The sequence below is a fragment of the Parapedobacter sp. SGR-10 genome (assembly GCF_011030405.1).
Taxonomy (GTDB): domain Bacteria; phylum Bacteroidota; class Bacteroidia; order Sphingobacteriales; family Sphingobacteriaceae; genus Sphingobacterium.
In genome coordinates this window covers 1-55,029 of the sequence record NZ_JAAJTJ010000028.1, presented here as the reverse complement: position 1 = coordinate 55,029, position 55,029 = coordinate 1, and the positions used below count along the sequence as shown (strand labels likewise).

42 protein-coding genes and 1 tRNA gene are annotated in these 55,029 nt (G+C 41.1%); 22 read left to right on the top strand and 21 right to left on the bottom strand.

Going from position 1 to position 55,029, the window contains the following annotated elements; all coding sequences use genetic code 11:
- Positions 1-218 precede the first annotated feature (218 nt).
- Complete coding sequence (locus tag G5B00_RS15635) at positions 219-497, top strand: DUF2569 family protein (RefSeq protein ID WP_163877579.1); 279 nt, start codon at positions 219-221, stop codon at positions 495-497.
- Positions 498-532: 35 nt separating this feature from the next.
- Here G5B00_RS15635 and rimK read toward each other — a convergent pair whose 3' ends face one another.
- The 15 genes from rimK to lon all read right to left on the bottom strand — a co-directional run bounded on the left by rimK (position 533) and on the right by lon (position 17,890).
- A complete protein-coding gene (rimK, locus tag G5B00_RS15630; RefSeq protein ID WP_163877575.1) occupies positions 533-1,468 on the bottom strand; it encodes a 30S ribosomal protein S6--L-glutamate ligase in 936 nt (311 codons plus the stop codon).
- A 53-nt stretch (positions 1,469-1,521) separates the two neighbouring features.
- Positions 1,522-1,953 (bottom strand): ATP-dependent zinc protease, encoded by a 432-nt coding sequence (locus G5B00_RS15625; RefSeq protein WP_163877572.1) that lies wholly within the window; start codon positions 1,951-1,953, stop codon positions 1,522-1,524.
- A gap of 7 nt (positions 1,954-1,960) precedes the next feature.
- Positions 1,961-3,139, bottom strand: a complete 1,179-nt coding sequence (locus G5B00_RS15620) for an AIR synthase related protein (protein WP_163877569.1) — start codon at positions 3,137-3,139, stop codon at positions 1,961-1,963.
- 193 nt (positions 3,140-3,332) lie between these two features.
- Positions 3,333-3,650 carry a type II toxin-antitoxin system RelE/ParE family toxin gene (locus tag G5B00_RS15615; RefSeq protein WP_163877566.1) on the bottom strand — a complete coding sequence of 106 codons (318 nt, stop codon included), beginning with the start codon at positions 3,648-3,650 and terminating at the stop codon, positions 3,333-3,335.
- The gene (locus G5B00_RS15610) at positions 3,641-3,877 is read right to left on the bottom strand and encodes a hypothetical protein (protein WP_163877563.1); all 237 of its coding nucleotides are present in this window, start codon (positions 3,875-3,877) and stop codon (positions 3,641-3,643) included. The genes G5B00_RS15615 and G5B00_RS15610 overlap by 10 nt, the downstream gene beginning before the upstream one ends.
- Positions 3,878-4,014: 137 nt before the next feature.
- The gene (locus G5B00_RS15605; RefSeq protein WP_163877559.1) at positions 4,015-4,494 is read right to left on the bottom strand and encodes a DNA-deoxyinosine glycosylase; all 480 of its coding nucleotides are present in this window, start codon (positions 4,492-4,494) and stop codon (positions 4,015-4,017) included.
- Between the two features lie 14 nt (positions 4,495-4,508).
- Positions 4,509-5,015 carry a ribonuclease HI gene (rnhA, locus tag G5B00_RS15600; RefSeq protein ID WP_163877556.1) on the bottom strand — a complete coding sequence of 169 codons (507 nt, stop codon included), beginning with the start codon at positions 5,013-5,015 and terminating at the stop codon, positions 4,509-4,511.
- Between the two features lie 64 nt (positions 5,016-5,079).
- Positions 5,080-6,195, bottom strand: a complete 1,116-nt coding sequence (locus G5B00_RS15595) for an alginate lyase family protein (protein ID WP_163877553.1) — start codon at positions 6,193-6,195, stop codon at positions 5,080-5,082.
- Positions 6,196-6,210: 15 nt separating this feature from the next.
- On the bottom strand, positions 6,211-7,182 hold the full coding sequence (locus G5B00_RS15590) for an alpha/beta hydrolase (protein ID WP_163877550.1): 972 nt from the start codon (positions 7,180-7,182) through the stop codon (positions 6,211-6,213).
- A gap of 289 nt (positions 7,183-7,471) precedes the next feature.
- Positions 7,472-8,704 carry a DUF2264 domain-containing protein gene (locus G5B00_RS15585; protein WP_163877546.1) on the bottom strand — a complete coding sequence of 411 codons (1,233 nt, stop codon included), beginning with the start codon at positions 8,702-8,704 and terminating at the stop codon, positions 7,472-7,474.
- A gap of 44 nt (positions 8,705-8,748) precedes the next feature.
- The gene (locus G5B00_RS15580) at positions 8,749-9,993 is read right to left on the bottom strand and encodes a glycoside hydrolase family 88 protein (RefSeq protein WP_163877543.1); all 1,245 of its coding nucleotides are present in this window, start codon (positions 9,991-9,993) and stop codon (positions 8,749-8,751) included.
- Positions 9,994-10,480: 487 nt separating this feature from the next.
- Positions 10,481-10,711: a hypothetical protein gene (locus tag G5B00_RS15575; protein WP_163877540.1), complete on the bottom strand. Its 231-nt coding sequence runs from the start codon at positions 10,709-10,711 to the stop codon at positions 10,481-10,483.
- 267 nt (positions 10,712-10,978) lie between these two features.
- Complete coding sequence (locus G5B00_RS15570; protein ID WP_163877537.1) at positions 10,979-12,601, bottom strand: ATP-binding protein; 1,623 nt, start codon at positions 12,599-12,601, stop codon at positions 10,979-10,981.
- Between the two features lie 27 nt (positions 12,602-12,628).
- A complete protein-coding gene (locus G5B00_RS15565; RefSeq protein WP_163877534.1) occupies positions 12,629-15,061 on the bottom strand; it encodes a two-component regulator propeller domain-containing protein in 2,433 nt (810 codons plus the stop codon).
- Between the two features lie 375 nt (positions 15,062-15,436).
- The gene (gene lon / locus G5B00_RS15560; RefSeq protein ID WP_163877531.1) at positions 15,437-17,890 is read right to left on the bottom strand and encodes an endopeptidase La; all 2,454 of its coding nucleotides are present in this window, start codon (positions 17,888-17,890) and stop codon (positions 15,437-15,439) included.
- 426 nt (positions 17,891-18,316) lie between these two features.
- Between lon and G5B00_RS15555 the strand changes: the two genes are divergently transcribed.
- The 7 genes from G5B00_RS15555 (at position 18,317) to G5B00_RS15525 (ending at position 24,294) form a co-directional block, all read left to right on the top strand.
- Positions 18,317-18,985, top strand: a complete 669-nt coding sequence (locus G5B00_RS15555; protein WP_163877528.1) for a tetratricopeptide repeat protein — start codon at positions 18,317-18,319, stop codon at positions 18,983-18,985.
- Positions 18,986-19,125: 140 nt separating this feature from the next.
- Entirely contained in the window at positions 19,126-20,811 is a 1,686-nt protein-coding gene (locus tag G5B00_RS15550) for an RluA family pseudouridine synthase (protein WP_163877525.1), read from the top strand.
- A gap of 132 nt (positions 20,812-20,943) precedes the next feature.
- On the top strand, positions 20,944-21,516 hold the full coding sequence (locus G5B00_RS15545; protein ID WP_163877522.1) for a Crp/Fnr family transcriptional regulator: 573 nt from the start codon (positions 20,944-20,946) through the stop codon (positions 21,514-21,516).
- A gap of 309 nt (positions 21,517-21,825) precedes the next feature.
- Positions 21,826-22,758, top strand: a complete 933-nt coding sequence (locus tag G5B00_RS15540; protein ID WP_163877518.1) for a DUF1801 domain-containing protein — start codon at positions 21,826-21,828, stop codon at positions 22,756-22,758.
- A complete protein-coding gene (locus G5B00_RS15535; RefSeq protein WP_163877515.1) occupies positions 22,758-23,189 on the top strand; it encodes a DUF1801 domain-containing protein in 432 nt (143 codons plus the stop codon). The genes G5B00_RS15540 and G5B00_RS15535 overlap by 1 nt, the downstream gene beginning before the upstream one ends.
- A gap of 12 nt (positions 23,190-23,201) precedes the next feature.
- Positions 23,202-23,615 carry a DUF6157 family protein gene (locus tag G5B00_RS15530; protein ID WP_163877512.1) on the top strand — a complete coding sequence of 138 codons (414 nt, stop codon included), beginning with the start codon at positions 23,202-23,204 and terminating at the stop codon, positions 23,613-23,615.
- 391 nt (positions 23,616-24,006) lie between these two features.
- A complete protein-coding gene (locus G5B00_RS15525; protein ID WP_163877509.1) occupies positions 24,007-24,294 on the top strand; it encodes a DUF4342 domain-containing protein in 288 nt (95 codons plus the stop codon).
- 76 nt (positions 24,295-24,370) lie between these two features.
- Here G5B00_RS15525 and G5B00_RS15520 read toward each other — a convergent pair whose 3' ends face one another.
- Positions 24,371-25,438 (bottom strand): DUF6695 family protein, encoded by a 1,068-nt coding sequence (locus G5B00_RS15520; protein ID WP_163877506.1) that lies wholly within the window; start codon positions 25,436-25,438, stop codon positions 24,371-24,373.
- Positions 25,439-25,685: 247 nt separating this feature from the next.
- Here G5B00_RS15520 and G5B00_RS15515 point away from each other — a divergent pair, with 247 nt between their 5' ends.
- The 14 genes from G5B00_RS15515 (at position 25,686) to G5B00_RS15450 (ending at position 48,047) form a co-directional block, all read left to right on the top strand.
- The gene (locus G5B00_RS15515) at positions 25,686-28,358 is read left to right on the top strand and encodes a hypothetical protein (RefSeq protein ID WP_163877503.1); all 2,673 of its coding nucleotides are present in this window, start codon (positions 25,686-25,688) and stop codon (positions 28,356-28,358) included.
- 1 nt (position 28,359) lies between these two features.
- Complete coding sequence (locus G5B00_RS15510; RefSeq protein WP_163877499.1) at positions 28,360-31,233, top strand: polysaccharide lyase family 8 super-sandwich domain-containing protein; 2,874 nt, start codon at positions 28,360-28,362, stop codon at positions 31,231-31,233.
- A 48-nt stretch (positions 31,234-31,281) separates the two neighbouring features.
- A complete protein-coding gene (locus tag G5B00_RS15505) occupies positions 31,282-32,217 on the top strand; it encodes a DUF4886 domain-containing protein (RefSeq protein WP_163877495.1) in 936 nt (311 codons plus the stop codon).
- A 26-nt stretch (positions 32,218-32,243) separates the two neighbouring features.
- On the top strand, positions 32,244-33,512 hold the full coding sequence (locus G5B00_RS15500) for a glycoside hydrolase family 88 protein (RefSeq protein WP_163877492.1): 1,269 nt from the start codon (positions 32,244-32,246) through the stop codon (positions 33,510-33,512).
- Positions 33,513-33,523: 11 nt separating this feature from the next.
- Complete coding sequence (locus G5B00_RS15495; RefSeq protein WP_163877489.1) at positions 33,524-34,321, top strand: sialate O-acetylesterase; 798 nt, start codon at positions 33,524-33,526, stop codon at positions 34,319-34,321.
- 471 nt (positions 34,322-34,792) lie between these two features.
- Positions 34,793-38,008: a SusC/RagA family TonB-linked outer membrane protein gene (locus G5B00_RS15490; RefSeq protein ID WP_163877486.1), complete on the top strand. Its 3,216-nt coding sequence runs from the start codon at positions 34,793-34,795 to the stop codon at positions 38,006-38,008.
- Between the two features lie 19 nt (positions 38,009-38,027).
- Positions 38,028-39,896, top strand: a complete 1,869-nt coding sequence (locus tag G5B00_RS15485) for a RagB/SusD family nutrient uptake outer membrane protein (RefSeq protein ID WP_163877483.1) — start codon at positions 38,028-38,030, stop codon at positions 39,894-39,896.
- A gap of 18 nt (positions 39,897-39,914) precedes the next feature.
- A complete protein-coding gene (locus G5B00_RS15480) occupies positions 39,915-40,853 on the top strand; it encodes a DUF5017 domain-containing protein (protein ID WP_163877480.1) in 939 nt (312 codons plus the stop codon).
- A 26-nt stretch (positions 40,854-40,879) separates the two neighbouring features.
- Positions 40,880-41,434 carry a DUF5017 domain-containing protein gene (locus G5B00_RS15475; protein WP_163877477.1) on the top strand — a complete coding sequence of 185 codons (555 nt, stop codon included), beginning with the start codon at positions 40,880-40,882 and terminating at the stop codon, positions 41,432-41,434.
- Entirely contained in the window at positions 41,434-42,573 is a 1,140-nt protein-coding gene (locus tag G5B00_RS15470; RefSeq protein ID WP_163877474.1) for an alpha/beta hydrolase family protein, read from the top strand. The genes G5B00_RS15475 and G5B00_RS15470 overlap by 1 nt, the downstream gene beginning before the upstream one ends.
- A gap of 181 nt (positions 42,574-42,754) precedes the next feature.
- Entirely contained in the window at positions 42,755-43,087 is a 333-nt protein-coding gene (locus tag G5B00_RS15465; RefSeq protein ID WP_163877470.1) for a hypothetical protein, read from the top strand.
- A 131-nt stretch (positions 43,088-43,218) separates the two neighbouring features.
- On the top strand, positions 43,219-44,103 hold the full coding sequence (locus G5B00_RS15460) for an alpha/beta hydrolase (protein ID WP_205966443.1): 885 nt from the start codon (positions 43,219-43,221) through the stop codon (positions 44,101-44,103).
- A 177-nt stretch (positions 44,104-44,280) separates the two neighbouring features.
- Positions 44,281-45,645: a polysaccharide lyase 6 family protein gene (locus G5B00_RS15455; RefSeq protein WP_163877466.1), complete on the top strand. Its 1,365-nt coding sequence runs from the start codon at positions 44,281-44,283 to the stop codon at positions 45,643-45,645.
- A 71-nt stretch (positions 45,646-45,716) separates the two neighbouring features.
- A complete protein-coding gene (locus G5B00_RS15450; protein ID WP_163877463.1) occupies positions 45,717-48,047 on the top strand; it encodes a hypothetical protein in 2,331 nt (776 codons plus the stop codon).
- A gap of 94 nt (positions 48,048-48,141) precedes the next feature.
- Here the strand turns inward: G5B00_RS15450 and G5B00_RS15445 are convergent.
- From G5B00_RS15445 to G5B00_RS15425, 5 genes are all read right to left on the bottom strand, one after another.
- Positions 48,142-48,223: transfer RNA gene (locus G5B00_RS15445), tRNA-Leu, on the bottom strand.
- A 169-nt stretch (positions 48,224-48,392) separates the two neighbouring features.
- The gene (locus G5B00_RS15440; protein WP_163877461.1) at positions 48,393-51,563 is read right to left on the bottom strand and encodes an efflux RND transporter permease subunit; all 3,171 of its coding nucleotides are present in this window, start codon (positions 51,561-51,563) and stop codon (positions 48,393-48,395) included.
- A gap of 27 nt (positions 51,564-51,590) precedes the next feature.
- On the bottom strand, positions 51,591-52,724 hold the full coding sequence (locus tag G5B00_RS15435; RefSeq protein ID WP_163877458.1) for an efflux RND transporter periplasmic adaptor subunit: 1,134 nt from the start codon (positions 52,722-52,724) through the stop codon (positions 51,591-51,593).
- A 31-nt stretch (positions 52,725-52,755) separates the two neighbouring features.
- Entirely contained in the window at positions 52,756-54,084 is a 1,329-nt protein-coding gene (locus G5B00_RS15430; protein WP_163877455.1) for a TolC family protein, read from the bottom strand.
- Positions 54,074-54,676 (bottom strand): TetR/AcrR family transcriptional regulator, encoded by a 603-nt coding sequence (locus G5B00_RS15425; protein WP_163877452.1) that lies wholly within the window; start codon positions 54,674-54,676, stop codon positions 54,074-54,076. Before G5B00_RS15425 ends, G5B00_RS15430 begins: the two co-directional genes overlap by 11 nt.
- Between the last annotated feature and the right edge of the window lie 353 nt (positions 54,677-55,029).

Below are 55,029 nucleotides of genomic sequence, written 5' to 3'. Positions count from 1 at the left end.
TCTTTTCATATGTAAATAATTATTTCATGAGCTCGCTACGCTCGGTTATTTTAATTCGTGTTTGTGCTTTGGCAATCATGGACATTTCATATTAAATCTTTTTTTACAATAACTAAGGTTATGGTAGTAAATCAAAAATAATATTTTTTATTCAATTTTCAATAAAAATTAATTTAATTAAATATTTTTTAACATTAAATTTTAATAAAATTAACATAATGGAGGATGTTTTCCCACATACGTTATTTGTCCTGCTTATAGGAATGACTGTTTTCAATGTGCTGGACAACATGGTAGCTCATTATGTTCTGGGAGAATATGTCGATAGAGAGGAGGCATGGGGAGGTATTGTTCAATCGTTGATTTTTGGCGGTATTTGGGGTACATACCTGTACCGATCTGAACGTGTCAAGGGAACGTTTACCGTGCCGTACGCATATAAAGAAGATGGAAATATGTCGCGTGATTGGATAGAAAAGGGTAATATGGAGGAGTAGAGACGCGATTGATCTCATCTCTACTTTGTGAGTGCCTACAGCTTGCTCTCTTTCTTTATGTTACGCTTCTTAACCGCGGGCTTTGTCTGTTGTTTGGTTTCGTATTGGCGCTCAAGATACTTGATGATCTCTCCTGCGATATCCTTGTTTGTCGCGAGTTCGATTCCTTCCAGTCCTGGAGAGGAATTCACTTCCAGAATCAAAGGCCCACGTGCAGAAGGAAGCATATCCACACCCGCTACGGTCAGTCCCATTGCGCGGGCAGCTGCTATAGCGGTTTCTTTTTCTTTACGGGTCAATTTGACGATTTCGGCTGTACCTCCGCGATGTAGGTTTGAGCGGAACTCACCTTCTTTGGCTGTTCTTTTCATCGCTCCGACGACTTTGCCGTCCACGACAAAAGCCCGGATATCTGTGCCTTTGGCCTCTTTGATGTATTCCTGGATGAGGATATTATTACCTAAGCCATAAAATGCTTCTATGACGGAGGACGCTGCCTTTTTGGTTTCGGCCAATACCACGCCTATTCCCTGTGTTCCTTCCAGCAGTTTGATGACGAGCGGTGCTCCACCGACCATATTGATCAGGTCGTCCACATCCGATGCCGTACGTGCGAAACCGGTAATCGGTAGCCCTAATCCTGCTCCAGAGAGAATCTGCATACAGCGTAGTTTGTCGCGAGAGCGGGTGATAGCCTGGCTGGGATTGGCAGATATGACATCCATGACCTCAAATTGGCGAACGATTGCTGAGCCGTAGAATGTGACCGAAGCCCCAATCCGTGGAATGATGGCGTCAATGTCAGCGATGTCCTCTCCCTTGTAATGTATGCTGGGTTTTCCCTGTTGGATGCCTACATAACATTTGCTGTGATCGATGACCACACATTCGTGCCCTCGCTGTACAGCTGCATCTACTAGTCTACGGGTCGAATAGAGGCGCTTATTCGTGGATAAAACGGCAATTTTCACAAAAATTTGATTTAATTATCTTTGATAACAATGAATGAGAGTGAATAGTTTGTTTATAAGGTATTCTTACCTAGATTTTTTTGTGATACATCCACCAAAAATTTACCGTTGATAAAATTCCTCCCCAAAAGCATGGGGTAGGACATGGATGAGCGGTCACGCAGTGAAAGCTTAATATCATATAGCCTGTCAAACAGTCGGATTTTGGTGATGAAGATGTATCGGGTTTCTGTTTGTCCAAAGGAACTTTTTACCACACGTTCCCGATGGATGGGAAAAGTAAGTGTCATCATTTCGGCATCTTCTAAGTGAGGGCAGATATGGCAGGATATAAAGTGATGTCCATCTTTTTCAAAAACTTCGAAGTCTTCGCAATGCAGTACGGAAGTGTCAGCACCTGTATCGGTCTTGGCGGTAATATTGTACATGCCCAATTCAGGCAAATCCACTACTTCCGTCCGACCAATAATAGGCTTGTTGTTCATTGATTCTTTATTCGTAAATAAAAGTGCCGTATGGCGATTGAATGGTCACCTGTTTTCTGTCACTGGCTTCCACATGCCCGATGATTTGGGCCGGGATACCAAATGACTTGGAGATAGCCATGATATCTTCAGCTATTTCGGGAGAAACATACAGTTCCATACGATGCCCCATGTTGAATACCTTGTACATTTCTTGCCAATCTGTATTGGATTCCCGTTGGATCAGTTCAAATAGGGGAGGGACAGGAAACAAATTGTCTTTGACCACATGTACATTGTCGATGAAGTGGAGTACCTTGGTTTGTGCGCCACCCGAACAGTGTACCATACCATCTATCTGTGTGCGGTATTTGTCCAATATTTGTTTGATAACCGGAGCATAGGTGCGGGTAGGGGACAATACCAGTTTGCCTGCGGTTATTTCTTCTCCTGTTTCGACTTTGATTTTGTCCGTTAGGGCTTTGCCTCCTGCAAATACCAGCTCGTAAGGTACTGCGGGATCATAGCTTTCGGGATATTTTTCGGCTATGTATTTGCTGAATACATCGTGGCGTGCAGATGTCAATCCATTGGAACCCATGCCACCGTTATATTCTTTTTCGTAGGTAGCTTGTCCGTAAGATGCCAGCCCGACAATGACGTTTCCGGGCTTGATGTGGTGGTTGGAAATGACTTCTTTACGTTTCATACGACAGGTCACGGTACTATCTACGATGATCGTTCGTACAAGGTCACCTACGTCTGCTGTCTCCCCTCCGGTGGAATAGATGCCGATGCCCAGTTCGCGGAGCTCAGCCAGAATTTTTTCGGTGCCATTGATGATTTCGGCAATGACTTCGCCAGGGATGAGATTTTTGTTACGTCCGATGGTAGAGGACAGCAGGATGTTGTCTATGGCTCCTACACAGAGCAGGTCATCGATGTTCATGATGATGGCGTCCTGTGCTATGCCTTTCCATACAGAGATGTCACCTGTCTCTTTCCAATATATATAGGCCAGAGAGGATTTGGTGCCGGCTCCATCGGCATGCATGATATTGCACCAAGCCTCATCGCCACCCAAAATATCGGGGATGATCTTGCAGAAAGCTTTGGGATATAAGCCCTTGTCAATATTCTTTATGGCGTTGTGTACATCCTCTTTCCCAGCGGAGACACCTCTTTGGTTGTATTTCAAGTCTGACATCTTGCCACAAAAATAATCAAACCGAATGATTATAGCGAAAGTTTTTTCTCGGATCCGTAGCTTTTTGTTCCGTCATACGGAATATATTTCTACATTGTTTTGAGGAAAGTTTTGGCAGCTATTATAGATAGGTTGCTTATTGCTAAAGTCCTGAAAGATTTCAAAAGCTGTTAGATATTATGGAATAGTACTGTTATTTTTTTCTCGTTATTTTCTCTGGGTTTTGCCGTGTGTCAAAAATATCGACGATTTCAACCCTATTTTTATCGTTGTTTATCCAGTAAACAATTTTGTAATTTGTACTTACAATATGTCTGAAATTCTGAGGTCTTTCTTTTAACAGTTGTTCGATCGGCCCGATTTCAGGAAAACTGCTTAGACAATTTGCTTTTTCTACAACTTGTTTGGCAATCTGTTTCGCTATTTTCAGACTTACTTTTTCTTTGTGATAATCAAAGATGTTTTTTAGTTCTTTTTTTGCAAAATCAGTCCAATATATTATTAATCCCATTTTTCAATTTCTGCAATCAAGTCACTTGAGGTTATTAATCTTTCGTTTTTTGAATCTTCCATGGACTTGTCGATTCGTTCATTGAATTCTGCAATAGTCATGGGTTGGAAGCTGTTTTTTTGTGACTTGCCAGAATGTAATAGCTTTTCCAAACGAGTTAATAGTTCCTCATTTTGAAGTTTTAAAAACTCTTGTACAAATTCTATTTTTCTTGATTGAATATCCATAACGTTTTTATTTCGTTACTCAAACTTACATAAATTCATTTTTATATGCAATATAATTGCGACCGTATATAAAATGGATTTATGTAATTCTCCTCTGCCTTTGAAGGCTCTTTTTATAGAGGAAATATACAAAAATTCTAATATACCACTACTTTCCATTCTTCCAATAACCTTTCAAAGCTATATTGTGCATTGGCTGGGCTAGTGCTGGGCAGGGTTTGGAATAGGATCTCCGGAGTTCTTTCGAAATGTCTGTCAAACAGATGGGCGGCTTTTTGACCGTTGAAAAATACACGTTGTATAGTTGGATATTCGACCAACAGTTGAAGAATACCGTTGGGAGACACTTCTTTGATATCTACATCCATGCTACCTTTTCGGGTTGCACTGCCACAGACATCCCACAGGGCGATATGGTTTTTGAGAAGCAGATCTTTCCTGTTTTGGTAATCGATGGAGAAAGGTTCGTCAAACAGATGGAAAAGGATTTTCCAAAACCTGTTTTGGGGATGCGCATAGTATTGGTGCGCAGCAATGGAAAGATCGCCCGGAAGTGATCCTAGAATGAGTATACAGGGGCTTTGTGGAAGAATAGGGGAAAAGGATTGCTTTAGCATGATCTATAGCCTTGTTAAATGTTTAATCCCTGTTGCTCTTCCATCTCAAATACACTATCGATTTTCCAATTGGCTTTGTCTTTGGAAGCAGCTACAGCTAGCTGGTCACAGCGTTCGTTCAGTGGATGTCCGGCATGTCCTTTGACCCATACTAGTCTGATGTCGTGCAGTTTGTAGGACTGCATGAGTCGGAGCCAAAGGTCTTTGTTCTTTTTTCCTTTAAACCCCTTCTGCATCCATCCGTACACCCATTTTTTGTCAATGGCGTCGATAATATACTTTGAATCTGAGTAGACAGTAACTCGCTGTTTGCTGTTTTTGAGGGCTTCAAGCCCAACAATGACGGCCATCAGCTCCATACGGTTATTTGTCGTCTTGCGGTACCCACCTGAAAACTCTTTTTCGATTAGCTTGCCTTTGAATTCGGGATTACTACCTTGATATATGGTACGGAGAATGGTGCCGTAACCTCCCGGACCGGGATTGCCACTGGAAGCTCCGTCTGTATAAAGTTCTATCATCGAAACAAAAATACGTTTATCTGTGAGGATCGCAAATGGCAATGTTTAATCAATAATATTTTCTTTATTTAGGAATAGAATGGTGTGTATAAGTGAAAAAGTCTAGAAAAGTATGGCTTTTGTTCACGCTAAACGGACTTTTCTTTGCTATCAGATTTTGTATAATATCAGATTTATAGTGGCTGTTGGCTACTTCGATTGCTGAAAACAGTCTTGCTTTGGCACAATTTCTACAATCAGCCTGTCCGTTGTAAGCGGTGCCCATCCATTCCCATCCTGTTTTTAATCTTGCGGATATGGCTTCGTAAATAGAACTGTCGCCTTGGTTTTTTGCTATTTCTGCGGCCAATGTCAATCCGCACATGGAGTATTGGGGGTGATGGCAGTCCCTTGAACAGAACTCTAGTATTTCTCCATCCGGCTGGATAATATGTGGCAATAGCTCAAGGATGATTCTTTTTCCATCTTCATAGACATTTTTGCTTCCGAGATAAACTCCGATGGCCATCTTCGCATATCCGGCAGATACTCCCCAGTTATTGCGTCTACGGTTATTATTTATAGATTTAACCATAGCATTGATGTAATTGTCTTTTAGGTTTTGTACAAATTTGTTAAAAACAGCCCTGTCGGCAGATAACCAATCCGCTGATTTTCCATTCACTTTGTAATGCCTTATAATTTCGGCCGCCGCAACAAAACTAGGGGCTACCCAAGCTGCTTCCAGTTGGCTCTGTTGTTTTGATGTGCCTTCCACCGGTTCATATTTTTGAAAATTGGAAGCCCAGCCGTTCAAGATTTCTATAGCCTTTGCCGCGTCTTCGGTTTTGCCAGTTCTCGCCCACTTTAAGGCATAAGCATAGGCGAGGATGGCATCCCTTCGGATATGTGCCTCTGTGGGGGTACTGCCAGAGCCTTTGGCCATTACGATTTCGGGAAATTCTCTTTGTATCGGATTATTTTCTATAAAATCGAGAACTTGTTGGTAAGCTTTTATGCGGTCTGTCTTTCCGGCATCCACTTCTTTTTGTATGGCATCCAGCATCGAGGTATTTCCGATGATACCAGGGTGTACAAAACGTGGTTTTTCTGCATTTGATTTGCTGCTTGTCTGTGCTTGGACAAGGATGGGTGTGACAGCGACGATGGCAATCATAATTGCCTTTTTATATAACATCATAATTTCGTGTATATATTACTTTTTCTGAAAGACGTTGCTTGCAAATTCGTATATTGCTATCACTACTTCCTCAAATTTGTCGGAACTGGATTTAGCAGAAAAGGAATGTGTGTAGTTGGGATATATCTTTGCTTCGGCTATGCCACCTGCTTTTTTTACGGCTTCGACCAAGTTTACTGATTGTTGATAGGGTATGGTAGGATCTGCTGTACCATGAAATGTAATGACTGCCGGAATATTTTTCTTGGGGATATTATAGTATGCGGATATTTCCTGCAATTTTTCTTTCGTGGTATGGTCTCTTAAATAAGAATTGCTTTTGCCCGGAAAGCTCCCTCTATTCTCATCCGTAAAATCGTATATCCCGTTGATGCCTATAAATAGCTTGGCACCATTTTTCATGGCCGCGAGTGATGCTAGAGGAGCACCTGCCGAACCTCCTGCATATCCGATGCGCGTCAGATCCAGGTTCCATTCCTTTGCATGTTGTTTGACAAACTCAAGAGCTTCGTTCAGCTCCTGCATCCCTTGATCGAAATGCCCTCCCTGATTTCTTAAGGTGTATGAAATCCTCACTCCGGCGATACCTCTTGTGGCCAGGTACTTAGACTGGTTGATATAACCCGATAGATTGCCTCCTGCCCATCCACCTCCATGTACGTAAATAATAAATGGGAAGGGACCTTTTCCTTCTTTGGGAATATCGACTTCCATTTTCAGCTGACGGGTTCCGTAATCTTTAAAAACATAGCTTTCGGTAGTACAGGCTTCATAATCCTGTGATTTGATCTTATTAGGCACATATTTATAGCGTATGCACAGATCGGGAAGTGCGGACAAGTCAACAAGCTTGGATAGTTCTCGGTAGCGTTCTAATGTACAACTATCTTCCATTTGCTTTATTTTCATGCCGTAGCGGTTTTTTTGGGCAAAAATAAAAACCGGAAAGCTCAACAGTAATATGAGGATGATATTGCTTTTTTTCATAATGGTAATTTTGTATTAATTGTCTACTAATATAGTTTCTAATCGTGGCCTTTTTGTTGATAACCCTATGTTGACTAAAAAGGGCCCGATTTATTGATCATTTTTGTATTTTTAGATTCCCCAGGCATTTCTACCAAATGCAGATAGTCCACATTCTTTTTAGAACGGTTGGGCTTTAGGTATTTTGGTACAGTATCACCTGTTTCTTCCTGCCATTGATGCAGGACTTTCAAGGCTATTGGTCAATGATGGATTTTCATATTGGACAGCCTGTGGTCCAAATGGAATATTATTTTTTTTCCTTGTAAGCCTTATCTAACATAACCTGTTCGCCATGCCATATTTTACGTGATGACCAATCTATATTATTGCCTTGCCACAGCTGATTATCAGGCGGCAGACCTAGGATCAAAAAAGCATTAAGACATAAGTATAAGCTACCTGTAGAAATGTAACCTTCTCCCAATTGAGGCTGATAGCCCGAAAAACCAATTTTTAACCATGAATTTTCGTCAAAGGTGTTAGGCATTTCTACTTGCCTCTTTACCACATTGTATAAGGCATATCTTACTTGTTCGGGTGATACTTTTTGTGGAAGGGCTTGCATGAGAGCGATTTGAGATAAGAGGTGGAATGCGCCAAAACGATAGGTGATAGACCTCCCGACAGCCGGATAGGTTGCTTCTGGAGAAATTAACATTTCCTGTATAGCGGCATATCTTTGTGCTCTGGCTAAGGCTATCTTGAAGAGATCCGTTTGTTGTTTTATTCCTGCTTCTCCCATTGTTTTTAAAACATCCAAGAGCATAGGATGGATGACATAGCTGTTGTAGTAGTCAAAATGGAAATCAGGGCCATCTCCATACACACCATCCCCTTTATACCATAAAAAATGCTGTTTAATGGCATAATCTAACCTCATTTCATCACATTGCCCTTCAAATTTCAATAAAGCTGCTTCCACCATCGCACTAAACAATAGCCAATTGTTGTACGGTGGTTTTATAGCACGGGTTGCCTTTAATGCGGTCAATACATTGCTTTTTGTCTTATCGTCCAAAGGTTCCCATAACTGTTTAGGAGCTCTAAGTAATCCTGCCGAAAAAAATGCTGCGTCTACCAAAGTCTGGGGATTGGTTCCGAAATCAAGATAGTCTGGAGAATTAATATCCGTAGCGTTTTGTATGCTTTTTATAGCTAAATCTATATATACCCTTCGTTGTTTTCCTTCTTCGGTATCATCTACCCCCAATGCAAGCCATGGAGCAATACCGGATAATGTGCGGCCAAAGGCTTCTAAATAACTGGTTTTTGCTTTAAGTGCTGATTTATGTTCCACAGGCATCATTTTTTTTAATTCATTCCTACTTAAATGATAGAGTACGGGATGGGCAATTTTGGTTAAGGTCTCAACCATGTATTTCCTTTGTTCTTTTGGACTTACTGTGGAAATGTCTGCTGCCTGAACCGTCCGAAACAGTACAGCAAAAGCTATTATTATTACTAAACTTAACTTATTCATATCATTACGTTATCAACTCCTAATTTTTATACTGTTATGTGGTGTTAAAAATTAACCCCCTTTTCCAATTTATCTTTTTTCAATAGCGCCTCCAGAAAATAATAATCGGCATACACCAATGGTTGATCCACTTCGGAGTTGAAAGGTTTGGCCCCGGTACTGTGCAACAGCAAAAAACCTTTGTTGCTGTGCAATGGTGCTCTGTATGATCTGGTCAAGTTTTCCAGAATGGTATCGGCCCATTTTTTGTATTTCTGTGCATTTTCCTTATCCAAATCACACAAGCTATATAAAGCAGAAGCTGTGCATGTAGCTGCAGATACATCTTTGGGCTCATTTGGAATTTCAGGTGCATCATAATCCCAGTAGGGGATAAGGTCGTTCGGCAGATTGGCATGTGAAAAAATATATGTCGCGATCTTCTGTGCCTGTACCAAGTATTCTTGTTTTCCGGTTTCACGATAACAAAGCATATATCCATACAGTCCCCAAGCTTGTCCGCGAGCCCAAGCTGATTCTTTGCTGTAGCCCTGATGCGTATATTTATTGCGTACTTCTCCGGTTTTAGGATCGTAATCAACTACATGATAGGAACTGTAGTCTGGTCGAAAATGATTCTTCAGCGTAGTATTTGCATGGGTGATGGCTATATTGGAAAATGTGGAGTCTCCCGTCTCTTTAGTTGCCCAGAAGAGCAATTCCAGATTCAACATATTGTCTATAATGACTGGAAATTTCCAATTGTATCTGTTGCCAAAATCCCATGAACGAATACTACCGACTACCGGGTTGAATCGTTTGATCAATGTCTTTGCTGATTTGAGCAGCACGTCTCTGTATACGGTATCTCCTGTGAGGCGATAAGCATTTCCATAGCTACAGTACATTTTGAACCCCATGTCGTGTGTCGTGGCGTTATACTTTTCACGCTCCAAGGCTATGGTCCGCCTGTGTGCAAGGTTTTTCCATTGCTCGCTTCTGGTATATTCATACATATACCACAATTCTCCAGGAAAAAAGCCGCTGCACCAATCTTTTGAAGGTACCATGATCAAACTCCCATCTGGTTCCAAAGAACGGGGACTGACCAATTCGCTCCAACCTTTTTCTGATCTGGCGTGAATACTGGAATCAGATTCATTGGCAATGGCGAGGGTTATTTCTTCCAGGGCATACGTCAATTGCTTGGCGGCAAATTCAAAATTATCTTTTACGATATTTGTGTCGTCTTTTTTAAAAGCAAATGCTATGAAACTCAAAGCTAGTGCCATTATAATCTTTTTCGTCATATTGCCCCTTGCTTTTAACGGATTATTGAACATTGTTTTGTGTTTTTATATCGCTATCGTTTATTTCGGGAGTCTTGATATAAATATCTTTAATATTGCTTAAGTTATTTCCCATGATGACCACATTTTTAGCTGTTCCTTCGAAAGCACAAAAAGGGACACGGCTGCCTGTGGGATTAGAATTAAGTATAGATACTTTATCTGCGTTCCTGAAACGAATATACGATTTTGCTCCGTTTTTTGTGTAAAATTAAAATGGCACCGGATTATTAATCAATTTAGTTTTTCTGGATGTTCCGGGCATTTCTACCAAATGCAAATAATGAAGAATCTCAAAAGCCGCCATGTTGAGCGAAGTCGAACCGACCGCAGGGAGCTCATCGAAAATAAATATCTCATTTCAGTAGCATACTGATTATTAAGAGACCCTTCGACTCCGCTCAAGGTGACGTTTATTAACACAGGATATTTTTAGAACGCGTGGACTTCAGGTATTTTGGCACAGTGAATCACCTGTATCCTCCTGCCACTGAGGCGAGACTTTCAGAGCAAGTTCTCTATTTTCGCCCTTTTGGTCTTTTACCTGCCCTGTTGCCTGTCTGGACTGAGCATAGGCTAATTCACCCAAAAAGAATATATTGATACCAATCAATAGTAAAGACAACCTAAATGTCCGAGACATAGGCCTCAGCCTGAAATAGGTAATGATATTCGTCATTGTATTTAAGTTTAGTTTCTCAATAATTTAGTAGTCTAAAGTAGACCTCACGTTTATAATGTCAAAATAAGTAAATAGAGCATCATCATAATTATCAAAACGAGCACAGATGTTCGTTTTATTTTCATACTTCTATACTCACTCCGTTTCACTGGTGCTAAGATAGATGCACTACGAAAACAAAAAACATGATTAGCGTTCAGAAAATACATGAATGCCGTACAAAACAATAGAAAAAGGAGCGTATACGAGATTACTTTTGGGGATTCAGGACTCTCGTCCCGATTGTTTACCATATTCCTTAGGTGTATAGCCAAACTGGTCTTTAAAACATTTTCTAAAATAATTCACATCCGAAAACCCCGCCATATAAGCTATTTCATTAACATTATATCTGGCTTGTTCAAGTAGTTGGGCTGCTCGTTTTAATCGAACGGTACGTACAAAGTCATTGACTGTCTGTCCAGTCAAGGCTTTGATCTTTTTATATAAGGTACCCCTTGACATGGAGACGCTCTTACCCAGATCCTCAACAGTGAGTTCGGGATTATCAATATTCTCTTCTATAAACTGCATAAGGTTATGCAGAAATTTATCATCCGTTGATGTTATGGTTATATTCTGTGGCTGTAATCGCACCTCCCTCTGGAATACATCCCTAAGCTTCTGCCGAGAATCCAACAGGTTCCAAACTCTTATACTGAGCATATTGATAGAGAATGGCTTGGTGATATAATCGTCCGCTCCGGTTTCAAATCCTTCCATCTTAAAAACCGTTGAACTCCTTGCTGTTAGCAACACCACCGGAATATGGCTGGTATTGACATCTGTCTTTAACTGACTGCATAAACTGATACCATCCATGACAGGCATCATCACATCACTGATGATGATATCGGGAATAGCCCGCTGTGCTTCTACCAATCCCTGTTCTCCGTTCACTGCGGTAATAATGTCAAATTCTTCTTCAAAACTGGAAAAAATAAGCCCCCGAACATCCGGATTATCCTCTACAATAAGCATCAAAGGTCTTTCCTTCTCCATTCGTTTCCGTATTTCCTGCTTACGCCGCTCCACGGGATGCTTTGCAAGTAAAGCATCTTCCTGATATGTAGAGATATTATCTTCATCTAAAAACAAATCACGAGTCTCAGCTTCCGACAAGTGTTCTTTTCCCAACGGCAAGAGTACGGTAAAAACAGTGTACCCCGGAGTTTCACCCGTTGCCTCGGTACTTTTAACTTCAATTTTGCCATGATGCAAATCCACTAATTCTTTTGAAAATGCCAGTCCTAAACCCGTGCCTTCTGCATTCAGGCCTTTTTGATTATAATACCTGAACTGTTCAAATATTTTATCGATATGCTCAGCTGCTATGCCACACCCATTGTCTTCTACGGTTATAGACGCATAATCTCTGCCGTCACGCAAAACCTTATCGATTCGAATAAATACAGACCCCTCATAAGGTGTGAATTTCATGCAATTAGACAACAGATTATAAAAAACTTTTTCCAACTTGTCCTGATCAAACCACAAATATAATTCCGGCAACTCCGAATGAAATTTCAAGGTAATTCCCTTACTATCTGCCAGTCCTTTAAATGCTAAAAAAAGCTCTTTTAAAAATGGAACAATATCTCCCTCTGAAGTGTTAAGCTGATCATTTCCAGAGTCAAATCTTCTAAAATCCAGTAATTGATTGATCAGTTTTAATAGCCTTTCCCCATTGCGGTACATCAACCGCAATTGATTATTGATCCCATGATTGCCTTCACTCATATCCAGAAGACGCTCAATTGGTGCAAGAATCATGGTCAATGGTGTTTTTATCTCATGGGATATATTGGTGAAAAAGGACATTTTCTTTTGGGCCAGTTGCTGGTCCATTCTGTGGTTGATACTTTCAAGTTCGAGCTAATGTCTAAGCTTTTCGGTTTTAATAGAGTAGCTATAGAAAAGATATAACAGCCCCAAGAATACCGATATATAGATAGTATATGCCCACCACGTTTTCCAAAATGGTGGCAACACTTTAATCGCTATACTTTTTTCTTGCTCATTCCAAACGCCGTCGTTGTTAGCCACCTTTATTTTAAGGATATAGCTTCCTTCCGGCAAGTTGGTATAACTGATGGTACGCTGATTCCCGGCATAATACCACTCATCTTCCTTATCAAAACCTACTAATTTATAGGCATATTGATTATTGGAAGAATTGATGTAGTTTAGCGCCGCCACCTTAAACGTGATCGCATTCTGATCGTATTTTAAGGTCAGTTGTTTTGTCTCGTCAATAGGAGATGCCAAAGGACTGTTTTCGACACCTACCCGAACGGATTTATTGTCGATTAAGAAATCGGTAACGACAACCGGAGGAAGATAGGCGTTTCTGACGATTTTTTCAGGATAAAACGTAGTCAGACCATTCACCCCACCAAACATCAACTCCCCTCGTTCTGATTTCAGTACAGCCCCTCGCATAAACCGGTTACTGGACAAACCATTATTAGAGGTATAATTGTCAACACTTAGATTTTGATCGGAAAAGTGCCCATGCTGTCCGGTATAGCTAATTTTAGACAATCCGTTTTGGGTACTTACCCATATATTTCCCGAATCATCTTCTACAATCGCTTCTACCATATTGTCGACCAAGCCGGTCTCTTGTGTGATAAAATGCTTTTCATTATTTCGAGGGTTAAACAAAGCGACCCCCTTATGTGTACCTACCCAAAATCGTTTTTTAGAATCGATGAACAGTGATAAAACCGTATAGTTATCAAATTCGCGGTACCGAAGCAACTTTTTATTTTTTTTATCATAACAGTATAGACTCCCATCTGTACCCATCCAGATATGTTCATCGGTGGCATACAAAGACTGAATACTTATACCCGCCGTACTTCCCAAAGTTTCTATCTTCCCGTCTGCATCGATCATCCATACACCAAACTTATGTGTACCAACCCAAAGGTTACCATTTTCTTCTGCCAACAAGGCATTAATTGTTCTGCTGTCACCGGAAGTCCCTATAGGTAAATAATCAATTGTTCCATCGGTATCGTCAAATATACCCAATCCTTCCAACGTACCCAGATATAGCTCCCCCTTACTTCCCTTGGCCATTGTCATAATATGGCTGATCTGTCTACCATTTTTATCTATTGGAAAAAAACACCTGCTGATTCCTTTTTTTCGGTCAATGTAGTTCAGACCCCCTCCATCTGTAGCAACCCATAGCGCCCCGTTATTTTCTTCGAGCACACTATTCACAATAGATTGACTTAGTCCTACTTTATTACCTATTCTTTCTCCAATGTTTTCAAAATTACTGAACCTTGGATAGTAAATGTTAAGGCCGCCCGCATAAGTTCCCATCCATATATTACCCGACCGATCCCGCAAAAAGTTCCAGATAGAATTTTGGCTTAAACTCGTCAGGTCGCTGCTATCATGTTGATAATTCGTAAACGTCTCTGTACGTTTGTGAAATATACTCAGCCCCATACGTGTCCCAAACCAAATGTCTTCGTTATCATATACCAAAATATCCTTAATAACATTTGATGGCAGACCCGTATCCAGATTAACTACATTCCGGAAATTATGAAAGGTACCTTGTCGTTTCTTATACCAGAAAAAACCATCTCCTTCTGTAGAGAACCAAATATCTCCTCGTTTATCTTCTCTGATAGATGATATGGTAAGCGCACGATCATCCTGTTCTTTTCTGATGGCATCAGGCAGGGGAACAATCTTTAGTGTAGACGGATCGAGACACCTTATTCCATTAGTAAAGCCTATCCATATTCTTCCCTCTTGATCCTGCATCAATGCCCTCGCTAACCCATTTCTGAGATCGTCATTTTCTATATGTAATACCTCCAATTTGCCTGAAGACTTGCGTCTGACGCGCTTTAAGCCATCGTAAGAGGCTACCCAAGCATACTGTTGCTTATCAATTAACACTGCCGAAACAGTTTTGCTCTGCGAAATATCTATATAAGTAAATTTTTCTGTAACAGGATCAAAGACATTTAACCCATTAGATGTTCCAACCCAAAGCATTCCGGTGGAGTCCTGCGTAATGGATCGAATAAGATTATGGCTGAGACTATTATGATCCCCTTCTTTATGACTATAGCTGACAAACTCGTACCCATCATATCGTGTAAGCCCCTCTCGATTTCCAATCCATATAAAACCTTTTTTGTCCTGAAAAATTGCACCTATTGGACTTTGTGACAGCCCTTCCTTATAGGATATATGGTTAAACTTTAAGGGATAATTTTGGGCGACAGAGTTCAGCCCCATTACGACAAGGCAACCCAAGAATAATATATGCAAAATTTTGGAAAGGATCATCTTATGGACTGCTTTTCATATCGTTTACATGGTTAAAGCCTAACGGTGGCTTTAAAATTAGTTATTAAAACAGAAAAATACAATGATTTTGTAAAATAGGGAAAGAGAATGGTATAGAAAGCTGAATGATGAAACACAGCCATCTGTTCGCTTATTTATGAAAAATGATTATACAAACCATTTAATTATACAAGATAAAGCCGTCGTGTATTATGGTTTAAGGATAAAATAAGTTATTTACTCTTTGGTAAACTTACGATAGGTAAGACACACGCGGCACGCGTGTGGTATATTTGTACGAGCGTATGCGTGCCGCGTGTGCTTTGAATTGGACGTTGTGTATTTACGGAAAAAAAATTACCTATTCAGTTTTTTAGCATTTTTAACCTTGGTTTTCAGCAAAGCTAGATCAATGACTTCGGACATTTCGCTCACGTAGTGGAATGTCATGTCTTTGATATAGTCCTCTTTGATTTCTAAAATGTCCTTTTGATTCGATTTGCACAGGATGATCTCTTTGATATTGGCACGTTTTGCAGCCAAAATCTTTTCCTTGATCCCGCCGACGGGCAATACTTTCCCCCGAAGGGTGATTTCGCCGGTCATGGCCAATTTTTCCTTGACCTTACGTTGCGTAAACAAGGATGTGAGCGCAGTCAACATGGTGATACCTGCCGAAGGGCCATCTTTGGGGGTAGCGCCGGCAGGAACGTGTATATTGACATCCCAAAGGTCAAATACCTCGTGATCTATGCCAAAGTCTTCAGCATGTGAACGTAGGTAGGCCATTGCAATAGCGGCAGATTCTTTCATGACATCGCCCAGATTTCCGGTCAGGCTCAACTTTCCTTTTCCAGGGCTGAGGCTGGACTCGATAAACAGGATATCTCCTCCTACGGATGTCCAGGCTAATCCTGTAACTACACCGGCCACCTCATTATTTTCGTACATGTCTTTGTCAAAAATAGGGGCGCCGAGAATTTCTTCGGCCATTTTTGCGGTGACATTTGATGTATAAGGTTTCTCCATGACGATCTTGGTGGCGATGCCGCGTACGATAGAACCTATTTTTTTCTCCAGGCCGCGCACACCCGATTCCCGGGTATATTCTTCAATTATCTTTTCAATGACCTTATTGCCCAGAGATATATCTTTGCTCTTCAGTCCGTGCATCTCACGCTGCTTTGGCAGCAGGTGTCTTTTTGCGATCTCTATCTTTTCTTCTATCGTATAGCCATTGACTTCGATGATTTCCATACGGTCCAGCAGGGCAGGCTGAACTGTATTCAACGAATTGGCTGTAGCGATAAACATGACTTTGGAAAGATCATACTCCATTTCTACGTAGTGATCATAAAAATTCGTGTTCTGTTCCGGGTCGAGTACTTCCAAAAGGGCAGACGAAGGGTCTCCTTTGAAGTCAGCACCGATCTTATCGATTTCGTCCAGTACGAAAACGGGGTTGGATGTTCCTGCTTTTTTCAGCGATTGGATGATACGTCCGGGCATGGCACCGATATAGGTCTTGCGGTGACCACGTATTTCGGCTTCGTCCCGTATACCGCCCAATGCCATACGGGTATATTTGCGTCCCAGGGCCTTGGCGATAGACTTGCCGAGTGAGGTTTTTCCTACCCCCGGGGGGCCTACCAAGCATAGGATTGGGGCTTTCATGTCATTTTTTAATTTGAGGACAGCCAAATATTCGATGATACGCTGTTTGACCTTCTCCAAGCCATAGTGGTCTTTGTCCAACACTTTTATGGCCCTATTCAAGTCAAAGTTGTCTTTCGTGTATTCTCCCCAAGGCAGATCCAACAGAAGTTCAAGATAATTGAGCTGTACGGAATAGTCCGCAGCGGCTGGGTTGATACGCGCAAGTTTTTCGATTTCTTTGTTGAAATGCTCTCCGACCTCTTTAGACCATTTTTTTGACTTTGCCCTTTTTTTCAGATCCTCCATTTCGAGGTCAGGTGTGTTTCCGCCAAGCTCTTCCTGGATGGTTTTGAGTTGTTGGTTGAGGAAATAATCCCGCTGTTGTTTATCGAGGTCTACCCGTACTTTGTTTTGGATCTGGTTTTTCAGTTCCAGCATTTGGATTTCGGTCGTCAGGTGTTCCAACAGCAATTGGGCACGTTTGACAAAATCCTTCATTTCCAATAGCTCTTGCTTGGGATTCAGTTCCAAGGATAGGTTGGACGAAATGAAATTGACCAAAAAGGTTGGGCTTTCGATATTTTTTATGGCAATGCCTGCCTCACTGGGTAGGTGAGGGGAGAGCTGGATAATCTGTAAGGCTAGTTCTTTGATGGACGAGATAAGGGCTTTGAATTCTCTGCTGCTGGTCTTGGGCTTAGCCTCTGGAAAACGTTCGACTTTCGCTTTGATATACGGCTCGGCCTGTATCAGTTCGCTCAGCTTGAAACGTTGTTTGCCTTGGATAATGACCGTTGTATTGCCGTCTGGCATTTGCAGTACCTTGATGATGTTGGCGACTGTTCCTATTTTGTTGAGTTGATTGAAATTCGGATCTTCTACATTCATATCCTTCTGCGCCACCACTCCTATGGTTCTGTCACCTTTGTAGGCTTCTTTGACCAGCTTTATGGACTTGTCCCTGCCTACGGTAATAGGAATCACGACCCCGGGGAAGAGGACTGTATTGCGCAAGGGCAGAATAGATAGTATTTCTGGAATATCTGCGTTCTGCATTTCGTCTTCATCTTGTTGGCTCAATAAAGGAAAGAATTCTGTGTCTTCGCTAATTACCGGTATCATCTGATTGAAGTCGAATGTGTCAAAGTTGCTCATATAATATTGTTGTCAAATCAGACAAGATGTCAGATTTTTAATGTAAATTCTATTGATAAATTGTGGTAGCTAATAATGCAAGCAAAATGCCAAAATAAAAAATTGGTATTATTTATGCTAGCATACTGTCGTGACTGCTAAATCGTCATGGTTGTTGGAAACAATCTGTCATATTATGATTTTGAACAAAGGTAGGAATAAACGAATTAGAAATAATGATAAAATTGAGATGTGGAAATGTTCATAAATATTTGTTGATGTGTTAAACTTATTGCCGCACCTTTACTCTAACATAGAAAAATTGAACACTATAAAATAACGTGATGGAGGTGATGATGGTTATAGAGGTTTGTGATATATGTCGCTTCCATAACTTCCTTCACCATCATAACTTAGATGACTTATAAATAAAATAAAAATAATGATATGAATTTAAGATTTGTATACAATCGATTGAAAAGCATGAAACTTGGGTTGGTAGCTGTTGCTTTGGCGATGACGACCTTATCGGCTCAGGCGCAGCAGGAAGAACATCGCAACCCGAATGTCCGCTTGGGGCAGAAGGCTTTGCTGTCGGGAGATTTTAAAGGAGCTGTGACACATTTGCAAAAAGCTCTGCCAGCAGAGGCTAATGACCCGGATGTACTTTATTTGTTGGGATATTCACAATTTCAGTCGGGAGATTTCAAGAAGTCAGCTAGTTCGTTTGATAAAGTAGTGGCCTTGGATGCCAAGAATTCAAATGCTTTTTATTATAAAGCCAAAGCCAACAATCTCTTGGCTGTTTCGGGCGAGGAGAAATTGAATGATGCACAACGTGAGCAGCTGTTGCAGTTGTCCATAGCAGATTATTCGAAAGCGATCTTGATCAATGCGAATGACATGAAGCTATACCAAAACAGGGCTATTGCCTACCGTGACCTGGGCATCTTGAAAGGTACACCGGGAAAAGCGGTACACAGCAAAGATGTAGCTACCGATGCTTACAATAAGGCTATTGCTGATTACGAAAAAGTATTGTCCCGTGATGCAGCACGTAAGGATATACAGACGGAAATCAAGAAAGCAAAGGTCTACAGGGATAATTTGAAATAGAGATAAAATACCTGTGGTTGGTAACGCTTGTCCGACTATTGTCGGATCACTGACCATAATTCGTGGCGGTTGGTCCAAGACACAACCGCAGATGTACAATATATAGAGACGCAAAATTTTGCGTCTCTACGTAGTTTAAAATGAACAGTACTCCGCCCTTTTTCCATCTTTTCAGGCGTGATGTCTCTTCTCTGGACAGACCGAAGAGATTTACGTTCCCCTTTTGCTATGAGCCACACCTATTGAGTATCCTAGCGAGTGAGGAATTGCAGGGATATCTTTGTGAACAAAAGGATTTTGAACATAATTTTGGGTTGAATGATACCCGATCGGGAATGCCTATAGGCAAGATGTTTGGGGTATTGGTGGTCGAGGATAAGCAAGGACGTCTGGGCTATTTGGCAGGATGTTCGGGAAAGCTGGCAGGAAGCAATCGTCATCGTTATCTTGTACCTCCCATCTTTGATATGCTGGATGAAAATGGTTTTTTTCTAAAGGAAGAGGAAATCATCAATAAATTGAACCGCGAGATAGAACAACTAACATGTGATCCACGTATCGAAAGTCTCAGAGCTGAGCTGGAAAAGGCAAAAGTGCGTAGTACCGAAAAAATGGCCTCCTTGCGTGCGCTACACAAAGCCAATAAGGCGGAGAGAAAACACATTCGGCAGACAAATCGAGATAAACTTTCCAAAGAGGAATACGAGCTGCTGGAGCAGGATCTTGTCAAACAGAGTTATCGGGACCAACATGAGTATGATGTGCAGAAACAATCTTGTCAACAAGAAGTAAAAGAGAGGCAGCAAGCATTGGACAGTGTCCTCGCTGTGATCACGCAGAAAAAGGAAATACGCAAACAACGTTCGGCGCAATTGCAGAGCCGACTCTTTGACCAATATCAATTTTTGAATGCACGTGGTGAGGTCAGATCCCTGCTTTCTATTTTTGAAGAAACCCTGGGCATGCTTCCTCCTGCCGGGGCCGGGGAATGTGCTGCACCAAAATTGCTACAATATGCGTATCAGCATGAGTTGAAGCCTATCTGTATGGCAGAATTTTGGTGGGGAGCTTCACCTTCTTCTGAAGTGCGTAAACATCTGTATTACTATCCCTCATGCCGTGGCAAATGTGAACCTATACTGGGGCATATGTTGCAGGGCTTGGATGTGGATGACAATCCTATGCAGGAAAGTACAGGAAGCAACAAGATATTGAAGATTCTTTTTGAGGATGAGGATATTATCGTAGTAGATAAGCCGGCTGAATTTCTCTCGGTACCGGGGATCCACGTGCAGGATAGTGTACAGATACGTGTTTTGGCACAGTACCCCGAGATTACGGGCCCGCTTATTATCCATCGGTTGGATATGTCTACTTCGGGTATTATGGTGTTGGCCAAAAACAAATATGCCCATCAGTTTATCCAAGACCAATTTATTCGCCATACGGTCGAAAAGCGGTACACGGCATTATTGGATGGGATAGTACAGCAGAAAGAGGGACTCATCGAGATGCCTCTTCGGGTAGATCTGGAGGATAGGCCTCGACAGGTTGTTTGTGAAGTGTACGGCAAACCTGCACGGACTCGTTTTCAGGTCATCGCTATAGAAGGTGGTCGTACACGTATACATTATTTTCCACTTACGGGGCGTACCCATCAGCTCCGTGTGCATTCGGCACACTATAGAGGGCTCAATACACCTATCGTAGGTGATGATTTGTATGGCAAAAGGGCTGATAGACTCCATTTGCATGCGGGCTTTATCAAATTTGTCCATCCCCGGACAAAAAAAGGGATTGTATTTGAAATAGCAGACCCGTTTTAGTGGATTAGTGACAGGGACCAGGGGACAATGGTACACAATTAAGCAGTTAAGCGATCAAACCTTAAACGATTAACCATCATATTTGCAGCAGTGCCGACATTTTCTTACTTTGGTTATAAATTTCAGTCCAATATGGATATTTTAAGATTTGCCTATCAACACCCCTCGTTTCAAAGTGCCGATTTGGAATCGATATGTGCGGCACATACACGGATCGAGCTGCCGAAAGGAAGTTTTTTGTTACAAAAAGGCCAGATTGCCAATGAATATTATATTATGGATAGCGGCCTTGTTCGCACTTATCTCTATGATTTTGAAGGCAATGATATTACGACAGGGTTTATCGGAAATGTGGAGGTGGTCATCGAAGTGGCTTCTATCTTCCAGCGTGTTCCTACGCAAGAATATATGCAATGCCTAACGGACTGTGTACTGTGGAAAATAGACTTTGATACCTTTCAGGAACTATTTCATCAAATTCCTGCTTTTCGGGAATGGGGTAGGGCATGGATGGCATTTGAATTGTATAGAAGTAAGATGCGGGCAGCTGAAATGATCACAGAACCGGCTACAAAACGCTATTTACGGCTTATCGAAGACAAACCACAGATCATTCAGCAGGCACCGTTGAAACATATCGCGTCTTACCTGGGGGTGACCGATAGTTCGCTAAGCCGTATACGGAAGGAGATTGCGCAGGGGTGAAATGCGCTTACTGTCCGTAGAGTCAGTGTCATTAAGTTAACGTTTTTTTTGTCATCCCGACAGCTTGTCCCGACAGCATTCGGGAATAGGAGGGATCTAAAAATTTACGGTTAAATAGATGCAATGTTGCATCAGCCCCGCTGCCACCAACACGACCTTGATGCCTGCTACGCAGTCGACAAGCTCAGCATGACAAAAAGAACAGTTACCTCCTGAACTTGACGCCAATGCGATAAATCGGGACAAGGTACGCTGAACACGAAAGATAGTAAGAAAAAATTGAATAATTAGAAGCTTAAGATAATAAAAATGAGCAATAAATATTCGACGATAGAGGAATATATATCCGGCTTTGATAATGTTGCGCAGGGTTCGCTCAAGCAACTGAAAAGTATCCTTGATAAGTGTGTACCCAAGGAGGCCACGGAAACTATTAGTTATCAGATGCCAACGTATCGGTACAATGGTAATCTGATTCATTTTGCCATGAATAAAAACCATCTGGGTTTATACCCAGGCTCAGCTGCTATTGAAGCTTTTTCTGATCGGTTAACTTCTTTCAAAACATCGAAAGGAGCCATTCAATTGCCCTTGGACAAGCCGTTGCCCGAAGAGCTTATCCGGGATATTGTGCATTTCAATGCGGAGCGCATGAAGGATCAAAATAACCCAAAATGGGACGCCTATCGTTCGAATTGGACCGATTGTTATGAGCTTATGGAGCAGATCGTGGCTAAGACTGAATTGTCGAAAGCCTTCAAATGGGGAACCTCCGTATACACTTATCGGGAAAAAAATGTGGTCAGTTGGGGAGGGTTTAAGCATTTTTTCTCCATCTGGTTTTACAATGGTGTCTTTTTGGAAGATAGGGATAAAGTCCTTGTGACTGCTTCTGAAGGAAAAACTAAAGGAATGCGTCAATGGCGTTTTTCTGATGTGAAGGAAATGGATGAAAAGAAGATACTCGCATATATCAAGGAAAGCATACAAGTGGTTAAGGATGGGAAAGAGATAAAAGCGGAAAGAGCCACTCTGCAAAACCCGACAGGCTTATTAAAAGAGGCGCTGAATAAGGACAAGGCTTTTAAGGAAGCTTTTGAAAAGTTGACCTCTGGGAGGCAAAGGGAGTATATAACCTATATCGAAGAACCCAAACAAGAAAAAACAAAACAGAGCAGACTGGATAAGGCCATTCCGTTGATTCTTGGAGGAAAGGGATTATACGATAAATACAAAAAATAATGGTAAAAAATAAGACTGCGTATACAGATGAAAATGTCGTCACCTTCATCGAACAGGTTGAAGACGACCAAAAACGACAGGATAGCTATGATCTCATTCGATTGATGGAGCAGGTGGCCGGTGAAAAAGCAAAAATGTTTGGACCTTCTATCGTTGGCTTTGGACAATACCATTACAGGTATGACAGCGGTCACGAAGGAGACGCGCCTTTGATCGGTTTTTCGCCGAGAAAAGCGGCTATATCACTCTATGTACACACAGGCAGTGAAACCCAGCAGCATCTGCTGGAAAAGCTTGGAAAATCAAAAGTCAGCAAGGGGTGTATATACGTGAAAAGACTGAAAGATATTGACCAGAAAACATTGATAGCACTCATGAAAGACACCATAGATTTTCTGAGTAGTAAGTATACAAGAATACAGATTTCATAATATTCTTTTGAGATGAAACAGCATACCACAAACTATTACAACACCTTGATTACCGTGGCCGAAGACTGTAAAATGGATCAGGGGACGGTTCCTCCTGTCAGGCCGGAAAAATTAACTGTAGCCAACTATCAGTATGATCTTATTCAGCAAAATCCGTTGACGTATACTTCGGATGATATTCTGTTTGAGGTCTACGCGATTCGTAACGATATTTTGGAACAGGATTATGGGCAGGAACGTTTGCAGTTCTATGCTAAAGGTCAGCCTTGTTTGCGGACGTCGCCTTTGGCCAAGACGTACGGTTGGGGTATTTATCATGACAAAGAAGGTAGAGTAAGACTGATCGATAGTGGATCGGAGGAGTATGAAAAATTGATAAAAGACAATGGTATAAAAAAGGTGTCTGCTATGAAATCAAAACGTTGACAAAAACCTATAAGATTTCCCGTGGCTGGCGCACGACCAATGGTATTAAGTTAAGCGTTTTTTGTCATCCCGACGATAGGAGGGATCTGTAAATTAGCCGGCTAACAGATTCTTCGGCAAGCCTCAGAATGACAATATAAAACAGGTTATATCCTTAACTTAATGACATTGGGCGCACGACTCCTGTCGTGTGCCTGTTATGTTATCAGGCACGAGAGAGGACTCTCGCGCCAGCGATGGGAACCTCTTTGGTTTTTCCGATGAGGAATCACCGAAGTAGGCATGGCTTTTGCCGAGGATTACAAGGCATCCGCCTAAAAAATATATAGTCGAATAAGGTTTATCTTATTTTAGCTGTCAAATAAGTAGAAACAAATAAAAATAAAAGGCCATGTCATTTAAAGAAACATTCACGGTTACAGGTGAAAACCTCCTTAGAAAGATCAAAGAGTTAATTGCTGAAGGCAATGTAACCAAAATCAGTATAGCGGATAAAAACGGAAATGAAATCATCAGTTTCCCTGTGACTATCGGAGTTATTGGAGCTATTTTTGCCCCGGTTATCGCTGCTGTAGGTGCGGTTGCTGCATTGCTTACGGAATGTAAGATCACAGTCGAAAGGAAAACTCCTTCTACGGAAGCTAACGAACAACCTTCCGAAAGCGATCAAGGAGAGTAAATTTTATATTTCAAAATTTATGCATTTACCAGAAGTCTGCTCGATGCCATTAGCACATAGCTGATACTATTGTGCTCTATATTATTTTGCGATATATTTTTTCTGTTAGTGTGTCTTCGATAGTCCATAGAGCGAGCGATTTGAACAAATAAATATGGTCATTTTGCAAGATATTGTAAAAATGATGGCCAAAATCATACGTGAATAAATAAGGACTTTTGATGTCGAAATGTTGTACACATTTTGTTTGTACGATATATTCGATTTTTCCTGTTATGTCAAATTTAAATATCTCATGAACTTGATCATGGCTATGACGAATATTAAACCAAGCACCTTCGCCTATGCCACCCATCCACTGTGCAGATGTGGGGACCGAAGCAGGAGGGAGAGGCTCTTGCATGAGTCCAGGTAAACTATCATCTTTCAACTTTGTAGCATCTTTTGTACAGAAATTTTCCTTCAATAAACTAATTTGGAATTTCAACGACTCCCATCGGTTCAGTTTCCATTCCTGAAGTTTGTTTTTATCGTAACAGTATATTTTTTTATTGGACGATGCATTGACGACATTGCTGGTAGGACTAGCTTTAAGACATTCGGGATACAATATATTTCGTATTCGATTATCTTTATGGCGCATGGATTTGGCTAGTATCTGTGCTACATAGCGCGAACAGCTGTTGTTATTTCTGGCCAAAGCCCCGTATAGTATGGGACCTTTTTTGACGATTTCATTCGCATACGCCATGCCTTTCTTGTAACAAATTTCACGGGCTATAGAAAAAAGTAGTCTCCCTCCGCCATGTGTGGCCTGTTCTTTGGCGCTGAGCTCTTCTAGGATTTCTTTCAGATTTGCAATACCCTTACTGTCGCATATAGCTTTGGTCCGAATAGTCAGCCGTTGATCAAAATCTGCGGATCGGGCTCTTCCATAACCTCGTGGAGACAGGTATCTGCCGAAATCAAAATAGGAAACCGTGCCGGAGGAACGTTCGACAAGCAGGATAGCAGCGTGTCCTATTTTAAAGTTAAGGTTTTTGACCACCTTGATTTTTTTGAGGACAGTCATCCATTTTTCATCTCCCAAAGCTGTCATGTCCGGCCATGAAATAGGTATTGCTATGTCAGTATATAGTTCCATTAGATTGTGTTACAAGAAAAATCATCCACTAAGCCCATATGCGTTTACGCTTGCTTTGTATATACTAAGGACGTGACCAATTTTGGAAACAATTGGGAAAACATAGAATTAAGTGCTATTCATATAATGTAGAGATAAACAAATTTAATTCGAGATATTAGTTTGATTATTAAATGCAGTTATGTAGATTTGTGTACGTAACCGCTACGTTGTTGTTTACATATTTCGAACCTAAAATTTTATGAGCATGCTGATAAAAATAAAGCTGTTGTGTCTCCTTTCCTGTCTAAGTATAGCAGGGTATGGTATGGCATTGAAAGAAAAAATTTTGATTGTAGGATCTACGCCTTCTACCCCTAGTATGCTCCAAAATAATCTTAGCAAAGCTTTTGAAGTCCATTATGTAGATGTTTCAAAAACCGATATTATCGATATTAACGATGCAAAAATAATACTGTTATTGACACAAGAAGCTTTGCCCTCGTCGTATCGGGTGCCTATCCATAACTTTTTAAATGCGGGAGGAAACCTTGTCGCCGTTGGACCACACGCATTTGATTATACACCCAAAACGATCAACGCTATTTCGGTTGTTACCTTTGGTGACGATTATGATATTATATGGCCAAAAAGAAAAGTTGCCCCGGGATCCGTGGACAAGCCTGAGATAAAGAATATATTGTTAGATGGGAGAAAAGGTCTGCAATTTATCACAAAAAAAAGAGGTATGCGGGATGTCATGCTACGTGTGCCATTGAAAGGAAAAGCATCAAACAAGAGGAATGTTGTCCGCTTTAAAGCAAAGGGGAGCCATTTTATGGATTTGATGGCTTTGGAAGTGACGGATGTACAAGGAAAAAAATGGTACAGTTTTGCTCCTTTGGAAAAAGAGTGGAAAGAATACCAGGTTTCTTTTGCGGATTTTATTCCGGAGGGATGGTCGGATGAAAATAAACCTTATCCTTTATTAAATCCTGAACAGATAGATTCGATTGCTATGGGTACCAACACCATGACCGTATGGAAAGAGAAGGCCATGGATTTTTCAATTTCCGACCTCATGTTGGCAGAGAGTACAGGTGTGTATACGCCTACATCTTTGTTGCAAACACTTTCTTTGCCATTCAAAGAAATAGGCATTGCATCTCCACAATGGATATATGATCCGTTTTTTAGAGCAACTCCTGTTCAGCATATTCAGGTTAAAAATTCGGGAACCTATTTTTCGTCTGCGACCTTGCACAAAAATATAGATAAAGCTTGGTATATACCATCGGTCATTGCGCAACATCCAGGTACAGCAATGGGTACAGATACCAAGAAAGTCTATGATAATAAGGATAATCGTTTGGCCAGAACGATTAAAATAATGGAGGATTCCGGCTCAGGGCATGTTGTGGCAACATTTGTACAATATGGAGGCAAGAAGTATAAGGACGCCAGTGTGGCGATATTTGGCTTCAACCCGAGCGAAGTTGTCAATGATCAGGGATTTGCCGATTGTTTGCTTGCTGTCTCCAATCTTATTGTCTCTAAACCCAGAATCACGACTGTGCATATAAACACGACGGTCAAGGAAGAAGGTAAGCCTATCCGTCCCTTGCTGAAAGTTGATGTTTATAATCCGGGACGGGAAAGTGTAAAGGCTAAAATTAGGATCAATGTCAATACTACCCTGCAGAAGGAAACAGAAATCATCCTGCCTGCACACTCGTCCAAAGTGTACAATGTAGAATTGCCTGTGGTACCTCAGGGTTTTTCTTTTCATCATTTTGACTGGCAAGTAAATCTTGTGACCGATAAAGGAGAGGACCGGATCAGTGATGTCGTCGATGTCGAACGTGCAATGCTGATTGCTTTCAGGTATTTGGTACAAGCCCAGAAGTCCTATCCGGACGGTCGGTACAGCAATCATTATTTTGGGGATGCGTATGGTGTGCGTGCGATGTTTGCCTACCTGGATTATCTGGATAAAAACCCCGAGAGACTAAATGAAAATAAAGATATATGGCGTGCTATCAGTAAGGATGATATCAAGAAGAGTGCAACGTGGTTTTATGATATGTTGGCTCAACGGCAGACTGCAGATGGTGCTTATCCGATGGGGTATTCTGAACATACCCAAGGGTACAATGTTGCAGATGGGGGACAAATAGGTCTATCGATGGCACAATCTCTGAGATATATAGGAGATCCTGTAAAAAAAGAGCAGTATTTAAATTCGGTCATAAAGTTTGGAAATTGGGCAGAAGGTTTTTACATAGATTCAGTACTCTCCCAACAGTTAAAAACAAGCCATCCTAAGGAGTATAAAAAAGGAGACGCCCAGCCCGGATTTTATGGATTGGGGCAAACTCGGACTACAAAAAGAAGAACGGGCCCGTCCTGGGTGTTGGCCGATATTATCGCTTCACAGATAGCTTTATCCCATTTAGCCTCTGATACGACCAAAGCTAAATTCGAAAGTATAGCAGAAAGGAATTCGATTTTTTATGTAAATAAAAAATTTAATGCGGTAGGGTATTACCAAGCAGAAGCCTTGTTTTGGATATATTTAAATACACAGGATGAAGAGCTAAAGAAAACAATCCGAGAGAATTTAGCAGAGACATTTTTAAAACCATTGTATAAAGGTAAAGAAAATGATATGTATGAACTTGGTGCAAGATCTACACTGAAAGCTTTGCCTCTGCTGTATTATCAGCGGTTTATTGAAGACAATCCGGATGTAAGGGCTGTTCTCTTGAAATATATATGGAGTTTTGGATCAGAAAGCTCCACCAACTCGATGCGATACCTGGCAGAAGTTTTTCCGAAACCTGTGCATGGAGAATCTTTGACCGTAGCAAAGTATGCAGCTCTTAGTTCGTTGTGGGCGATGGAGCTGTTGTATCCACAAAGTAGTTTAATCAAATTCTAACATGAAATACATTACGGTTTTCCTATTTAGCGCGATGTGTAGTATGGCTGCATACGGTCAGTATAAATATGAAGATTTTAACAAAGGGCTTCCAGACAAATGGTCTACAACCTCTAAAACGCAGCTGACCTTAAGCTCCGATCACTACAAAGACGGAGGACAGTCATTGAAGTGGGAGGCAAAAGATAATGATGTCCTTACTGTAGCACCATTATCTATTTCCGAAAAGGCAACAATAGGACATTTAGCGGCAGAAATATTTGTGTACAGCAAAGTACCCGGCTTAGATACGCTTATTTTCCAGTTTTTTGACAACAAGGATCAATTAAAAAGAGAAGGACGTATGTTGTTGAATTACAAAGGATGGAGAGCATACCACAGAAGCTGGCAATTTGACTACAACAATGGAATCGATCAAGAGCCTTTTCGATTGGATAAATGCCGTATCATTTATAAATCCGAAAAAACGGCCGCAGAAAAGACCATTTATTTTGATGCGGTAAAATTTACGGGAGATAAAGATCTCAGGAGGCAACCGGCACCACACACAGAAATAGATCGACAGGATTTTAAGCCCATAGGTTTGGCCGGAGGTGATCCTTTGGGAAGTTGGTTGAATAAACCTACTGAAGGCTTGCGCAAGGTCACCGACGGCGAAGCAAAAGATATACAGAAATTAAAGGAAATATATCTGAAACCATTACAGCCTGTAGATAAGAAGCAGTTGCAGGAGGCCATGGCGTATGTGAAGTATGCTAATATTGAGCGAAATCAAGATAATTCTATCAAAGGCAGAGGTATATTGGCTATAGCTAAGCCTGATACATTGGTCAAAATATCGGGATATTGTGGTGTTTTAGCACGCTCTTTTTTGTTGGATAAAAACAAAGAAGCTAAGGACGCCCTCCTACTTTTTACAGAATATTTGATCGACCAAGGTCTTGCTGAGGGAGGAAGAAATGTACTGCCTACAAATTCTTACTACAATGCCAGAAATTTTCCTTTGGGCTTCATGGAAGCATTGGGTGTATATCCTGCCGACATGCGGGCACAGATATTGGCTATGTTGAAATGGTCTCACGAGTACAATAGGATATACAATGATCATTTCAAACCCGGCATAAATACAGATTTTGTCCTTTTGAAATTACAGACACTCATTCGGTTGGCTTTGCTAAATCCGAAAGAAGAAGAAACCGCAAGGGATTTAAAATACATAAGTAGGTTTTTTGAGCAATCTGCTGCCATATCACAAGGGGGCAATGACGGCATCAAACCCGATGGAATAGGTTTTCATCACCATTCTGCCCACATGAGCTATATGTCAGCCTTTTCTGCGTGGATAGATCATGCTTATTCTTTTAAAGGAACATCTTTCCGCATCAGTAAACCCGCGTATGAAAATATGCGGCTAGCCGTACGATCCCTGTTGCTCGAAACCTCTAAAGGTACGCTCATGCCACATGCACTATCCGGGAGAAAGCCATTCACCGCTGGTGTACCTGTCAAATCCACACATGTTGAAAAATTGATAAAAATAGGAGATGATTTAAATCTTCATGATGACGAAATGAAGGCATTTTATAATTATCTCTACAAAGAAAATAAGTATTCGGTACAACAGGCCGATATGGATGGTTTTTATCAGTTTAATTATGCGCAGTTGGGCATTCTGAGGAAAGACAACTGGATAGCAGCTATGCGTGGTTTTACGGATAGGATGTTTGGTGCAGAGATATATGATAAGCAAAACAGATTTGGACGCTATCAGAGCTATGGCAGCTTAGAAGTCTTGTACAATGGAAAAGCCCCCGAAACAGGATATATCCAGTATGGCAAAGGGTGGGATTGGAATGTGATGCCGGGAACGACAACTGTACATCTGCCGTGGGATAGATTAAAAGCTGTGGGTGCTACAGCTACAGAATTTCAAGATAAAAGTTTTGCAGGAGCCTTGTCATTAGGTAAAAATGGTGTTTTTGGACTTGACTTCGCACAAAGGTCAAAAAGCAGGTATGTAAACCAAAAGCTTACCTTCCGTAAATCTGTCTTTGCATTTGACCGGATTTTGGTGTGCCTAGGTAGTAATATAAGTGCAGAAACAGATGTAGGGCATTTGGCTACAAATTTGTTTCAGAATGTTTTTAAGGAGGATAGACCCTCCATTTACCAATCAAACAAAAAAATATCTGAAGAAACCTATGCCGGTTCAATATCTGTTGATAACGAAAGTACATGGTTGATAAACAGTGTACATACCGGATATTATATCCCCAAAGGAAATAATGAGATAGAGGTCATAAGAGGAGAGCAGGTAACGCCCGATTATACCTCCAATGATGGCAAGAAAACAAATAAGGCCTGGGCAAGTAAAGCCTGGATCAATCATGGTAAGGAAGACAGTGGTATCAAATACCATTTTACGGTTGTGCCACAGACCACTGTGAAAGAAATGAAAGATCTGGCTGCTCGATTTGATAACAATAGCATTTACGAAATATTGGAGCAGACTGAAACTGCTCATGTCGTCAGGTATATACCCGATAATTTAATTTCTTATGTTTTCTTCGAGCCACAGGAGAACACGAATATAGGGTATGTGCAAAGTGTGTCAGGAGCCTGTCTTTTAGGTATAAAGGATGTAGGCGATCGTATTGAAGTGACAATGGCGAGCCCCGATTTGCATGCACAGCCAAATGCAGAATCTTATTGGGTGTCTACCGAAAACACCGTAAAGCTACGATTGTCTGGCAAGTGGAAAGTAATAGAAAACAGGTCTGACATTGCTGTAGGAAACAAGGGTATTTTTTTTGAGGCAGATTTTAATTTAATACATGGATTTCCCAAAAAAATTGTTTTGAAAAAGGAAAATTGATTTAAACTTCAAACAGGTAGAGAAAAGTTATTGAACCCGAAAATGAATATGAAAAATAGAAAAAATCAACTAGTTGGGCTTCTGTGCTTTATTGTCGGTTTTCTATGCATAGGAGATATCGTACAAGCACAAGTGGCCAATAAGAAGGAAAAAGAATTACGTTTGTTGGTCATAGGGAATAGTTTTTCCAGAAATGCAACCCTATACCTTCCCCAGTTGGCCGAAGAGGGCAGGCACAAATTGGTCATACAAAAAGCAGAAATCAGTGGAGCCTCATTAAAGAGACATTGGGATGCTGTGGAAGTTGCAGAAGCAGATCCGGAGGATCCCAAAGGAAGACCCTACAGTGGTAAGTCGTTGAGAATGCTTTTAAGAGAGAGCAAATGGGATATTATAACCATGCAACAGGCTTCTACTTATTCTGCATACGCCGATAGCTATCATCCTTATATTGATCAGCTGTACCGTTTTATTAAGGAATTACAGCCGAATGCTGAAATTGTTATGCACCAAACATGGGCCTATAGGTCGGACGCCAAATATTTCAGTAGGATATCCGAAGAAAAAAGAGCAAAAAGCTCCCAGGAGATGTGGGAAAAATCACGTGAGGCTTATCATAAAATGGCGGATAAGTTTGGTTTGCGGATCATCCCGACAGGCGATGCTTTTTGGGCAGTAAGTTCGGACCCTACCTGGAGGTTTGTGCCCGATGACAAATATAATTTTGTAAATCCTGTATATCCTGAATTGCCCAATGAAAAGAACTCTTTGAATACGGGATACGCATGGACTAAGAATAAAAAGTTTAAATTGGATGCTAATCATGCCAATACAGCAGGGTGCTATCTAGGTGCACTCACCTGGTATAGTTTTTTGTTCAAGGAATCTCCTGTTCATTTAAAGTTCGTTCCAGAAGGTATTTCACAGGAATTTGCGAAACATCTCCAACATGTAGCGTGGCAGACAGTATCTGGCCGTCACTAATAAGGTAATTTTATAAAAATCAAAAGATGAAAAAACACCCCATACTTAGCAATTCGATAGCAGTGCTTTTCTTTTTGCTAAATGCTGCTTATGCACAGGAAGTTCCCTTCCGTAAGGACAAAGAATTATTGAAGATAATAGAGAAAAGCCTTGGTCAATCTGCAAAACAATATAGTTTTTTGCAGTCTATCACACCGGAAGACCGTTTTCCAAAAACATATGAAGGAACAGAAAAGGGTTCCGTAACAAGTACGGCAAGAAATTGGACCAGTGGTTTTTATCCGGGTACGCTCATCTATCTTTATGAGGGCACCAACGATAAAGAACTGCTCCATGAAGCAGAACGTAAATTGGTTTTTTTAGAAGGCCAAAAAGATAATAAGAATACACATGACTTAGGTTTTATGATGTACTGTAGTTTTGGCAATGCCTATCGTGTTGCAAAAAAAGAAGAATATAAAGACATCCTCGTGCAAGCCGCCAGATCCTTGGTGAGTAGATATAATCCGAAAGTCGGCAGTATACAATCATGGAACCGTATAAAATCTTTGGATGGAAGTAAATATTGGGATTTCCCGGTCATTATAGACAATATGATGAATCTTGAGCTTTTGTTTTTTGCATCCAAAGTGACAGAGGATGAGCATTTTAAGAATATTGCTGTTCAACATGCGCAGACTACTATGAGAAATCATGTACGGCCCGATTACAGCTCTTATCATGTCGTGGCATACAATCCTGAAACGGGTGGAGTAAACAGTCGTGAGACCTATCAAGGGTTTGCCCATAATTCGACCTGGGCCAGAGGCCAGGGATGGGGAATCTACGGTTTTACAATGGTGTACCGTGAAACGGGAGATAAGCGTTTTCTGGAGACGGCACAGGGAATGGCTGATTTTTTTCTCGATCACGGGAATCTGCCGGAAGATAAAATTCCTTACTGGGATTTTGATGCAGGCCGTCCTGGATTTCAGCCGGCCTTCCCTTACGATGCTTCCAAATATAAAGTGATCCCTAGAGACGCTTCGGCAGGAGCATTGGTGGCTTCAGCGTTGATAGAGCTTGCAGGATATTCTGATAAAGAAAAAAAACAGAAATACCTGCATGCGGCTGAGACGATGCTTAAGTCTCTTTCCTCGGCAGTATACACAGCACCTGTTGGTGAGAATGGAGGTTTCATACTAAAGCATAGTGTCGGAAACCTAACCAAAGATAGAGAAGTGGATGTTCCACTTTCTTATGCAGACTATTATTACGTAGAAGCTATGCTACGATACAAAAACAATATCAAATAAATTATCAACTTATGAAAACGGACAATTTATCGAAAAAAGTAGGTAAAAAGGTGTATGCATTATTGCCTTTGCTTTTGTTCTTTTTGGTCAACGGATGCTCCTCAAAGAAAGAGGCCGTACACCTAAAATCAGGATATGATTTATATTTATTGATTGGCCAATCCAATATGGCTGGTCGTGGTATCATAGAAGCCGAAGACACTGTAACACATAATCGTGTATTCGCTTTAAATGCTTCTGATACGTTTGTTTTGGCAAAAGAGCCCCTACATTTTGATAAAGCTAATCGAGGTACAGGTCCAGGGTTGGCTTTTGGTAAGGCGATGGTGGAGGTAAACCCTAAAATACAGATAGGACTCATTCCTGCTGCTGTAGGAGGTACAAAAATTTCTTATTGGGAACCGGGCAATTCTAGAGGTCTGTATGAAGAGGCTATTCGCAAAGCAAAAGTAGCGATCAAATACGGCACGCTAAAAGGTATCATATGGCAACAGGGAGAGTCTGATTCCAATTCAAAAGATGCTCCTTTGTATAAAGAACGCTTACTCAACTTATTAACAGCTTTTCGTAAGGACTTGGGAAATGATAATCTTCCTATAGTCATAGGTGGCTTAGGGGATTTCTTGAAATCTTCACAGTACAAGGTTGTCAATAAAGCTTTGGAAGAAGTGGCGGCGGAACTACCCAATGCCGGATTTTCTGAAGCAAGTCGGCAAGGTCACATAGGAGACCGACTGCATTTTAATTCGGAAGCTCAACGAGAAAATGGGAAAAATATGGCAAAAGCAATGTTGAGATTAAAGAAATGATTTTAGTGGGTAGCTGTTTTTGCTATACATCAAAAAAATAAAAATATATTTTGGTCGTTGGAAAAAAAAGTATATATTAGCCTGTACCAAGATATAAACATATATAATACATTTGTAGTGCAAGGTTGTCACACTAGTCCGCAAAGTGGTGGAGAATGAATTTGAAAATACAAAAATTGTTTCGCCAGGGTTCAGCAACTTGTTCGGCTACTAACAGATGACATTGGGAAGGTTTTTTAACGGGTATGTGGTAAGGAAACTAAAGAATAATTGTTTTTTTGATCTTATATAAACTATTATGAGAAAAACCGATCGACACCGAGTAAGCCTTTTAAAACATTGGCTTGATATAGTCTTTCCCAAAAGAAAAGTTGATATTTCACTTACCTTTTTGTGACACATCGGGTACGTACACGGCTTTTTGCTGAATGAGTCTTCCCAAAGTATACAATGTATAAACATTTAAAAATTATGATAGCATTAAAATTAAGAATATTGAAATCAGAGAAGAGGTTTGTGATGGCTTTACTTTTTATATTAAGCTTTGCGACAGTTGCCTTTTCCCAAAATAGGGTAATAACAGGGGTGGTGACCAATGCCGAGACGAATGAGCCATTATCGGGTGTATCGATTACTGTAAAGGGAACGACCAAGACGGTGTTTACAGATGCGTCAGGCCGTTACTCTATACAGGTGGCTAGCAGTAATGTGTTGGTATTTAGGTATATAGGGTTTTATGCCAAAGAAATACAGGTAGCTGAAAACAAAGTAATCAATACGTCTCTAGCTGTGGACATGCAATCTTTGGATGAAGTTGTTGTCGTGGGTTATGGCGAAGTGGCCAAATCAGATTTAACGGGTGCTGTCGGACAGGTCAATGTAGAAGAGATGGCGCTTGCGCCGGTCATGTCTTTTGATCAGGCTTTGGCCGGACGGATTGCAGGGGTACAGGTATCTTCGGCGGATGGGCAACCGGGATCCGAAGGTGTGAATATCGTCATACGGGGAGCCGGTTCTTTGACGCAAAGTACTGCGCCGCTATGGGTAATCGATGGTTTTCCATTTGAGGAATTTGATCCATCATCTTTAAATATGGATGACATTGAAGAAATGAACGTGTTGAAAGATGCTTCTGCCACAGCCATCTATGGTGCCAGGGGAGCTAATGGAGTCATCGTTATTGAAACAAAAAAAGGCAAAGTAGGTGTTCCTGCTGTACAGTATAGCGGTTCTTTCGGATTCCAGAATGTGACCAAGCAAATGGAAATGATGAATCCCTATGAATTTGTGAAATATCAGTTGGAACGATCCAATAATTCTTCTGCCATGCAAGATATTTATCTCTCTAATGGAAAGACTTTGGAAAGCTATAAGCATATTAAAGGGATCAACTGGCAGGACCTGATCTTCAGAAACGGAGCGACCAAGATCCATAATCTGTCTGTAAGAGGAGGCAATGCCCAGACCAAGTACTCCGTTTCGGGTTCCCTATATAATCAACAAGGTGCGATCATACACAGCGGTTCTGATAGGGCTACGGCGAGGGTAACATTGGATCATACTATAAGTAAGAAGTTTAAAAGTGGTGTTAATCTGTCGTACTCCCATAAAAAGTCATTTGGACAGACAGCGGCCAGTAATGCCGGTACAGGAGGGCATGCTTATACGTACCTAATGTACAGCGCATGGGCATTTAGACCGGTAACAGGTAGGGAAGAGGTCTATTATGATGAAGAGGGAGAGATTATAGGAGGAGATATTGATGAAGATTTTATTGATGAAGAGGTTGATGAAACCTTGACCTCAGCTATGTTTGCCATAAACCCTGTGAAATCTTTAACGAACGAGGATAGGGGTTCAAAGAGCATGAGCTTAAATGCCAATGGTTATCTCACATACGATATCAATAAAAGTTTACAGTTTAAAACTACGGCAGGGTATATCAAATCAAATGGAGAGGCGTATAATTTTTACAATTCGGGTACAACCAGAGGGTCAGCTACTTTGCCATCAAATTCACGAGGTGTTCAGTCTACTTTATCGTTGTCCGAAACGGTCACATGGAATTCCAGTTCCTATCTGACTTTCAGGAAAAAAATAGCCAATCATAGCTTTAACGCTATGGCGGGTGTTGATTTTCAGGAAAGAAGGGTAAACAGGTATGGTATGGGCAGCCAGCTTATACCCAATGAGTCTTTGGGTCTTTGGGGCATGGACGAAGGGGTACCGGTGAGTATGACAGTCTCTACATCCAATAATAGGTTGAATTCTGTGTTTACCAGGGTAAACTATAATTATAAATCAAAATATTTGTTGACCGGAACTTTCCGGGCAGACGGTTCGTCAAAATTTCCTGTCAATAATCGGTGGGGATATTTCCCATCTGCTGCTTTTGCATGGAGAATGGGAAATGAAAAGTTTATGAAGGATATAGACTTTATTTCGGATGCCAAACTCCGCATAAGCTATGGCTTGACGGGAAATAACAGGGTCACTGATTTTCCGTATGACCCGTTGATGAGTGCTTCTGCTATCGCGCAGTCTTATTCGTTTGGAAATGCTGATCCGACAAAAGGGGTTTATCCCAGCTCATTGGGAAATGCACGGTTAAAATGGGAAACCACAGAACAGATCGATCTCGGCTATGATTTGTCAATGTTTAAAAAGCGTGTGGAGATAACGGCCGATATTTATAGAAAAAGAACTAAAAATCTATTGCTGAACGCTAATATTCCTTCCATATTTGGTTTTACCAAAAACTATAAAAATATTGGATCCTTGCAGAATGAAGGACTGGAATTGACCTTGAATACAGAAAATATCAAAACGAAGAACTTTAGATGGAGTACGAACCTGAACATAGGGTTCAATAGGAACAAAATTCTGTCACTGACGTCTGATGAGAGCAGGATGTTTTCCGCTGTGACTTGGGATGCTTTGCATAATGGATCCTATTTGTATGTAGCTCAGGTTGACCAACCGGCAGCCTTGTTTATGGGTTATATATTTGATGGAATCTATCAATATGAAGATTTTGATCTGGTGGGCGGTCAGTATAGGTTGAAGGCCCATATAGCAGGTAATGGAGATGTCAGAGAAGATATCCGGCCAGGTGATATCAAGTATAAGGATCTGAATGGAGATCTGACTGTCAATGAACATGATGAAACGATCATAGGGGATCCTACTCCTAAACATATCGGAGGTTTTTCCAATAATTTCAGCTATAAAGGATTCAGTTTGAATGTGTTCTTCCAATGGTCATACGGAAATGAGGTGTTTAATGCCAACAGAATATATTTTGAAGGAGGAAGGCCACAATTGTCCCGTAATCAGTTTGCAACCTATGTAGATCGATGGACACCGGAAAATCCTTCAAATACGATGTTTAGGGCAGGGGGACAAGGACCTCTTGGAAGATATTCTTCCCTATACCTTGAAGATGCTTCGTATATCAGGTTGAAAACAGTGTCTTTGTCTTACAGTTTGCCTGCAAAATATCTCAGCAGGATCTATGTGAAAAATTTAACGATGACGGCTACGGCTCAAAACCTGTTTACAATGACTAATTATTCTGGGATGGATCCGGAAGTTTCTGTCCGGCACACTGTCTTGACACCGGGATTTGATTGGTCAGCCTATCCGAGGGCTAAAATTCTGGTTTTTGGTCTGAAGGTCACATTATAATTTTTTAGGAGGACAAGTTATGAAAAATAATATAAAGAAATATTTGAGCGTACTTATCATTATCGTATTTGCCACATCTTGCAATAAGTTTTTGGATACTAGGCCACAGGATTTATTGACTGTTTCCAATTATTATGAAACGGAAGAACAATTGAATTTTGCACTTGCGGCTGTGTATTCAAAACTTGGAGATGGAACTATATATGGCGGAAGAATTACGCGGATGGGGATGGATGCAGACGAGGGGTTTTATGATAGGTCAACAGATCAGATCGGTGTATCTGTTTATAATGTGTATCCAACGGATCCACATGTTACGGCTTTCTGGAGAACTTGTTACGAAGGGATTTACCGGGCAAATCTCTTGTTGGAAAATATCAATAAGCCTGAAAAGATATCTGATGAAAACCGGGCTGCCATTGAAGGGGAAGCCTTGTTTCTACGGGGGTATTACTATTTTCTCTTAGTGAGCAATTTTGGTGGTGTACCATTGATGTTGGCGCCTGAATCTAATACCGATAATACATCTTATCCAAGGAATACGGCAGAAGAGGTGTATACGCAAATCGTGGCCGATATGGAAGCAGCGGAGGGAAAAGTAAGGACGATCAAGCAGATTGCGCATGGTGGTAGGGTAAGTAAATCTGCCGTAAGAGGTATTCTAGCAAGGGTAAATCTCCACTGGGCTGGTTATCCCCTGTTGAATGCATCGCGTTATGCAGAGGCCGCAAAATGGGCAAAGATGGTCATGGACGATACGGATGCCAACCATAAGTTGAATCCTGATTACAGGCAGGTGTTTATCAACTATTCTGCTGATAAATACGATATAGGTGAAAGTATATGGGAGGTAGAATTTTGGGGAAATACACAGGCCGTGTATAGAGAAGCGGGACAGATCGGACATTATAACGGTATCCAATATAATGGTGGAACCAATGCAGATCCTAACCATGGGTTTTCTTATGGATTTTTAAATGCCACAGGTGTGCTGTGGGAAAGGTATCCGGAGGAAACCCGACCGAATTCTACCGATATCCGAAGAAATTGGGCAATAGCCTCATTTTCGTTGGCCGGTAATCCGGCAAGAGAAACAGCACGGGAACTCACACCTACTGGTATATATCAACGTGATTGCGGTAAATACAGACGTCTCTACGAAGAGGTCATGCCCAAAGAAAATGTATATACACCTATAAATTATCCTATTCTGCGTTTTTCGGATGTACTTTTGATGTTTGCTGAGGCAGAGACCCAAGCTACAGGAGCCATTAGTCAGGAAGCAATAGATGCCGTAAACATGGTCAGGAGTAGGGCCTATGGTAAAATGTTGTCGAGTAGATACGTGCAAGCTATTGAAGTCACCGTGCCGAGAGTGTCGGGAACATATACGGCTGCGACTACAAATATCACCATTTCCGGAGGTGGCGGACAAGATGCTACCGCTGCTGCGCTAATAGCCAGCAATGGAGTAGCAAATATCACGGTTACTTTTGAGGGAAGTGGCTATACCAGTGTGCCGACCGTTACCATAACCGGTGCGGGTACGGGAGCACAGGCGGTAGCTGTCTTGAACGATCCCAATATAGACTCTGATATACCGGCCTCTGACATTGCTTCTCCGGAAAAATTCTTGACCTTTATTCAGGACGAGCGTTCCCGTGAGCTTTGTTTGGAGTCCCTACGAAAAGGAGATCTGGTGAGATGGGGTAAATTGGTTGAAAACATGAAAATCGTAAGAGATCATATAGAAACGTCTTCATTGTCCAGTGCGCTAGACTATGCTGATTGGTCTTACAAGAATGTAAGTGCCCGAGATGTTGTATGGCCTATACCTTCTTACGAAATGGGGTTGAATTCGGGATTGGTACAAAATAAAGGGTGGTAAACTAATCAAAAGAATATTATGAAAACTATTAAAAACACTGTCATACTGTTGTGCGCCTGTTTTGGCGCGATAGGATGCAATAAGGTCGAGGTGGCTGTGCCGACTTTTGATGTCGAGGTGGAAACACTGACTTATAAAGTTGGTGATGCAGTGAACTTTACGTTCACAGGCGATGCCGATCAGATCACATTTTATTCGGGTGAGACGATGAAGGATTATGCCTATATAGATGGACGGGTCGATAAGGTTTTGGCATTAAATACATCTTTTTCTACGGCGATTCGATATGGGTTGGCCAATGGGCAGAAAGATCTGTTGTCCGTATGGGTCTCATCGGATTTTAGTGGTGACTATACTATCGAAGGTGTACATAGTGCAACCTGGAAAGATAATGTATCTAAAGATTTCACACTGGCTCCTCCGACGATGGACAACAATACCGCTGCGAACTTCATCCCTTCGGGCGTTTTGGATATTATGAGCGAAGCTGAGGAAGGTAAACCGTTGTATTTGGCTTTTAGGTATAAGAAAGATGCCGGGAAGGCACAACGGAACTGGTTTATGAGAAATATTGCTGTAAACGCTGTCACGGATCTGGGTAGTTTTTCGCTGTTTGACGCCTCTGGATTTACTTTGGTTTATGACAATAATTTTGAGACAGACACCGATAAGAACAGTGCGGTGACCTCTACCCAGATTACTTTGCGATCACCTAATCCTTTTGATCCGTTAGCAGTCGAAGTTTGGGCCATTTCGCCTCCGATCAGTACAGCAGAAACAGACTTAGGTCCGGATAAAGGTACTCCCATAAAGGGGTTTAGGGATCTTAAAATAGAGAATTATACCTATACTTACGAGGAAGCAGGTGAGTATACTGTAACATTTGTCGCCAGTAACTCGAATCTATATGGCGAGTCTAAAGTCGTCAAGCAACTAAAGATAACAGTAACTGAATAATATAAAACAATTAATACATAAAGATCATGAAAAACTATTTAAGCAAGATTTCACAACTGACGATGATTATCACATTTTTAATTTGTAATCACGTATACGGCCAACAAGACAAGACGACGCTATCGTTTGATACAAGTGTTCAATACGGTAAGCAGTCCAATAATCTCTCGGTGTTAGTCTCGTCAGATTTTAACGGAGATTACTCTCTGGAGTCCGTCAATGCAGCTACCTGGGAAGATGTCACGAAAAAGGTTAAGTTGGCGACCGATAAAGTACCGGTTGGATCAGGAAACATCGATTTATCTCAAAAAATGAAAGCCGGCAAACCACTGTATATTGCTTTTAAATATATTGGACAGGCTTCTGCAAAGCCCTCACAAAGAGGTTGGGGCGTATCTAATGTGACGTTGACCCAAAAGGGTGAAACTAAAACTGTGGCTATCGGAGACTTTACTATTGTTGATAACAAAGAAAACCATGAAGGTGCGACATGGATAAAAGGGAAAGATTTGATGCGATTTCGTTCGAATCAATCTGTTAAAGCATCCGAAAGCTGGGCTATCGCCAAGATCGTAGAGTAATGATCACGAAGAAAAATGCTCTACTCTGTCTGATGCTCCTGTACAGTCTGTGCACTGTCCATTCGAAAGAAAAGTACATTGGTGAAGAATACATTTTGTCGCCTGCCGTGTCTCAAGACTCCGTTACGGAAGTGACTAGGGAGGAAATGAAAAGGGCAATGGAAAGGGTTTATTTGGACAAGGGGCCTAAGCCAGATGCTACTCCTAAGCCCGTGATGGAGATTATCGAAAAAGTAAAACAGCCTGATCATGAGCGCTGGCATATCAAATATCTCGTGGATACTGATGAATATGCCTATGCCTATATCCTTCTCCCTTTGCATAGGAAGAAAGGTGAAAAACTGCCCCTGGTACTGTGTCCCCATCCTACTGCAGATACTGGAAAGGATAGGGTCGTGGGGATACATAAAGAGCCGGCAAAGGATGCTAAAGAGCAAGCAAAAAGAGAAAACAGGCAATATGCTTTACATTTGGTGAGAAGAGGTTTTGTAACTTTTGCACCCGACAGAGCTGCCTATGGCGAAAGAAGAAGAGAAGGAGGGTATGCCAATTATAAAAAAGAGATGGCCATTTGTCAACAGGAGTTATCAAAAAAATATCCGGGTTGGGGCCTCAGTGGTAAAAGTGTTTACGACTTAAAGAAAGCCCTGGATTTTCTGACGGATATTGAGTTTGTGGATGCATCCAACATCGCTATTATAGGACATTCTCTGGGAGCATGGGACGCTATATTACTGACTGCATTTGATGAAAGAGTGAAAGCAGCAGTTGTAAATTCGGGAGGAATGGTGAATTATAAGCCTGCCTTGTGGAAAGATCAAAACGCGCTACGGAACTATCTATCCAATGAAAATTATAAAGTAGGTCTGAATGTAGATGCAAACTTCTTTTTAAGGCTGGCAGCACCACGGGCAGTATTATATCAATATTCCTTGTTTGATAGTCTGAATAGAGGCAACCCACAATTATTGGAATGTTTCAGGGATCTGACAGAATATTATAAAAAGGTCAATAAAGCTAAAAAAGCAGATATAAACTACTATCTACATGGCTATGGCCATGATTTTACGGAAGAGTCCCGTGAGTTAGCTTACAAGTGGTTGGAAAAAAGACTTTTTGGCCAAAGTACACAAAAATAGAATGGTATTTTAATTCTGAAAGCATCATCGGTCTTTGGTGCTTTCAGAATTTTTTTTACTTCATCTTTGGGATTTGATAAAATAGTTTGTATCTTACGGGTACGTTTACGGTAGGGTTTTATAAGCTTATTTTATGATCAAACCCACCTATAGAATTTTTTATTTATAAATATATTAGATTATGAAAAGATCATTTTTTTTAGCAGGATTGCTGTTTATGCTTTCGATTACTATGGTAAGTGCCCAGCAGAAAAAAGCTGTTTTCTTACACAAGCAAGAAACTATGGACGCAATTGGTTTGGATCCAGAACAACAAACAAAAATTACAGCTTTAACCAAGAAATCATTTGCAGATATCAATAAGATACGCAAAGACACGGAGCTTTCTGATTCCGAAAAAAAGTCAAAAATCTCCAAGGTTTACAAAAAGAGACAACAAGACTATGAAGCTACATTGACGGCAGATCAACTCAAAAAATATAACGAGCTGAAGGAAGCTGCTAAAAATCAATAACACAAAAAAAAATTGATGATGGCTGAATTGAAAAACTTACAATATAAAATATGTTTTTCAATTCAGCCTTTTTTTAATACCTCTGTATAAATTAATGCGTTCGTCATTGTTTCAAAATTAAAGATAATAACATGAAGAAAAACGGTGTCTCCTCGTTAAAAACAAGTTTGGTAGCTCTTGTGCTGTACATCTCTCTTTCGACTGTACTCTATGGCCAAAGTAAGCAAGAAAGTGTAGATGATTCTTCGTTGGTCACTGTAGAACAGGATATTCGGTATGCTACAAAACCCGATTCTATAAACAATGATGTGTCATCAGACAGGTTGTTGGATATTTATCTACCCAAAGATAGCAAGCAAGCTAAACTGCCGGTATATGTGTATGTACATGGAGGAGGTTTTTCGGGAGGCGATAAAGCACAACACAAAGTTTTTTGTACGAAACTGGCGTCTCATGGAATTGCCGTAATCACGATCAACTACAGGTTGTATCTCAAGCATAATAAAATAAGTGGTGCGAGCTGTAGAGCAAATATGTCCAAAGGGCTACCCGCATCGGGGAAGTTTAATGCAGGATTGCATCGGGCCATAGCGATAGCCGGAGAAGACGCTGTTTTGGCTTTAAAGTGGATAAAAGACAACGCAAAGAAATATAAGTTTGATACGAAAGATGTCACCATTTCGGGTGGTTCGGCAGGTGCCATGACGGCCTTGTACACGGGTTTGTGCACCAAGTATTCAAAGATAAACGTGAAAAATATAGTCAACCTGTGGGGAGGTGTAGAGAATAACGAACAGATTGTTAATCCAAAAGTTCCCGTGCTTACGTTTCACGGTGATAAAGATGATCTGATATCTGTCGAATACGCACATTCACTGCACCGTTTTCTGGAACAAAAGGGCAATAGATATTCGAAACTGATCATTTTGGAAGGAATCGGACATGGAGGTCCGGCCTATAAGGAAGTTATAAATAATCAGATGGAAACAATCGTTGACTTTTTAAAAGGCAAATAGTGATATGAAGTCTAAAAATGTTATTCGGATTTTTCTTGTCATGCTGACGATAGGAAGCATCTGTTCATTTTTTATGTCGTTTACAGATGTTTCGGCAAGCCTCAACATGACAAAAAAGCAGTTTGACTAAAATTTAAACAGGATATAAAAACTGATCAAGCAATAAATATAGTATAGATGAAGTTATCCACGATTATATTTTCCACATTGTTCCTGTTTATATTACAGGTAAACAGGGTGGGCGCTAAAGATTATGCCGTAAGTTCGGCAAAGGAAATAGATGAATTGAACCTTGTAGCAGGAGATAGGGTACTACTAAAAAAAGGAGTATGGAAAGATCAATCGCTCGTTTTTAAAGGTATTGGCACAGCAGATAAGCCTATCATTTTTAAAGCCGAAAAAGCTGGTGAAACCATTATAAGTGGTCATTCTACATTGGTCATTGATGGAGAATTTTTGGTTGTAGACGGTTTGGTCTTCAGAGATGGTGAAGCCTTTAAGAAAAACGTGATTGCATTTTCCGAACAATCAAAAAATTGTCGATTGACAAATACGTCTATAACAGCGTATGACAATGCTGAAAAAAAGATGAGAAATAGCTGGATCGTGCTATATGGTGAGCGGAACAGGGTCGATCATTGCTATGTAAAGGGCAAAACAAATATAGGAACTACGGTGGGGGTCTACGTTGCCGATAAGCCTAACTACCATCGGATAGACCACAATTACTTTGATGGCAGGCCGCCCTATGGTGGCAATGGAGGAGAGATCATACGGGCAGGGGTAGACCGTACGTCTTTAATGGATTCATATACGACCATAGAAAATAATATTTTTGATAATTGTGACGGAGAGATAGAGATCGTATCCAATAAATCCACGCATAACACGATTCGGAATAATTTATTTTTCGAATGTTCGGGCATGTTGACTTTAAGACACGGTAACCATGCGACAGTTTATGGAAATATATTTATAGGCAATCAAAAGAAAAAATCAGGGGGAGTCAGGTTAATAGGTGAAAACCATAAGGTGTATAACAATTACTTTCATGGTTTGACAGGTAAAGGGCTGAATGCAACAATTACCTTTATGAATGCATGGGAAAATCCTCCTTTATGGGGATACTGGCAAGTGAAGAATGCAGAAGTCTATAATAATACCTTAATAGATTGTGAAGAACCGTTTGTCATAGGTTCCGGAAAAAACGAAAAAACATTTTTACCGTTATTAAACACTCGTGTTTTTAGGAATTACATCAGCAGTACCACACCCGTAGTTGTTTGGGAAGAAGTGTCTGCAAAAACAGCCGAAAATGTGAGATTTGAAGATAATCTATTGCGGGGAAAGACGGGAGAACAAGGCTTTACCGTCATATCCCAAAAATATCAAAAGGACAAATATAGCTTTATTTATCCTGACAAAGCCCATGCACAGATAGGTTTTCCTCCTTTGGCTGAAGAGCAGGTACGATTGCTTGAAGGTGAAGGCATTGGCCCAGAGTGGCAGCGCATAGATAAGAAATTTGTCATCAAAGAATAAGTCAACAGATAAATGTATTTGATTTAAGGAAAAGACTGAATGGGATGTATATAATCAACTGAACTTGAACTATGTTTACAAGAAGAAACGTACTGAAAACACTTGGAGCCACGGTATTGACAGCAGGGGGCTTTGCTCATTCCTCCTATGCTGCAGAAAAAGAGAATGTCGTTGCGGGCACAATGAGAATTTTTGCCAATGTAAATACACTGGTCTCCGAAAAGAAACTTAAAAAAGGTGATATTGTTAAGGTATTAGGGTACCATCAAGCCGATGATGGAGGTCATGCAGAATATCTGATCAATGATCAACAGGATCAATCTCAGACAGGTATAGCTCTTCAGAATGGTTTGTTTGCCACATTGATCAATGTATCTGTGGTCAATTATAAAATGTTTGGGACAGTATCTGATGGTGTACATGATGATGGGATTGAGATAAAAAAAGCACATCAATACGCCAATGCTCACGATCTTCCTGTATTTAATTATACAGGGGAATTTTGGTTAAAAGAAACCAATGGGATACAGATTTTTTATAATGTGGAATGGGGCAATTCTATTTTTCATATAGATGAACAATTCAATACCCCAAAAGCTTACAAATTTGTTGTAGCAAGTAAAAAGCAAAAAGTAAAACACACGTTCTCCGCGCAGGAGAAGGCTAATATTTTGAATAAATTTAAGCCTGGTGTAAGTGTGATAGAAGAATTTTCGCCTTTTTCGGGACATTTGATGTATATAGAGGATACGAATGACAAAATCGGATTCAGAGCTGGGGCCAGATTTGTCGGTCAGTCTTGGTCCAGACAAGAATTTGTATATATAGAAGAGCATGGAAAGGTATTGGGAGAAGTGGCCTATACATTCAAAGATTTCTCCACTATAGAGATCATTCCTGTGGATGATACCTATTTGACCATTAATGGTGGTTGTTTTTGTCTTTCGGGCGATAGCCACGGAAAAGGCTACACCAAAAATGGCTTTGGGATTCTACGGTCAAGGACGTACATCAGTAATCAGGTCGTTAGGCTGGAAGCAGGCAAGAAGGATATTGCACCCAATGCAAGAACCGGTTTTTATAATTTCAGTAAAGTATACGAAGTTAAATTAGAAAATATTCGTCTCATCCCATATGAACAGGATAGGGAAGGAACCGCAAACGATGTTCCGGCAGGTACGTATGGTATATCGGGTGGAAGGATTCTGAATGCGACTTTTAAGAATGTCACTGCGGAGGGGAGTGCCGTACATTGGGGAGTTTTTGGTACCAATATGAACAAAAACTTTAAAATAGACGGTTGCCACCTCAATAGGGTAGACGTTCATTTTCATTGCTGGAATTTGTCGATATTGAATTCAAAAATCGGTTATAGAGGTATTTCTATTACGGGAGGAGGGGATCTCATTATTCAGAACACAACTTGCGAACACCGCTCTTTTATAAATTTTAGAAGAGATTTTGGGTCTAAGTGGGATGGAGATATCAAGATTTCCAATTGTAAATTCATTCCGGCAGAAAGTGCCGCTAACCATATTTTGGATTTTAGTCCAGCAAATTTTGATTATAAGTATCCGATAGTATTTGGTAGGTCTATTGCTATCGAAAATATGGTCATAGACTGCACCAATAGTAAATCTAAGGGATCTCTTTATTTGATGAACCTCAGTCCGTTTTCAGAAATGAAACATGGGGAGAGGATTATATTTCCGAAAGATGTCCAATTCAGAAATATCATTGTACACGGTGAAAATAGGGGTGTCCGTATCGTGACACTCTACGATCCGAAAGGATATTACGTTGATGCAAAGGGAAGCTATGATGCGATAGAATTGAGGGCTAATAGTAAAATATTGGTTGATAATGTAGCCTTGGAAGATCTTTCGCAAGTGGGATCCGACGAAAAAAATAATCATTTCCTCGTGAAAAATGGCAGCGAAGATGTAAAAGATGCAAATTCCCTATTCTTACAATTGGAGATCGTAAACTGTCCTCCCGTGAAAATAGATATTTCGGGAGTTCCTGCAAGGGTAATCATCCGCAATTCCAATCTGTCGGCGTTGAAGAGTAAAAAATTTGGAACGATGAAGGGAGAAATTTACTTGTTGGAAAGTAAAATTCTACCAGAGGTGAACGCTGAACAAGAAATAGCGTTGGAGCTAGATACCACATTGGCGACTGTTTTTTCCAACTGTACGATCTATTCCCCTAAAGTCGCGGGTGAATTTGCTCCTTCTTTATTAAACCGTTATGATTTCATGAAGATCAATGAAAAGCTAAAATTCAACCATTCCAACACTATGCTTGGAAAAGATATACTAAACGCGCTGAAATCAAAAGGTGAAAAGTTGAATCCGAAATTTATTGGTATGTTAAAATCACGCTCTGATCTGGAAGATTAGTTTGTGGTATTGCGTATCGAAAAGAGTCCTTATATTTCAGGTAGATAGGGGTTGCCTAAAAACAAAAACAGGGATTGAAAAATCCCTGTTTTAGTACCCAGCGCCGGAGTCGAACCGGCACATCCGAAGATATTGGTGTTTGAGACCAACGCGTCTACCAATTCCGCCAGCTGGGCAAGCTGCTTTGTTGTTTGACGATGCAAATATAAGTCTTCTCGCAGTGAATGCAAAAATAATTTTATATGTTTTGGTAAAGTAGCTGATTATTAAATCAAAAAAGTTTAAAAATGACAAAAGCCAATCGAAAAGATTGGCTTTTGTGTATGTATTATGATGAGTACGAGGCTAGTGGGAGCTAAGCTGTTTTTTCTTTTCCTCATCGAAAGAAGCTTCCAATTCGGCCAATTTTTTCTTACCATAGCTCAGGCGTGTAATGATCACGAACAGAACAGGTACAATAAATATTGCCAGGAATGTGGCTGCGGTCATTCCTCCGAATACAGTCCATCCGATCGTCTGCCTCGATACGGCACCGGCCCCTGTAGAAATCATCAGTGGGATGATCCCAAGGATAAAGGCCAGGGAAGTCATGATGATCGGACGCAGACGGAGCTTGACAGCTTCCAAGGTGGCTTCCAGTAAATTCATACCAATATCGACACGCTCCTTCGCAAACTCCACGATTAGAATCGCATTTTTTGCAGCAAGCCCAATGATCGTGACCAATCCGATCTGTGCATAGATGTTGTTGTCAAGCTTTGGAAGCAACATCAAGGCCAGAATGGCCCCAAATACACCTAGTGGTACCGATAGTAGTATCGAGAATGGAACCGACCAACTCTCGTATAAGGCTGCTAAGAGCAGAAATACAAACAGAATACATAAGGCAAATATTTGTATGGTTTTGGAACCCGATTGCTTTTCTTGTAGGGATAGGCCGGAAAATTGATAATCGAATCCTGCCGGCAAGGTTTCTGCGGCGACTTCTTCCAGCGCCCGCAGTGCGTCTCCTGAACTGTATCCCGATGCAGAGCTTCCGGATACTTCAATACTTCTAAAGATATTGTAGTGGTTGATGATAGAAGGCATCGTGACCAACTCGTAATTGACCAGTGTACCCATCGGCACAGGCTGTCCCTGTACATTGTTTACATAGAGTTTGGTGATGTCTTCTATATTCATCCGGTAACCCATGTCCGCTTGCGTCACGACACGGAAATTTCGGCCGTATTTGGTGAAGTCATTGACATAGCTACTTCCTAGATAAGCGGATATTGTAGAGTAGATGCTCGATACCGGAACTCCCATTCTCTTTGCCTGCTCACGGTTTACGTGCAGTTTGTAGTTTGGCGAATTGGAGTTGAAGAGCGTATAAGCCATCCCGATTTCGGGACGTTGGTTTGCTGCGGCTAAAAATTTGCCTACCGTGGCTTCGAATTGCTTGATATCAATCGTTTGTAAATCCTGTACAAGTAAAGAAAAGCCTCCGGAAGATCCTAATCCCGGAATGGCAGGGGGAGTTACGGCAAGTATCCGAGCTTTGGGATATTGTGCATATTTGCCCATAATAGCTCCTGTAATCTGACTAGCTGTACGCTTTCTTTCTTTCCAGGGCTTTAAGGAAACGAATAAGGTAGCGCCATTGGGTTTGAACGATCGGTTTAGGATATTGATACCCGAAATGCTCGTGACATATTTTATCTCCGGAAAATCACGGCGGACCTCATCCTCCAGCTCTTGCAATACTTCGTTGGTACGTGAGGCGGAGGCTCCTTCAGGCAAGGTGACCCCTGCAAAGAACATTCCGCCGTCCTCGGTGGGAATAAAACCTGTCGGCTTAGTCTTGAACATCCAGCCCGTACCGATGAAAATACAAAGCAGGATGACCAATACCAGGGGAGTGGCTTTGATGGCTTTTTTTACACCTCTGGAATAGTTGTTGGTTACTTTCTCAAACCAAAGATTGAATTTATAGAAAAGCTTGTTTAGCCCTTTGGATTCTTGGGTAACAGCTGTTGGTTTTAACAGAAGCGAACAAAGTGCCGGAGTGAGTGATAAGGCTATGAAGGCTGACAATAATACCGATACTGCAATGGTAATGGCAAACTGTTGGTACAATTTACCTACCATGCCGGGGATGAATCCTACGGGAACAAATACAGCTGCCAGGATCAACCCGATGGCAATCACAGGAGCAGTAATGTCCTTCATCGCACGTATGGTCGCCTCTTTTGCACTTAGCTTATTGTGATCGATATAATGCTGTACGGCCTCCACCACGACAATAGCATCATCCACGACGATACCAATAGCGAGTACAAAAGCCAGCATAGTCAGGTTGTTGATCGAGAAACCGAATAGCGTGAAGAAAATAAAGGTACCAATGATCGAAACCGGGATTGCCAATACGGGTATCAAGGTGGCCCGCCAACTTTGGAGGAAGAAGAATACCACTAATGTCACAAGGACAAGTGCTTCAATTAGGGTCGTGATCACGGAATTAATGGATGCTTTGACGACAGAGACGGTCTCATAACCGACTACATAGTCTACATCTTCCGGAAAAGATTCTTTGAGTTTATCCAACGCGGCATAAATCCCCTCGGCTGTTTCGACAGCATTTCCTCCCGGCGTTTGATTGATCATCATTCCGGTAGATGTCATTCCGTTCACTTTGGTCGATGTACCATAGTTGAATTGTCCCAGTTCGACTCTCGCCACATCTTTCAACAGAACAATAGATCCATCCTGATTTGTTTTTACGACGATATTTTCAAAGTCTTCGACTTCGGATAGATCTGAGTCGGTGATGACGGGGTATTCGAATACCGTCGTGGATTCTTGCGGATTACCGCCTACACTACCACCCGGAATGCGTATGTTTTGTTCGTTGATCGCAGCAGATATGTCTGCCGGTGTCATATTTAGATTGGCCAGTTTATTGGCATCTAGCCACACACGCATGGAGAAAGGCTGTCCAAAGGAATTGACATCACCGACACCTTTGACACGCATCAAGGCATCCCTTACGTAGAGGTTGGCATAGTTGGCCAGGAATTTATTATCTCTCGTCCCTTTCGGTGAAACCAATGAGACCAACATCAGTACATCTGTGTTGGCTTTGCGCGTGGTCACACCCAATCGACGTACGGTCTCTGGTAAAGAGGGCTCCGCAATGCCTACACGGTTTTGCACATCCAGTGTGGCTATATCAATATCCGTTCCTACTTCAAATGTAACCGTAATTTGTGCCTGCCCATTTGAAGTACTGTTGGATGACATATAGATCATACCCGGTGTACCGTTGATCTGGCTCTCTATCGGCGTAGTCACGGTCTGCTCGACTGTCTGTGCATCGGCTCCCGTATAGTTGGCTGTTACCGTAACAGTAGGAGGGGCGATGGATGGGTATTGACTGATCGGCAGCGTCGTGATGGCGATCAATCCGATAATGGTAATCAGAATGGAGATCACTATGGCTGTGACAGGTCTTTTTATAAATACTTCTGAAATCATTGTTGTCTAATTAGCGTTCTGCAAATATTATTGTTGGTTCGGCACATTATTTTCAGTGACTTTAGAGCCTGGTCGTAAAGTGGTGGTACCGTCTACCACGATTTTTTGTCCGACTTCAAGGCCAGATGTGACGACGATTTTATCGTCGATCTTTTGTCCTAAGGAAATCTGTTTGAGTTCTACTTTACTGCTATCATTGACTGTGTATACGTTGAATGTGCCCAATTGCTCAAAGACTGCCTTGTATGGAATGATCAGTTGCTCTTCTTTCGATTTGCTTTCTACGTTTAGTGTGGCATTCATGCCTGCACGTAGTATGTTTGAACCGTTTGAAAACGAGGCTCTTACTTTTATCGTTCCGGTCTGGCTGTCCACCGCACGATCTATTGTACTGATCCGCCCGGTTTCTTCAAATCGACTACCATCGGGCAAGGTAACATATATCTGTGTGTTAGCATTTCCATTTTGTAGTTTGCTGAATTCGGATATATCCCGTTCATTGATTTGGAATTCTACTGCAATAGGGTTGGTAGAGCTGATTGTGTTCAACAATGTAGAGCCTGCACTGACCAATGCTCCATTGCGCACTTGGGAAATACCTATGTTGCCGGAGAAGGGAGCCACAATAACCGAACGTTGTAGATTGGTCTGTGCGGTCGTTAATGCGGCTTCGGCTGCTTGAACCTGAGCTTTTTGGTTGCTGACGTCCGTCGTAGCATAGTCTAGGGTTTGTTTGGCTATCGCATCTTTCTCTGCGAGGCTTTGGTAGCGTTGTAAATCTTTCTGTACACGATCGAGATTGGCCTTGGCGATCTCCAGATTAGCTTTGGCCTGGTCCACAGCAGCTTGATAGCGTGTGCGGTCTATTTCGTAAAGCCGTTGGCCTTTGTTGACGTATGCACCATCATTGACATATATATTGGTAATGTATCCGGTCACCTCTGCACGGATTTCGGTTTCTTGCAAAGGCACGACATTTGCCGGATAGCTCTTGACGCCAGAGACAATTTCTTTGTCCACCATAGCTGTGGATACAGGTACAGCTATTTCGCCTTGAGGATTGTTTCCGGCTTGTTGTTTGTTGTTCTCGTTGCCACCGCAGGATTGTATGAATAATGCGGTGCTGATAAGAAAAGTTGAAAGTATGTGATTTTTATTCATCTTTATGTGTGTTCGTAGTGTTCAGTTAAGGTTAATTGTTCGTGGATATTGTGCCTAAGGCTTTCTGGATGTCCAATTTACTTGCTAGTAGGGCATATAATGCATTGAGATAGTTGAGTTGTGCTGTTTTTAAGTTCGTTTCGGCTGTCATCAGATCCAAATAGGTTTTTACACCTGCATCATATTGAAGCTTGATCGTATTATAGACCTCTTCGGACAATTCGATGTTTTCTTTGGCGTTTCGCCAATCGTTCATGTTTGCTCGATATGATGCCATAGCCGAAGAATATTCCGTGCTGATCTGATTCTCCAAGTTTTGAAGATCGAGTTGCAGACGCTCTTCCTGTAGTTCAGACTTTTTGATCTCCTGGATTCGTTTTGTCCCTTGAAAAATAGGGAGGTTGAGACTCAATCCTACTGTTGAAGCAGGAAAATTGTCTGAATATATATCCGCAAATGTGTTGTTTCTATAATTCATCGAATAGTTGGCATAAGCACCTATACGGGGCATAAAAGTCCATTTTTGGTACTGTGTATTCAGTTTTTGGATTTCCTGTAGGGTTTGGAGCTGTTTGAATTCCACACGATTAGCGATCTGTAGCAACTCTGTCGTGTCCAAGAGTATAGAGGATTCCATATTCTGGTCAACGAAAGAGAGGGTAATGGATTGTCCGGAAGGGATTGCCAAAAGCATTTTCAGGTAATCGTATTTATATTTACGCAATTCCTGGGCTGATTTCAGCTCGGCTTTGGCATTGTTCAAGGATATTTGTGCTCTTTTGTAATCGGTCTTGTCGACAAGTCCTACTTCATATCGAGCAGAGGCTTCGGCATGTTGTCTCTCTAACCGAGCAATATTTTCCAAAATAATCTTGATCTGCTCTTCGCTGGTCAAGATGTCATAGTAGGCTTTGCTGACACTGACGACCGTGTTTATTTTGGTATTTTCCAGATTGAGTTCGTTTGTTTGGCGGACGAATTTTGCCGCTTTTGAAGCCTGGAAGAGCTCGGGGCTGATCAATGCTTGATTAGCTTCAAAAGTCAACGCACTGTTATTGCGCTGTCCCATAGTAACGTTGTTTCCATTAAAGTTAGTGGTCGGCATCTGGATGTAATGGCTTAGGCTACCGGTAGCACTGATCTGTGGAAACCATCCGGATAGGGCAGAAGCAATTTCCCGCTCTCCGATCTCCTGATCGATCTGTGCCTGTTTGAGCTCGATCTTATTGCTCAAAGCATAATTGATCAAGTCATCCAATGTCGCATTATTCAGGGATGCCGCTTGTTGTCCGATAGCTATCGAATAGCCGGAAACTGCAAAAAAAAGAAGGATTAGTTTGCGCTTAAAATTAAAGTTCATGTTCGTGTTGTTGTTTTATGCCGTTCCAAATGATTTCGATCAGATCGTCCAGGTGTTTTTCGTTGAATTGTATTTTTCCATAGAGCACAGATTTAGAAAAGGATACGGCTACCCCGATGTAGGCTGATGATAATATACATACATCCAGTTTTTTCAAGATATTCTTTTCCATACCTTGTAGGAGGAAAGCAATGACTTTGTTTTCTTCATAGGGACCATCTCCATCACAGGTTTTGTCTTTGACCATCTCAAAAAACGGAGAATTATAAAATTGCTCCATAAAGCTGAACTTATCCGTATTGTGCTGATAGAATGAACAAAAGCGTTTGAAAACAATGAAAAATTGCTCTTTGTAGCTTAAACTTTTGTCCATATCATCAAAAATATACCGATGTATTTCCCGCTTGCAATAGTCGTATAGCTGCAGTATCAGTTCTTCTTTGGATGGAAAATAATGATATATGGTCCCAATGGCGACATCCGAAGATTTTGCAATCTGGCTCATGGGCGTGCCATGAAACCCGTGCTCTTGGATCAGGAGCAATGTGTGTTTGAAAATACACTCGATCTTATCTGTCAATTGAACGTTCATTTGGTTGCAAAAATACCAATTCGAACGATCCTTTCGTGTCAAATTATTGTTATACTTTTCTGACTAATTAAAAAATGATAATAAAGGCTTTTAGTATCAACAAAAGGATATAAAAATGAAGTGTGTTAAATAATTGTTAAGTTTTTAGAAAACTCTTGACAAGTGTACTTTCTACACTTATCTTTGTGGTATCATAATTTAGGTTTATAATTGGTTAGTAAAGGTTTTCATTCTCCCCGTTTGAAAACCTTTTTTTATTGGATACGCTGTTCTTAAAATATTCCTTTTGTAATACAGGTTCTGCAGTTTGAATGTCTTTTTTTTAACTATGGCTTGGAATCACTATATTTATA

Coding starts and splice junctions, on each gene's coding strand:
- G5B00_RS15635 (WP_163877579.1), top strand. CDS start 219: ATGGAGGATGTTTTCCCACATACGTTATTTGTCCTGCTTATAGGAATG.
- G5B00_RS15625 (WP_163877572.1), bottom strand. CDS start 1,953: ATGAACAACAAGCCTATTATTGGTCGGACGGAAGTAGTGGATTTGCCT.
- G5B00_RS15620 (WP_163877569.1), bottom strand. CDS start 3,139: ATGTCAGACTTGAAATACAACCAAAGAGGTGTCTCCGCTGGGAAAGAG.
- G5B00_RS15615 (WP_163877566.1), bottom strand. CDS start 3,650: ATGGGATTAATAATATATTGGACTGATTTTGCAAAAAAAGAACTAAAA.
- G5B00_RS15610 (WP_163877563.1), bottom strand. CDS start 3,877: ATGGATATTCAATCAAGAAAAATAGAATTTGTACAAGAGTTTTTAAAA.
- G5B00_RS15605 (WP_163877559.1), bottom strand. CDS start 4,494: ATGCTAAAGCAATCCTTTTCCCCTATTCTTCCACAAAGCCCCTGTATA.
- rnhA (WP_163877556.1), bottom strand. CDS start 5,015: ATGATAGAACTTTATACAGACGGAGCTTCCAGTGGCAATCCCGGTCCG.
- G5B00_RS15595 (WP_163877553.1), bottom strand. CDS start 6,195: ATGATGTTATATAAAAAGGCAATTATGATTGCCATCGTCGCTGTCACA.
- G5B00_RS15590 (WP_163877550.1), bottom strand. CDS start 7,182: ATGAAAAAAAGCAATATCATCCTCATATTACTGTTGAGCTTTCCGGTT.
- G5B00_RS15585 (WP_163877546.1), bottom strand. CDS start 8,704: ATGAATAAGTTAAGTTTAGTAATAATAATAGCTTTTGCTGTACTGTTT.
- G5B00_RS15580 (WP_163877543.1), bottom strand. CDS start 9,993: ATGACGAAAAAGATTATAATGGCACTAGCTTTGAGTTTCATAGCATTT.
- G5B00_RS15575 (WP_163877540.1), bottom strand. CDS start 10,711: ATGACGAATATCATTACCTATTTCAGGCTGAGGCCTATGTCTCGGACA.
- G5B00_RS15570 (WP_163877537.1), bottom strand. CDS start 12,601: ATGGACCAGCAACTGGCCCAAAAGAAAATGTCCTTTTTCACCAATATA.
- lon (WP_163877531.1), bottom strand. CDS start 17,890: ATGAGCAACTTTGACACATTCGACTTCAATCAGATGATACCGGTAATT.
- G5B00_RS15555 (WP_163877528.1), top strand. CDS start 18,317: ATGAATTTAAGATTTGTATACAATCGATTGAAAAGCATGAAACTTGGG.
- G5B00_RS15550 (WP_163877525.1), top strand. CDS start 19,126: ATGAACAGTACTCCGCCCTTTTTCCATCTTTTCAGGCGTGATGTCTCT.
- G5B00_RS15545 (WP_163877522.1), top strand. CDS start 20,944: ATGGATATTTTAAGATTTGCCTATCAACACCCCTCGTTTCAAAGTGCC.
- G5B00_RS15540 (WP_163877518.1), top strand. CDS start 21,826: ATGAGCAATAAATATTCGACGATAGAGGAATATATATCCGGCTTTGAT.
- G5B00_RS15535 (WP_163877515.1), top strand. CDS start 22,758: ATGGTAAAAAATAAGACTGCGTATACAGATGAAAATGTCGTCACCTTC.
- G5B00_RS15530 (WP_163877512.1), top strand. CDS start 23,202: ATGAAACAGCATACCACAAACTATTACAACACCTTGATTACCGTGGCC.
- G5B00_RS15525 (WP_163877509.1), top strand. CDS start 24,007: ATGTCATTTAAAGAAACATTCACGGTTACAGGTGAAAACCTCCTTAGA.
- G5B00_RS15520 (WP_163877506.1), bottom strand. CDS start 25,438: ATGGAACTATATACTGACATAGCAATACCTATTTCATGGCCGGACATG.
- G5B00_RS15515 (WP_163877503.1), top strand. CDS start 25,686: ATGCTGATAAAAATAAAGCTGTTGTGTCTCCTTTCCTGTCTAAGTATA.
- G5B00_RS15510 (WP_163877499.1), top strand. CDS start 28,360: ATGAAATACATTACGGTTTTCCTATTTAGCGCGATGTGTAGTATGGCT.
- G5B00_RS15505 (WP_163877495.1), top strand. CDS start 31,282: ATGAAAAATAGAAAAAATCAACTAGTTGGGCTTCTGTGCTTTATTGTC.
- G5B00_RS15500 (WP_163877492.1), top strand. CDS start 32,244: ATGAAAAAACACCCCATACTTAGCAATTCGATAGCAGTGCTTTTCTTT.
- G5B00_RS15495 (WP_163877489.1), top strand. CDS start 33,524: ATGAAAACGGACAATTTATCGAAAAAAGTAGGTAAAAAGGTGTATGCA.
- G5B00_RS15490 (WP_163877486.1), top strand. CDS start 34,793: ATGATAGCATTAAAATTAAGAATATTGAAATCAGAGAAGAGGTTTGTG.
- G5B00_RS15485 (WP_163877483.1), top strand. CDS start 38,028: ATGAAAAATAATATAAAGAAATATTTGAGCGTACTTATCATTATCGTA.
- G5B00_RS15480 (WP_163877480.1), top strand. CDS start 39,915: ATGAAAACTATTAAAAACACTGTCATACTGTTGTGCGCCTGTTTTGGC.
- G5B00_RS15475 (WP_163877477.1), top strand. CDS start 40,880: ATGAAAAACTATTTAAGCAAGATTTCACAACTGACGATGATTATCACA.
- G5B00_RS15470 (WP_163877474.1), top strand. CDS start 41,434: ATGATCACGAAGAAAAATGCTCTACTCTGTCTGATGCTCCTGTACAGT.
- G5B00_RS15465 (WP_163877470.1), top strand. CDS start 42,755: ATGAAAAGATCATTTTTTTTAGCAGGATTGCTGTTTATGCTTTCGATT.
- G5B00_RS15460 (WP_205966443.1), top strand. CDS start 43,219: ATGAAGAAAAACGGTGTCTCCTCGTTAAAAACAAGTTTGGTAGCTCTT.
- G5B00_RS15455 (WP_163877466.1), top strand. CDS start 44,281: ATGAAGTTATCCACGATTATATTTTCCACATTGTTCCTGTTTATATTA.
- G5B00_RS15450 (WP_163877463.1), top strand. CDS start 45,717: ATGTTTACAAGAAGAAACGTACTGAAAACACTTGGAGCCACGGTATTG.
- G5B00_RS15440 (WP_163877461.1), bottom strand. CDS start 51,563: ATGATTTCAGAAGTATTTATAAAAAGACCTGTCACAGCCATAGTGATC.
- G5B00_RS15435 (WP_163877458.1), bottom strand. CDS start 52,724: ATGAATAAAAATCACATACTTTCAACTTTTCTTATCAGCACCGCATTA.
- G5B00_RS15430 (WP_163877455.1), bottom strand. CDS start 54,084: ATGAACTTTAATTTTAAGCGCAAACTAATCCTTCTTTTTTTTGCAGTT.
- G5B00_RS15425 (WP_163877452.1), bottom strand. CDS start 54,676: ATGAACGTTCAATTGACAGATAAGATCGAGTGTATTTTCAAACACACA.